We start from the raw sequence: 49833 nt of genomic DNA, 5'->3' as shown, positions 1-49833 counted from the left end.
TTTGCAGGAGATAGTCAGGACTTGGTTCATAATCTTACTGTATTTCATCAGAGAAAAGATTGCCAGAGCGCGGGGCTTCTGCTGTCTGACTGAACCCAAACAAACTGTGGTTGCCCTCGTGCCCAAGGATAACAATGGCTTCAGCAGCACTCCCACCCCCACCCTCTATAGCTTCATTCCCGCCAACAAGGGCGCAACCCTAACCCTGACGCTGCGGGATCCCCAAGGCACAGAAGTCTATCGCCAAGAGCGTCCTGCCCCGACAGAAGTGGGTATTATTGGCTGGCCTGTGGAGCATGTTTCCCTCAAAAACGGTGTGGATTACCAGTGGCAACTCACCCTCACCTGCACCAATAGCACCACAGCCGTCAAAACCATCAGTTGGTTTCGACTAATGCCCTTATCGCCAAGCCAACAGCGGCGAATTGTGCAGGCCAAAGATGTGGCGGATACCTTTGCCATGGCGGGCTATTGGTACGATACCCTCGATCAACTGGCGAAACAACGGTTGACTCAGCCGCAGAATGCCCAACTCCAGCAAAAATGGCAAGCCCTCTTGCAGTCTCCCGCTGTCCAATTGGCCAATGTGGCGAATCAGCCCCTCGTTCCCTTACCACCCCAGCCCTAGCTCTCTAGGGAGAGGTCTGCTAGCCACTTGTAAAGGTCAGGAATATTGGCATTGGGTTGAAGTAGATCTTCTTTTAGGTGCATGAGCACCTTGGCCAAGGATTCGGCACGATCGCGATACTCAGCGACACTGGCCAGCAGATCTGTAAACACCTGTTCTTCGATCTGGGCGCGGGGGGGTGGCTCAGCCGTCGCATCACGGTAGGTTTGATAGGCCACAGGGGTTGCCGCAAACCCCACTCGAAAGATAAAGGCATTGGTCGTTTCTTGCAGTTGCCCTTGGAGCGATCGCACAGATAAATCGCCCCGCTCAAACCCCACTTCTCCTTTGAGGGTGACTTCCACAATTGCCTCTGCCATGTCTGCCCGATGCCGCTGCACCAGTTGCTGGAGTTGGCTCTCCACATGGCTCACGGTGTCACTGGGGGTAAGGGTAAGGGTGTAGCGATGGATGGGACGCTGCCAATAGTCCCGCTTGAGTTCCGCTTGGGGTGGCCCCTGATCGTTAAGAGTAACCAAGAGCACGCCGCGGGGGTTTTGCTGCTGATTTTCCTGAATCGAATTGGCCTCAACGGAGCCGGGATTAAAGATCCAGTCCTCAACGGCGTAATGGCGATGGATGTGCCCAAGGGCGAGGTAATCCACACCTGCTTGGCGCAGGGGTAGGAGTTCGTTGTAGCGCAATGCCCCTTGGTAACGGGAGACTTGCCCCTCAAGACCATGGTGAAAGAGCAAAATCGTCGCACCAGCAGCGGGCGGCAGCGCCTGAATTTGACTAGCAAGCTCCTGAATGGCGCGGGGGGCACTGGCACCATACCAGCGGGAACCAATGACACGCACGCCACAGGGGAGATCAATGTAGCCACCCTGCGCTGCCTCGGAGTCCCACGGCTGTAATTGGCCACTTTCGTCAGGTTCCAGTAAGTAAAGATAGTCCTTTTCACAGAGGTAGCGTAGCCAATTGGACTTGACACCGTAGGGGCAGTTGTCGTGGTTGCCCTCGATCGCCAGCACGGGAATCCCCGCCGATCGCACCTTGTCAAGGACGTACTCCGCTTGGTTGAGAACGCCGGGGGTAATCATCCGCTCCTCAAAGAGATCCCCGGCAATCAAGACAAAATCCACTCCTGTCTCAATGGCATAGGTTTGCAGGGCACTGTCAAAGGCGGTGAAAAAGTCAAACGTGCGGTTGGGATTGTCTTGGCGGTACTTATTAAAGCCAAGGTGCACATCGGCCACATGGAGAAAACGCACCATTTGCTCCTCTCCCCTAGGGGCGATCTAGGCAATCGCTGGCAAGTTGGGCAAGGCGTGCTGCCCAGTTGGGATAGGCCTCTGCAGCTTGATCCGTGGCCGCCACTTCCACCGTGCGATAGCAGGCCACGGGCAAATTCAGCAAACTAACCAGAAATGCGGCTAAATCTTCGCGACTCAGAGACCCCGTCAGGCGATCGCCCTGATCAAGGCGTAGGTCTTTGCCCCCCGGCTGATCCGTCAGGCCACAGGGACGGACAATGGTATAGGGCAGGCCGCTTTGGCGCAGCAGATTCTCTGCCGCCAGTTTCCAAGTGAGGATGCCCCCCAGTTGCGCGTTGTATTGCACTGCCAAGGGCTGTCCCTTTAGGTCCAGATTTGCCTGCTGCGGACGGGTCACCCCTGCCGAACTCACCTGAATGATGCGCGGCAAGGGCACATTCCCATAGGCTTGGAGCGATTCAATCTCAAGGCTGAAAGTGCCGGGGCGAAAGTGGGGGTTGAGGGCACCGTCGTATTCAAATTTGCTGAGCATCAGTTGCAGTGAGTAAATTTGCCCCACATTGAGGGGCGGCGCATTGCTGGCAGTGCGTGCCCGAAACACGGGAATAAAGTGGCTAAAGGGCAGCTCAACGCTGATCCACTGATCGGCCACCGTATCAAAGGAGATGGCATAGCCGACGCCATCCCACGCTGGGTCACTGCGCAGGAAAAATTTATAGCGCTGGCCATCGCCGCGAACCCGCAGTTGAATGCCCGTGTACCCTTGCAGATTGAGGGGGGGGATGAGGTTGCGGGTGCGAATGGAGACAAACCCGCCAGCATTTTCCGTAGAAACAACCCCCGTAAAGAGGGCACTCTGCTCCTTGAGGTAAAACTGGCTGGCACTGACGCCACCCATGACCACATCATCGAGGGCACCCCAAACCTCCTTCAGCGGGGGCGTGGGATAGCGATAGTCAAAGAGGGGATAGGTGTTGGGTTGACTTTGAAAGTAGGGCTGGGCGCGTTCCAATAGATGCCGCATTCCCCCCAATTCAACAGCCTCGGGGCTAGCACCGACAATTTCAAGACCCGGCGGTGGCGTGCTGGGATTGGGCTGCAGCGTTGTCCCGACACAGTTGATGACTGCCCGACTGCCCTGTAGAAGATCGGGCGGCAGCGGTTGCGTGACATCGGCAACAACAATGTCTAAAAAGGGGTGGGGGGGAAGAACCCTCTCAGCCTTGGCGCGATCGCGCACCCCTGCCCGCACAGCATAGCCTTGAGCCAAGAGGGTTTTCACCACTGCTTGACCCGTTCGACCCGTTGCCCCCATCACCACCACTAGACCACTGCCGCGATAGGCGGGCGGCTTAAAGAGATCTGGTAAAAGGGGTGCCAGCACAGGGCGCAGAGGTTCTAGGGTTCCCACAAACGGTAGGGTTTGAAAAAAGCGCAGGGTATCGAGAAAGCGACCAAGTTCCCAGTTATTTGCCATAGCAGGGCACCACGCTTGACCAATGGGGAAATTCTTTCCCTGCCCTTAGTGTATCGTGCCACTGCTGGGCTGCCCATGTGAGCAAAGCGCGGCCATAGTCGGTGGGGTTGGGAGGACTCAAGTGTTTGTAGGGGTGAGGCCAAGTGGCTAAAAGCGTTTCTGCTTCGTGGTCTGCCAAGAGGCGATCGCCCCACAGGGCGTTGAGACGATCCCCCTGAGAACGGTAAATGCCGAGGTATTGATGTCCCTGCTGGGCACGCCGCGACACCACCCCATCCTGTTCTTGCAGTTCATGGCGATAGTGCCAGGCCATGGTGCCAAGGCTAGACAGCCCGAAAAGGGGAACGTCCAGTTCCTGTGCCAAGATACGGGCAGTCACTACCCCCAAGCGCGTTCCCGTAAAGCTGCCCGGCCCACACCCGATGGCGATCGCCCTTAGCTCATCCCAACGGTAGCGCCCCATGAGTTCCCCTAGGCAAGGGTGAAGTTGGCTTGCCAGCTCCCGACCTAGGCACCAGGTTTTCACCTCACGCAGTTGATCTGCCCCCAAGTCATAGAGACCGGCAACTAGGGTGGCATCGCTGGTATCAAAACCCAGACACAGCAGATTAGCTCACTCCGATGGCGATCGCCACCAAGCCAGCCACCAAGAACAAGCCTCCTACAACCCAGAGGGCTGCGCGTACTTTTTGCTGAGGTGTCCAGGGCTGGGCTTGATAGACCTTGGGTTCAATGGCAAAGTTGTTGAGGCGACCGCCCTCCTCCGTGGTATAGCGCATCGCAAACACCCCAATTCAGCGTTACAGTGCAGCTATTCTAGCAAGCAAGCTTTACGACTCTTGAGAATCCTTAACAATTTCTTGCAATTGACCATGGCGAGAGAACCGCAACCAGCGACCGCGCCAGTAAATGCGATTGCCAAAACAGCCCCCCAGCCAAATCAGAAAGCTCATCACATCCCGCAGGGGCAATAGCCACAGCCACAACAGCAACCGAGGAGTCCCCATCAAGATCATGCTGATGATTGCCTGCACCCAGCGAAGACCTTGAACGCCCAAAGCGATGCCGAGTGTCAATGGCGTAGGAAATAGTCCCCACAGCAGGGCACTATAGACCGTGCCAAACATAAACACCATGCCAAAATACTGCTTGCCGCGATTGGTGCGAATGGAGCGTGCCCAGCGCAGCTCTCGTTGTACCGCCTGCCGGAAAGAGTCATTGCCACAGTCATTCTTCAGGATATAGGGGGAGAGTTCGACCCGATAGCCCAGTTTCCAAGCGCGGTAGCCGAGATGATAATCTTCGCCAATGCGGTCTAACACCGCTGCAAATCCCCCCAGTTGGTCAAGAACCTGACGCCGCAGGGCAACCGTTGGCCCAATGGCAAAGCGCAATCCACCATCGAGGCGGCGGGCAATTAAAACGCCGGGGATAAAGTCAAGACAGCGCCCCAAGGCTAAAAAAGCAGCTCCCAGGCGTTGGGGATTCGGATCCACATAGCCACAGGTCACAACACCCACCTGCGGATCGGCAAAGGGAGCAATGATAGTCTGCAAATAGTGCCGATCCACCGCTACATCACTATCCACCTCGACAATAATCTCGTAGCGAGCATGGCGAAATAACTGAAAAACATTGTTTGCCTTGGGGTTAAAGCCATGCTGCTCCGCACAAAGGTACCAGCGAGCACGCTCAGGATACCTGCGGCAAATCTCATCCACAACGGCAAGGGCGGCATCTGTCGGCTCCTGAATCCCGAAGAGCACCTCATAGGTGGGGTAATCTTGGTTACACAGGGAAGACCAATTTTGCCATGCCCTTGCTTCCAGCCCACAAATCGGCACCAGCAGCGACACCGAAGGTGCAACGCGAGGGGGAGGAGGGCGCTTGCGGCTAAAGAACTGCCATGTCACCCCCAAGGCCACGCAATAGAAGAGGCTGCCCGTAAGGGTGAGAAGGAAGAGCAGTCCGCCCAAGAGTTCGCGGATCATCAATCACCAATCCTGCCGCTGAGCGGAGAGCTGGCACTGGCGTAGGCTTTTACGGGGATGCGCCCTGCAAGGTAGGCAAGACGGCCAGCAGTGGTTGCTAAGGCCATAGCCTTGGCCATTGCCGGAGCATTTCCCGCTTGGGCGATCGCGGTATTAATCAAGAGTGCATCTGCCCCTAACTCCATCGCGGCGGCAGCTTCACTGGGGGTACCAATACCGGCATCCACAACGACGGGAACATTCGCCTGATCGATAATAATTTGAATGTTAGCGGCATTACGCAAACCTTGTCCTGAACCAATGGGGGAAGCCAAAGGCATCACAGTGACACAGCCCACTTCCTCAAGGCGTTTAGCCAGCAGGGGATCTGCATTGATGTAGGGCAAAACCGCAAATCCTTCTTTGACGAGTTGCTCGGCGGCAGCAAGGGTGCCCACAGGATCCGGTAGCAGGTATTTCGGGTCGGGAATCACCTCTAGCTTGACAAAGTTGTTGTCCTCTTGACCCAAGAGTTTGGCCATTTCTCGGCCTAAACGGGCAACGCGAATCGCCTCTTCAGCGGTTTGACAGCCAGCGGTATTGGGCAGCAGCCAGATTTTACTCCAGTCAAGGGCATCCACAAGTCCTTCGTGACCGGGGGCATTGGTTTGAATGCGACGGACGGCAACTGTCACAATTTCACAACCACTCGCGGCAACACTGGCTTGCAGATCCGCAATCGAACGGTATTTACCTGTGCCGGTCATCAGGCGGGAACGGAACTGCCGTCCGGCGATCGTGAGTGGGGCATCTTCAATCAACGGCGCAGAGGGAGGAGCACTCACCATGATGTACCTAAACAAAATAGAAGACACTGGAGGTTGCCTTTCTACGATATCAGGGTTACGCTCTTCGCTGCTGTCACCTCGGAAAACTTGTGGCATGATAGAGGCACCATAATTATGGAAGGGCAACATTGGCGCATGGCACATATTGGCAACGATGCCGCTATTCAGGCTGCCGATCGCCTGCTACGTCAATATGGGTTTGATCTAGATGGCTCCTCAGTGGAGGTCATTCTAGATCGCTGGTTGCGCCATTTCCCGCCCCGCTGGATTCGCCTTGCCCTCATTGAAGCCCTCTATCTGGGACGCTACAAAGCCATTTCCGTTGAGCAAATTTTAGAACTCTGGCAGCGGCGAGAGCAGCCGATTTATCACTTCAACAGCGAGTTTGAGGCCATCATTTGCCAGTCCTTGCCCCTTAGTGTGCCAGAACCTGCGCCCTCTCGCCCTTTAGGGACCCGTGGTGCTATAAAAATTAGCGAATTTCATCCTGATTTAGCCCCTGAGCCATTTGTGAGCAAGTTAACCAGCATTGTGCGGCAGTGGCAGTCCCAAGACTTCCTTGTGGAGCAAGGCGATCGCTCCTCCTAGGCGGAGGCAGGTTATACTCTTTGGGGTAAGATTTGGCACCTCCACCTATGGCTGTTTTTGAAGGCACCTATCAAGTTCTGGGCACGCCTCGCTTTGGCATTGTGATTTCCCGCTTCAATGACTTGATTACAACCAAGCTGCTCGAGGGTTGCCAAGATTGTCTGCGTCGTCATGGCGTTGACCCCAATCCCCACGGTTCTCAAGTGGACTATGCTTGGGTGCCGGGTAGTTTTGAAATTCCCCTTGTGGCAGCTCAACTGGCGGCTAGTCGTCGCTATGCCGCCATTATTTGTCTAGGGGCAGTCATCCGTGGCCAAACCCCCCACTTTGACTATGTGGCGGCTGAAGTCACTAAAGGCATTGCCACCGCCTCGATGCAAACGGGGGTACCCATTATCTACGGCATCCTCACCACCGACACCATGCAACAGGCCCTTGAACGCGCCGGCATCAAAAGCAATAAGGGTTGGGAATACGCCCTCAATGCCCTCGAAATGGCAAGCCTAATGCAAACCCTGCCCAGCAAAATTAATCCCCCCCAATTCACCGCCAGTCCCCCTGCCCTCGCCGAAGGATAGGCAGGAGAGATTCCAGTAGCTAAACCTAGGGTGGCTATTTTTCCCGTCTCGACAATCGTAAAATGGGCTTATATTTCGGAGGAATGACCTTGGCACAGGGATTACGGGTGGGCATTTTAGGTGCCACAGGGGCAGTGGGCACAGAAATTTTGGCCATTTTGGCGGAACGGTCGTTTCCTGTAGCTGAGTTGCGGCTATTGGCTTCGCCCCGTTCAGCGGGTCAAACCCTCTCTTTTGGGGAGACGGTGCTGCCGGTACAGGCAGTGAGTGAAGAGACCCTCAAGGGACTGGATTTGGTTTTGGCGTCGGCGGGGGCAGGTGTGTCGCGGCAGTGGCTGCCTGTTGCTGTCCGAGAGGGAGCGATCGCCATTGATAATTCCAGTGCCTATCGCCTGGAACCCAATGTGCCTTTGGTGGTGCCAGAGGTGAATCCTGAAGACCTAAAAACACACCAAGGCATCATTGCCAATCCTAATTGCACGACCATTTTGATGACCGTTGCACTATGGCCCCTGCATCAGGTGCGACCAATTCGGCGCATTGTTGCGGCTACCTACCAGTCTGCCAGTGGGGCGGGAGCCAAGGCCATGCAAGAACTCAAGGATCAAGCCCTTGATATTCTCAAGGGGCAGCCACCGCGTACAGAGGTCTTTCCCTATCCCTTGGCCTTTAACCTGTTTCCCCACAATTCTCCTTTGAATGAGCAGGGCTACTGCCAAGAGGAGATGAAGATGGTCAATGAGACCCGCAAAATTTTCCATGCCCCTACGTTACGGGTGACGGCCACCTGTGTGCGGGTGCCTGTGCTGCGCGCCCATTCGGAGGCGCTGAATGTGGAATTTTTTGAGCCTTTTCCGCTACAGGAGGCGCGCGATCGCCTGCAAAAGGCGGCAGGCGTGCAGTTTGTTGAGGATTGGCAGCGCAACTATTTCCCTATGCCCCTAGAGGCCACAGGCAAGGACGCCGTGCTGGTGGGACGGCTGCGCCAAGATCTTTCTGAACCCAATGCCCTTGAACTGTGGCTGTGTGGCGATCAAATCCGCAAGGGGGCAGCACTAAATGCCGTGCAGATTGCCGAATCGCTGATTGCCCAAGGGTTAATCTAAAGGAAAAGATTTACCACAGTTGGCTGAGCGCATTGATGGTCTGAAACGTCGTCGTGCGCTCACCGACTTGGGCGGGCACCTCACGGCGAAATAGACCCTGCACGGGATCATTGGCCACGGGAAGGACAGGCACTGTTTCCTCTGTCCAAGGGTTGTGCCAGCGATCGCACAGGGTTTGATGGTCTGGGTCTAGATAAAACGTCAACTCACGGGAGAGAAAATACCATCCCCCCTCAGGATGGGGCAAACAGCGAGCGGCGCTCATGCCAACAATGTTGAAAAGATGACGGCGTCGCTCTTGGGGAACAAAACTATACACAGCTCCCTGCCATGCGATAAATGTGGTCTTGCCTGTTAAATCCGCCCGTACCCGCACCCAATCGCGAGCACTCAACCATTTTTGAACAAATTCAGCAGTGGGCATGGCTACTCCACAGGAATATTGGCAGCCTGCAATTGCACATCCTGATTGGGATAGCTAGCAAGGCGCAGGGTCAAGGTTTTTGTATTACCGAGGAGGCTTTTGGGAATAAGAATCGTGCCTTTGACCAGATTACTACCAGGGGGTAATTCCGTGGGTAGGCCTTCGGTCAGAGCACTCAAAAGGTTTCCTTTGTCGTCCTTAATCTCTAGGAAGGTGTAAATAAACTGCACTCCTTGGCTACTGTCGTTTTTCAAGCTCACCTGCAAGGCGAAATCTTGGCCAATGGTGTCCACATGGCTAATTTCTAGGCGCACCCCCTTATCCTCAGCAACGATCGGCAGTGTTCGACTCACTTCTGGTTCCGCTGCTGGGGGTTCATTGGCAGTGGTCGGAGCAGGCACAATCTGGCGTTCTGCGGAACGTTCAATCATCTCAGTAATGCGGACTTTGGTTTGGGCAATGATCTGCGCCTCGTCTAGAATGGGCGATCGCTCCCCTTGGGTTTGATCATTGGCATTCACCGCACTGCCAAGGATGGGATTCACCACTGGTTGGGACACACCGCGCAATGATTCTCGTCCCAAATGGTAGCCAATCAAAGCCGTGACAAGGGTAATGGCAGCGGTTGTACTGATCAAAACAAGGGAGGTGAGAATTCCGGGGTGAAGGGCACGCCGCATGGTTCTACTCCACTGAGGAGGGCTTCATTGAAGAAGAAACAGGGGGCAAGGGGGGCGGATTACTGGGCAGGGCAACGGTGGTATCCACGTCCTCGGCATTGAGGCGCGATCGCACACTCACAAGGAAGGTTTTAATCACCACCGCGATCGGCACTGCAATCAAGACCCCCACCAAGCCCGATGCCCGCGCCCCCGTCAGAATTGCTAAAAACACCCAGACGGGATTCAGACCCGTAAAGCTGCCAATAATGCGGGGTGCCACCACATTTTCAAGAAACTGCTGAAAGAGAAACGAAAATCCCGCCACCTTCAGGGAGAGCCAAACATCCTGAAGCGCCACCAGCAAACTAATGGAAATAATCCCCACCGTGCCGCCAAAGGGCACCAAAGCCATCACCCCAATAATCACCCCAAAGAGCAAGCCATAGGGCACCTTCAAAAAGATGAAAATCGTGGTCAAGCCAATGCCCATGCACAGCCCCAGCACCAACTGACCAATAAAGTAGCTTTCAAAACTACGGCGTATGGTTTCTGAGATCGTGGGGCGTAGCGTATCGGGCAGCCAACTCAGCAGGCCATCCCACAATTCATCCCCATGTTGCAGGAGATAGAAGGTGAGGACAACGGTCAGAATTAGATTGATGAGCACATCCACGACACTGCTCACCGTGCCCAAAATTAAATTCAGCGCCTCGCGGGCTAAGCTTTGCAGTTGATCCTTGAGTTTTTCCAGCAATTGGTTGGCGAGGGCATCCACATCCACCGTCACTGGCAGATTAAGGGAGTCCACCCACTGGCCAAATTCTAGCAGTCGCCGTTGGCTGGAGTTAAACCATTCCGGCAGGCGAGCAATGAGCTGTTGCGCCTGATTAAAGAGATTGGGCACCACGACCAAGGCAATGATGGCAATCAGAACCAGTGCCAGCAAAAAGACAACCACTGCCGACGGCCCCCGCGGATTTCCCTGCTCCTCCATCCAGCGCACTGGATAGTTGAGTAAAAACGCAAACAGGGAGGCAAGGACAAGCACCGCCACCAGTGGTCCAAAGAATTTAAGAATTGTGGCAAATGCCCAAAAATTCAGCGTCAGGACAGGGCCTGCCAAGCCAATAATCAGAAACCGACTGGCAATGGAGAGGCGATTCCACCAGTGACCCGAGGCCGCAGATTGGCTCATAGCTCTAAGCACAGTTGACGAAAGTGATCACCGCGTTCTTCAAAATTCTGATATTGGTCAAAGCTGGCACAGGCAGGGGAAAAGAGCACAGTTTTGATTGGGTACTGGGTCACCAGTTCAGCAGCCGCCGCCACTGCCCGATCCAGTGTCTCCATGATCTCATAATTTGTAAAGCCGATCGCCTCTAGGCGCTGCGCAAACTGTGGTGCCGCTTCACCAATTAAGAGCACCCAAGCGGCCTTCTCCTGAATCAAGTTGAGCCAAGGGCGATCGTCCCCCTTTTTGGCCTGTCCACCGGCAATGAGAATCACCGGACCTATCACAGAACGCAACCCAATTTCGGCGGCGTCATAATTGGTAGCTTTACTGTCGTTAATCCACACCACCTGTTGCCATTGGCGAATGCGCTCTAGACGATGGGGCACACCGGCAAACCCCGCCACTGCCTTAGCAATTGTTTCAGCGGGAATACCGGCTAAATGTGCAGTTGCCACAGCTAGAAGAAAGTTTTGCTGATTGTGTTGACCCGGCATTTGCAGGACATGGGTGGGCAGCAGGGGTTGATCCTGAAACCAAACTTGATCCTCAGCAATATAGATGCCCTGTTCAATCCCCTTGGGTAGGGCTGCTGCCCCTTGGGTACTGATCCACCAAGCTTCTGGCCAACGATTCACCATGTGTTGACGCAGGTAGGGATCATCGCCATTGAGGATCACCTGTTTAGCCCCATTCATTAGGTGAGCTTTGGTGGCCACATAGGCCTCAAGGGTGCCATGACGCTCTAGGTGATCCGGGGTGAGGGTGGTCCAAAGGGCAAATTGGGGTTGCAGGGGAGGACTAGACTCCAATTGATAACTACTAATCTCAGCAATCACCCAATCAAGGGCGCTGGCGGTCAAAGCCACTTCGCAAATACTGTTGCCGATATTGCCACAGGCGGGAGCCGTATACCCCGCTGCCTGAAAGATGGCAGCAGTGAGTGCCGTGGTCGTTGTTTTGCCATTGGTGCCCGTAATACAGACCCACGGCAAATAGGCGAGGGCCTGCCACGCAATCTCCACTTCCCCCCGCACGGGGATACCCGCTTGGCGAGAGGCAACGAGCGCTGGTGAGTACCAAGGCACACCGGGACTAATGACAATTTCATCCGGGACACGCAGACCGACATTGGCGAGGGTTTGTAAATCAAAGTCGTAGTTGAGTTGAACAGCAATGCCTTCGGCTTCGAGGAGTTGCTGCTGGGATTGTAGGGCAGGGGTTTGGCGACTATCACTCACCTCCACTTGCCAGCCTTGACGTTTTAGTAAACGGGCGGCAGCGATGCCAGAGCGACCAAGACCAATCACATGAACAGTTGGCATAGTTAAATGGGGTGAATCCAATCCAGCAGGTACAAACTCAGGGCAGCGGTCACTAAGGTGGTATCCTCAAGGCCAATGAGACCTAAAGGCGATCGCTCCCGCTGAATGTTGCGTCTTAGACTCTATTATTGTCACACCGAGTAGAGAACAATGTTTAACTTGCGCACAATTTCGCTCTGCGGTCTGCTGCTGACAACCAGTGTCGGTTTTTTGTCTCTTGATGGTAGGGTCGCGATTGCCCGCCGTCGCGAAGCGCCCAAAGTGGTGCGAGTCACCGATGTTCAATTGCAGAGCGAAAATATTGCGGGTGTCTGGTACCACCGCCTGACGGGGCGGGTGCGCAATGAAACGGCCACACCAGCGCGCAATGTCCAGATCTACTACGAAATCTATGACCCGACAAGCAAACGAATCCTCGAAGCGGGATTCACCCAGTTGCGCAATCGGGTGATTGATCGCGGGGCAGAGGCGGAGTTTTTGGTCACTCCCAATCGGGGCGGTCTGGTGAAAATCACCCTGGTGGAATGGCTCAGTGGCGATCGCGAGTACCGTTCGTTTCAGCAAATGCAGGAATTTCCCCAATAGCCGAGTGGCCTACTGAGGCGTCTCACCGGATGCAGAAGATTCAGCCATGATTTCCTGCACCCCAAAAGCCAGCACCCAACCTTCGAGATTCTCTTTAGTGCGAACCTTGAGCCATTCGCCATCCTCGCTCCGCTCCAGGATCGTTACCACCTCATCAAAGGCCACACCGCCTAGGGCATTTGCCTCGCGACTGGGGCGATCGCGCAACCGCAGACCATCGCTATAGATCACTCGCCCTTCGGGCTTAGGCGGCGAGGAAATCGGGGTTGGTTCTGGCGTGGGTGAGGGAGAATTCGGTGGTGACTCTGCTGGTGTGGGAAGTGGGGAATGTTGTGCCTCAACCTCGGGACGCGGAGGGGGCCAGAGCAAGTTAAACACAAGTGGCGTAATGATAGCGGCGGCCACAAGGGCAATCAGACCTAAGCCTAGAAAGATTCCCAAGAGCCATTGCAGCACACGCACAACCGGTTTCATAATTTAACGCCCTGTGGGGGGAGACAGGATCCGTGAAGCAAACCGTGCCCGACCCGAGGCCGCCCATTCCTGTAATTGGTGCACCTGTTCGCGAGCGGTTTGGGCCAAGGGGATAATTTCGCTGGCGGCCTGGAGCAAATCTTCAGTGGTAAAGTCGCGGTCTTGGCTAAAGGCAAGGTGCATTGCTTCAATGATACACTGTTCAATTTCTGCGCCAGAAAAGTCAATGGTTTCGTAGGCCAAGCGCTCTAAATCGTAGTTTTGCAGGCGATCGCGCCGCACGCGACTGAGGTGCACTTCAAAAATGGCGCGTCGCTCCTCCACATTGGGCAGTCCGACAAAAAAGATCTCATCAAAGCGCCCCTTACGCAGCAGTTCAGGGGGCAATACTTGCACATTATTCGCCGTTGCCACCACAAAAACGGCGGAAGTTTTCTCAGCCAGCCAAGTGAGAATCGTGCCAAAAACACGGCTACTGGTACCGCCATCCCCGCGACCCTCAATGCCCGTAAAGGCTTTATCCATCTCATCAATCCAGAGGACACAGGGGGCGAGGGCCTCAGCAATTTGAATCATCTCACGGGTACGCGCTTCAGATTCCCCCACCAGACCCCCAAAGAGGCGTCCCACATCCAATCGCAAGAGGGGCAAGTGCCATTGGTGGGCGATCGCCTTTGCCGTTAAGGATTTACCTGTGCCCTGAATTCCCACCAGCAACACCCCGCGCGGATAGGGTAGCCCATAGCGCCGTGCCCGCTCAGAAAAGGCGCCCCCACGCCGCAGCAACCACTCCTTGAGGCTATCTAGACCGCCAATGTCGGCAATCGTCTCTTGGGTGGGGTAAAACTCAAGAATTTGGGTTTGCCGCAGGATTTGCCGTTTCTCCTCCAAGATGAGATCTACATGGCTGCTGTCCAGCACACCGTGGAGGGCAATAATCCGACCAATGACACGGCGAATCCGCTCTAGGGTCAAGCCTTGGCAGGCGCGAATCAACTCATCGAGAGTGGGTTCTGGGGGAAGATTGCCGAGACCTTGACAGAGCTTCACCAGTTCAAGGCGAATTTCCTCCCGTTGAGGCAAAGGAAACTCCACCACCGTAATCACATCCCGCAGTTCCGGCGGTAACTGCACCGTTGGCGCAAGGAGGACGAGATTTTTGGGCTGGGACTTGAGTTGCCGCGCTAGGTTGCGCAGTTTGCGGGAGACCGCCACATCCTCAATAAAGCGATGAAAGTCCCGCAACAGAATGATGGCCGCTGTCGCTGGCGGCAGTCTTTCTACAAACTCAAGGGCACTGAGGGGATTGCGCTTGGCCACCCCCACGTCGTTGGGATTGCCCTGATATCCCTCGACAAAGTCCCAAATGTAAAGGGGGCGCTGATTCAGGCGATCGCTAATTGCCTGCAGTGTCGCCTCAAGGCGTTCTTCCTCCGTTGTGACGACATACAACAGGGGATAGCGTGCCCGCAGCAACAGTTCAAGCTCAGAGTGAGCACTCACGGTAACGGTTCCGAACGCTCCAGAGCCGCTTGCAGTTGCGCCAAGGCCGCCCAGCGATGATCTATGGGGGCGTCTGCGGGCGTGGGGGGAAGAATACCGCCACAATTGGGATCGCAGTATTTGGGATGGGGCAGCGCAAGGCACAGTTGCTGGTAGAGCCAGTCGGCCAGATCAAGGTGACCGTTAGCAGGCAAGGTTTCCACGAGATCATCCTTGGGCTGACTAGTTGGGGTCTCCGCCAGCCAGATCAGTTCTGTGGTTTTACACTCAAGGCGGTGGTTATAGTACTGCAAACAGCGATCGCAACAGAGGGTGATAATTGTCTGAACCTCGGCACGAACTTCTAAATAGGTGCGGCGGTGAGTGGCAGTAACAATCCCTTGGACTGGAGTCAGTGTTGCTAAGTCTGGCAAATCGGTATCCACCCGCCACTCATAGGTTTGGGCGGGCAGCCGCAGGAGTTCAGGAATTCTTAGCCAGTGAGCCTCTGTCACGCTATGTTCCCTGACTCATCTCGTAGAGTGCTTTTAGGAAGCGGAAGCACTGCTCAGCCGTCATGGAGGTGGGCTGAAACGTTGCTGCTGGAGAGTATTTTAACCGCAGGTGTCGAATTGTATCGCTATCCATCTCGCCCAACTGCACCAGACGCATTGACCAATTGATAAAAGTTCGCTCTTCGATTGCCTTAAATTCAATAATTTCAGCGCTGTGGTGGCGCGGATCCTTGAGGATGCGGGCATAGGTTTCACTCACTTTCTGGCGATCGCCCTCAAGAGTTTGCAGAAACATCCCATTGCCGTAGCACAGCATGCCGGTAATGCCATCGCGGAGATTGTTCACCTCTGACTTAGCCATAATATCGCGCAGGTCTGGGTAGGAGAGACCATCCGTTGCGCAACTAAGATAGATGAGGCGGTGAAGTCTCATGGCTGCAGTACTGTCGTTCAAAGGGAGTTAATTTCACTATGCCATGAAAGGGGACCCTTCCTTGCTAGTCTATTTTTGTTGCCAGAATTTCTAGGGGATGAATATAAAATTCCCCTGTGTGAAATAAACTGTATAGCCGCAAGCTATAGTAGACAAGATAAATCGCCCCCAGCCACCACCAGTTTTGAATGCGTTTATTGATGTCGTGAAAAGGGGTGCGCTGCAATCGCCGTCCGGTTCTTAGCTCAATGGCTGTAAATACAGCAGCCACTGTAAATGCGAGAAAGAGCACTGGACCAAACAAGTGCATTCGCAGGGCATTTTCAAAGTCGCCACGGGCGATCGCCAGAAAAGAGCGAGTCAGGCCACACCCTGGACAGGGAATGCCGGTGATTGCCCGCAAGGGACAGAGTAAAAAAGGTGGCGTCCCCGTGTGATTGAACAGAACTGCCCCTACTAAAGGGGCGGTGGTCAGCCCCAAAAAGCCCCAGCGGCTCAAGCGTTCTCCCTTGGACAATACAGCATCAGAGAAGCGCAACATCCTCTTCCTCGCTAGTCGCCAACAGTCGCTGCTCCCATTCTGCCGCAAAGGCGGCAAATCGCTCCTCTAAAATGGCTTGGCGTGCCGCCTGCGTGAAGCGAATCAGTTCTGTCACATTATGGATTGAGAGGAGGGTGTAGGCCAGTAACTCCTTAGCGCGAACTAGATGACTGAGGTAGGCGCGACTAAAGTTAGCGCAAGTGTAGCAGGGACAGGTGGCATCCAGCGGTTCATAGTCGCGGCGAAAGCGGGCATTTTTCAGGTTCCAGCGCTGCCCTTGAACAATGGCACAGCCGTGGCGGGCTAATCGCGTAGGAATCACACAATCAAACAAATCAACCCCGGCAGCGATCGCCCGCAACATTTCTAAGTGCGTCCCCACCCCCATCAAATAACGCGGCTTGTGGGCAGGCAAGAGGGGAGCCGTCACCGCCACAATTTCGTGCATGGCACGGTTGGGTTCACCGACACTCACCCCCCCAATGGCATAGCCCGGCAGGTCGTAGGGCACCATGGCCTCAGCACATTCTCGCCGCAGGTCAGCATACACCCCCCCTTGGACAATGGCAAAGAGGGCCTGATCCAAGCGTTGCTTGCTGGCTATACAGCGCTCTAACCAATGCAGGGTGCGTTGCGTGGCTTGAGTGACCGCTTCACGGCTAGCAGGGTAGGGGGGACACTCGTCAAAGGCCATGATCACATCTGCCCCCAAGGCCTCTTGAATGGCGATCGCCCCCTCTGGTGACAATTCAATGATCTGCCCATCGTGGGGCGAACGAAACACTACCCCTTGGTCGGAAATTTGCCGCAGTTCACTGAGGCTAAAGACCTGAAACCCCCCCGAATCCGTGAGAATTGGCCCTGACCAGCCCATAAAGCGGTGCAGCCCCCCTGCTGCGGCCACAATGTCTTCGCCAGGTTGCAGATGAAGATGGTAGGTGTTGGCCAAGACCATTTGGGCGCCCGCCGCCTTGAGGTGTTCAGGCGTAAGGGTTTTCACATTCGCTAAAGTACCCACTGGCATAAAACGCGGCGTTGCCACCGTGCCATGGGGAGTGTGAAACAGGCCTGCCCGTGCGTGGGTATGGGCACAGTTTTGCTGGCAGACAAATTCAAACACGCTGCTGGATCCACAAGAATGGCGTAAAAAATGTTACCAAATGCCTAGACAAACCTCCAATCACTGATCTATGATTAGAACTCGTGACCAAAAACGGATACTGAGGGGAAGTGATCGCCTCAACCCCCTTAAGTCCTTGGTTCCACTGATCCAAGGGTGGCAGCGTGTTCGCAACTTGCAATCATAGCCTTGCCATCTTTACCTGTGCCTGTCCTTGATCAATGATGGATGCGCCCTGAGCGTCATCGTCTTGACCGTGTAACTGCTGGGTCAATCCACCATTCCTAATTGTAGGAATCTGCCGAGGTTTAACCTTGCGGCTACTTCTCGCTGTTTTGTTGTGATTCGTATTTTTAAGGAACGCGATCGTGACAGTTGGTATTTTAGGGACAAAGTTGGGCATGACCCAAATCTTTGACGAGGCGGGCCGATCTGTCCCCATTACGGTGGTACAGGCGGGGCCGTGTCCGATCACACAAATCAAAACCCCCCAAACCGACGGCTACACGGCAATTCAAGTGGCCTACGGCGAAGTACGGGAGAAAAACCTGAGTCGCCCCGAGCGCGGTCACCTCAACAAATCGCAAACGCCCCCCATGCGTTATCTGCGGGAATTTCGCCTCGAGGATGCCTCTGCCTATCAATTGGGGCAGGCCATTACCGTTGATATTTTTAGCCCGGGGCAGCTTGTGGATGTCCATGGCACTAGTATTGGCCGAGGCTTTGCGGGCTATCAAAAACGCCACAACTTCAAGCGTGGTCCAATGGCGCACGGCTCGAAAAACCACCGTCTGCCCGGTTCTACTGGGGCAGGAACCACTCCGGGTCGGGTTTTCCCCGGCAAGCGGATGGCCGGTCGCATGGGCAATACGGCAGTTACCATTCGCAAGTTGCAGGTGGTGCGCGTTGATCCTGAGCGTAACTTAATCCTGATCAAAGGGGCACTGCCGGGTAAACCGGGGGCACTGGTGAGTATTACCCCCGCCAAGGTTGTCGGTCGCAAATAGGGGCTGGAGAGTAGCTATGGTTGCATGTGTGGTTAAAGACTGGCAGGGTGCCGACAGGGGTGAAGCCACCCTTGATCTGGCGACGGCGAAACCTGAAACCGCCAGTCATATTGTGCATCGTGCCCTTGTACGGCAGTTGGCCAATGCGCGGCAGGGAACCGTTTCCACCAAAACCCGTGCCGAAGTGCGCGGTGGCGGTCGCAAACCTTGGCGGCAAAAGGGAACAGGGCGTGCCCGTGCTGGTTCGATTCGTTCTCCCCTCTGGCGCGGTGGCGGTGTGATCTTTGGTCCTAAACCCCGCGACTACAGCCAAAAAATGAACCGCAAGGAGCGGCGGCTTGCCCTACGCACAGCCCTGATGAGCCGCGTGGAAGACTTGATTGTGGTGCAGGAGTTTGCTGATCACTTGCCACGTCCCAAAACCAAGGAATTGGTAACGGCTCTGCAACGCTGGGGTATTGAGCCAGAGCAAAAGGTGCTGCTACTGGTGGAGCATATTGCCGAAGCGGTGGCACTCTCGGCGCGAAATGTGCCCACCCTGAAGCTGCTGCGGGCCGATCAATTAAATGTTTTTGATTTGCTCTATGCCGATCGCATCGTTGCCACCACTGGCGCGATCGCCAAAATTCAGGAGGTGTACGGTGACTAAAGTCCAACCCCGCGCCCTTGCGGATCTCATCAAGCGCCCCATTATCACAGAGAAGGCCACAGTTTTATTGGAAAACAACCAATACACCTTCGATGTGGATCGGCGTGCCACCAAACCGCAAATCAAGGCTGCGATTGAGGAACTCTTTAACGTCAAAGTCACGGCAGTCAATACCTATCACCTGCCCCCCAAAGAGCGCCGCGTGGGTCGGTTTGTTGGCCATCGTCCTCGCTACAAACGGGCGATCGTCACCCTTGCCCCCGACAGCAAGATCGTTCTCTTCCCCGAAGTTTAACGGAGTAGATCATGGGCATTCGCGTTTACCGACCCTACACCCCTGGCGTTCGCCAAAAAACCGTTTCTGACTTTGCGGAAATTACGACCGACAAGCCTGAAAAGTCACTGACCCGTGGCTTCAAGCGTGACAAAGGCCGCAACAATCGCGGTGTCATTACCAGTCGGCGGCGGGGGGGTGGCCACAAGCGTCGCTATCGCATTATTGATTTTCGCCGCAGCAGCAAGCTCAATATCCCTGCCAAAGTGGCCACGGTGGAGTATGATCCCAACCGCAACGCTCGCATTGCCCTGCTCCACTATCGCGATGGCGAGAAACGCTACATCATTCATCCTCGGGATTTGACCCCCGGCACCGAGATTATTGCCGGTCCCGATGCCCCCATTGAGGTGGGCAATGCCCTGCCCTTGGGCAACATTCCCTTGGGTACCAGTGTTCACAATGTGGAAATTACCCCCGGTCGCGGTGCCCAAATGGTGCGCGCTGCCGGCGCCATGGCCCAGGTGGTGGCAAAAGAAGGGGATATGGTGACCCTTAAGCTCCCTTCGGGAGAGGTGCGGCTCTTCCGCAAGGAGTGCTATGCCACCATTGGCCAAGTGGGAAATGTTGAAGCCAACAACATCAGCTTGGGCAAAGCCGGTCGCAATCGCTGGAAAGGTCGTCGTCCGAAGGTGCGCGGTTCGGTGATGAACCCGGTGGATCACCCCCACGGTGGTGGTGAAGGGCGCGCCCCTATTGGTCGTCCTGGACCTGTCACGCCCTGGGGTAAACCTACCCTTGGCTACAAAACTCGCAAGAAGAAAAAACTCAGCGATGCCCTCATTGTGCGCCGTCGCAAGAAGTCTTCCAAGCGGGGTCGCGGTGGTCGTCAGTCTTAGGTTTTTGCGGAGAAGTTAGGTTATGGGACGTTCATTAAAAAAAGGCCCCTTTGTGGCGGATCATCTCTTACGCAAGATTGAAGCCCTCAATGAGCGCAATGCCAAGGAAGTGATCAAAACGTGGTCGCGTGCCTCAACGATTGTGCCGGAAATGATTGGCCACACGATCGCTGTCCACAACGGCAAGCAGCACGTGCCCGTGTATATCACTGAGCAGATGGTGGGTCACAAACTGGGGGAATTTGCCCCCACCCGCAACTTCCGCAGTCATGTTAAGGGCGATAAAAAAGCCCGCCATTAGATTTCTTGTTCGCGTCTGGGATAGCCGTCTATGGTTTCTACCTCTTCTCCTACTGCCCGTGCCTGCGCTAAGTATGTCCGCATGTCACCCCATAAGGTGCGGCGGGTACTGGATCAACTGCGGGGTCGCACCTACCGCGATGCCCTGATCATGCTGCGTTTTATGCCCTATCGTGCCTGTGAGCCGATTACAAAGGTCTTGCGATCGGCGGCAGCCAATGCCACCCACAACTTAGGCTTGGATCCCACCACCTTGGTGATTAGTCAAGCCTATGCCGATCAAGGGCCTTGCCTGAAGCGGTTCCGCCCTCGCGCCCAAGGTCGCGCTTACCAAATTCGCAAGCCCACCTGCCACATCACGATTGCTGTGGCGCCCCAAAACACTGCTGACGAATCGTAGAAGGATACCACCGTGGGACAGAAGATTCACCCAATTGGCTTTCGCCTCGGCATTACACAAGAACATCGCTCCCGCTGGTACGCCGATAGCGATCGCTATCCTGAGCTATTGCAGGAGGATCACCGCATCCGCACGTTTATTAACAAGCAACTAGCCAACGCTGGTATTGCGGAAGTACGCATTGAGCGCAAAGCAGATCAAGTGGAGTTGCAAATTCGCACCGCCCGTCCCGGCGTCGTCGTTGGTAAAGGTGGCCAAGGGATTGAGGAACTGCGCAAGCAACTGCGGCAAATGCTCCCTAGCAACCGCACCATCAAAGTGAACGTGGTGGAAGTCAACCGTGTCGATGCGGAGGCCAGCCTCTTGGCAGAATACATTACCCAGCAACTGGAGCGACGGGTGGCCTTCCGACGCGCCGTGCGCCAAGCCATTCAGCGGGCACAGCGAGCAGGCATTGAGGGGATCAAAGTCCAAGTGGCGGGTCGCCTGAATGGGGCAGAAATCGCTCGTACTGAGTGGACACGGGAAGGGCGTGTTCCCCTGCATACCCTACGCGCAGACATTGACTATGCCTACCGCACAGCGCGCACGATCTACGGCATTTTGGGTGTGAAGGTGTGGATCTTCAAGGGTGAGGTACTGCCGGGACAGACCGAAGCCGGAACACGGGAAACCAGTCGCCGCAGTCCCCAACGCCGCCTACCCCAATTTGAAAATCGCTCTAACTAACAGGGAAGCCAGCGATGTTAAGTCCAAAGCGTACAAAATTTCGCAAACAGCAGCGGGGTCGCATGACAGGGGTTGCCAGTCGCGGTAACTCCATCCACTTTGGTGACTATGCCCTTCAAGCCCTTGAACCCGCTTGGATTACCGCACGGCAAATTGAGGCCGGTCGTCGTGCTATGACCCGCTATATCCGCCGCGGTGGCAAAATCTGGATTCGCATTTTCCCCGATAAGCCCGTGACGATGCGACCAGCAGAAACACGGATGGGGTCAGGGAAAGGCTCACCGGAATACTGGGTGGCAGTGGTCAAGCCCGGTCGCATTATGTATGAAATTGCCGGTGTGCCGGAGGCGGTTGCCCGCGAAGCCATGCGCCTTGCTGCCTACAAAATGCCGATCAAGACCCGTTTTCTGGTGCGCAATCAAGAAGAGGAACAACAGGAGGGTTAAGAATGGCACTGACGAAAATGAAAGACCTGCGGGAACTGAGCGATCAAGAGGTGAGCGATCGCATTGCTGCGATTAAGAAAGAACTCTTTGATCTGCGCTTCAAAAAAGCCACCCGCCAAGCGGTCAAGCCCCATCAATTTAAGCATCTGCGCCATGAGTTGGCACAGCTTTTAACCCTTGAGAATGAACGTCGCCGCAGTGGAGGCCAAAGCTAATGGCAGTTAAAGAACGTGTTGGCATCGTCGTCAGCGACAAAATGCAAAAAACCGTCGTCGTTGCCGTCGAAAACCGCGCCCCCCATCCCAAGTACGGCAAAATTGTCGTCAAAACCCGCCGCTACAAAGCCCATGATGAAAATAACGAGGCGAAAGTGGGCGATCGCGTGCGCATTCGGGAAACCCGTCCCCTGAGTCGCACCAAGCGTTGGGTCATTGCCGAGATTCTCAGTCATCGCACTGCCTAAGGAGAGCCAGCCATGATTCAACAGGAAACCTATCTCAATGTTGCCGACAATAGCGGCGCCAAAAAGCTCCTTTGCATTCGCGTGCTCGGCGGCAGCAACCGTCGCTATGGCAGTGTTGGCGATGTGATCATTGCCACCGTCAAAGACGCCACCCCCAATATGGCAGTGAAAAAATCCGACGTAGTTCGTGCTGTGATTGTGCGCACCCGCAAAACCATCCGCCGCGAAAGTGGCATGAGCATTCGCTTTGATGACAATGCCGCTGTCTTAATTAACCAAGATGGCAACCCTCGCGGTACCCGTGTCTTTGGCCCTGTGGCGCGTGAACTGCGGGATAAAAACTTCACGAAAATTGTTTCATTGGCACCGGAGGTACTCTAATGGCGGCCAAGAAAGCAAACAAAAAGCCTGTGCGCTACCGCATGCACGTGAAAAAGGGGGACATCGTTCAAGTCATTGCTGGCAGGGACAAAGCCAAAGTCGGTGAAGTCCTTGCGGTTTTCCCCAAGACCAGTCAAGTGATTGTCAAAGGGGTGAACCTGAAAACCAAACACGTCAAGCCCCGCCAAGAGGGAGAATCTGGGCAAATTATCACCAAAGAAGCCCCGATTCCCAGTTGTAAGGTGATGCTCTACTCCACCAAGCAAAACGTGGCCAGCCGCATCTGCTACACCTACACTGAAGACGGCCGTAAGGTGCGGATGCTTAAGAAAACTGGCGAAATCATTGATTAGGTTTAACTTGACTTCCTCTCTGACCCAGCCCAGAGAATGCCCCTAGGAGAAGCCCCATGTCCCAACGCCTCAAAGATCACTACAACAAAACCGTTGTGCCGCAGCTCATGCAGCAATTCCAATACAAAAACATTCACCAAGTGCCCAAGATCGTCAAAATAACTGTCAACCGAGGGCTTGGTGAAGCAGCACAAAATGCCAAAGCTCTTGAAGCCACACTGGCAGAAATTGCCACGATTACAGGCCAAAAGCCCGTCGTTACCCGCGCCAAGAAGGCGATCGCTGGCTTCAAGATTCGCAAAGGCATGCCCGTCGGGGTGGCGGTGACGCTGCGTTCTGATCGCATGTATGCCTTTTTGGATCGCTTGATTAATCTAGCACTGCCACGCATCCGCGACTTTCGCGGTGTCAACCCCAAAAGCTTTGATGGCCGGGGCAACTACACCCTAGGTTTGCGCGAGCAACTGATTTTTCCCGAAGTCAACTACGACGACATTGATCAAATTCGCGGCATGGATGTCTCAATCATCACCACTGCCAATACTGATGAAGAAGGACGTGCCCTGCTCAAAGCAATGGGCATGCCGTTCCGTGAGAACTAACGCCGCAGGCAGATTTTTAAGGAGCAACTATGGCAGTAAATGACACGATTGGCGATATGCTAACTCGCATCCGCAACGCAAACCTTGCGCGTCATCAAACCACCATCATTCCGGCCACGCGCATGACCCGCAGTATTGCGCAGGTGCTGAAAGCGGAAGGGTTTATTCGCGATTTTGAAGAGCAAGGAGACGGCATCAAACGGCATCTTGTGGTTTCCCTCAAATATCGCGGCAAGCAGCGCCAGCCGATTATTACTGCGCTCAAACGGGTGAGCAAACCCGGTCTGCGCGTCTATGCCAACTCCCGTGAGTTGCCCCGGGTGCTTGGTGGTATTGGTATTGCCATCATCTCCACCTCCAGCGGCATTATGACCGATCGCGAGGCACGGAAGCAGGGCATTGGCGGCGAAGTACTCTGTTACGTTTGGTAAGCTCGGAGGAAGTCCCACATGTCTCGTATTGGCAAGCGTCCCATCCCCCTGCCTAAAAATGTCACCCTCACCCTAGACGGGCAGCAAGTCACGGTCAAAGGCCCCAAGGGTCAACTCAGCCGCGTGTTTCCCCCCGAGGTAAATATTACCCAAGAGGGCGAAACAATCGTTGTTAAACGCCGCGATGACTCTCGACCCGCCAAAGAACGCCACGGCCTCTGCCGCACGCTACTGGCGAACATGGTGGAAGGCGTCTCCCAAGGGTTTACGAAAAAGCTGGAAATCCAAGGGGTTGGTTACCGTGCCCAACTCCAAGGCAAAACCCTTGTCCTCAGCATGGGCTACAGCCATCCCGTTGAGATTGTGCCGCCCGAGGGCATTACCCTAGAAATTGAGGACAACCAAGGCAAAAAAGTGCAGCAGGGTACGATCCTCCTTGTGAGTGGCATTGATAAAGAACTAGTCGGCAATACCGCTGCCCGTATTCGCGCCGTACGTCCCCCTGAACCCTATAAGGGCAAGGGCATTCGCTATATGGGTGAATTTGTGCGTCGTAAAGTTGGTAAGACAGGGAAGAAATAGATGAAGCAAACTCGTACTGCAGCTCGCCAGAGTCGGCATCGGCGCATTCGCCGCAAAGTCAAAGGTACCAGCGATCGCCCCCGCCTCGCTGTCTTTCGTTCCCACCAGCACATCTATGCCCAAGTGATTGATGATACTCGCCACCATACCCTCGCAGCTGCTTCCAGTCTTGAGCCAGAACTGCGGCAAAAACTGGGGGATGGCAGCACCTGTGCCGCCTCCATTGAAGTGGGGCGACTGATTGCAGAGCGTGCCAAAGCCGCTGGTATTGAGCGCGTTGTCTTTGACCGCGGTGGTTATCTCTACCATGGTCGTGTCAAGGCCTTGGCAGAGGCTGCCCGTGAAGCTGGACTAGACTTTTAGAGGATGACCTGATGGCAAATCGTCGTAAAAACCCCCGCAAAGTTGAAAAAGAGACCGACTGGCAAGAGCGGGTCGTCCAGATCCGCCGTGTCTCCAAAGTCGTCAAGGGCGGTAAAAAGCTCAGCTTTCGCGCCATTGTTGTCGTTGGTAACGAGCGTGGCCAAGTGGGCGTGGGTGTTGGCAAAGCCGCCGATGTCATCGGTGCCGTGCGCAAAGGCGTAGCCGATGGCAAAAAGCATCTCATTGATGTGCCGATCACCAAATCCAACTCGATTCCCCACCCCACCTTTGGTGAAGGCGGCGCTGCCCGCGTTATGATCCGTCCTGCTGCACCCGGAACCGGCGTAATTGCGGGTGGCTCTGTGCGCACCGTTCTAGAACTAGCAGGGGTTCGCAACGTGCTGGCCAAACAACTGGGATCCAGCAACCCCCTCAACAATGCCCGCGCCGCCCTCGAAGCCCTTGCGGCCTTGCGTACCTTCCAAGAAGTTGCCGAGGAGCGGGAAATCCCCATTGAAAACCTCTACAGCAAATAGTTAGGAGTTGGCCATGCGGTTTCAGGATCTGCACCCCCAAGTGGGATCAAAGCGCAAAAAGCGGCGGGTGGGTCGCGGCATTGCCGCCGGTCAAGGGGCAAGCTGTGGCTTTGGCATGCGGGGACAAAAATCCCGTTCTGGTCGCTCCACTCGTCCTGGTTTTGAAGGCGGTCAGAACCCCCTCTACCGTCGTCTTCCCAAACTCAAGCACTTTCCCCTCGTTAACCGCAAGGTTTACACTACGATCAATGTGGGTCGTCTCAATACCCTACCCGCCGATAGTGTCGTGACGGTTGCATCTCTCCTTGAGGCGGGCATTCTCACCACCGCTAAATACCCCCTCAAAGTGCTGGGAGATGGTGAGCTGAACGTGAAGCTAGAGGTTCATGCTGCTGCCTTTAGTGGCAGTGCCCGCCGCAAGATTGAGGCCGCTGGTGGGGTGTGTGTAGAGACCTCCGTTACTGCCGACAGTGAATAGAGGAACCCCAATATGATTGTGAATCGCGGCAAGGCACCCACTGCCCAAGAAACCTTTATACAGATGGCTCAAGCAGCTGGTCTGCGGCGGCGACTGCTGATCACCATTGGGCTACTGATCTTGGTACGGCTTGGTATCTATCTACCTATTCCGGGAATTGATCGCACTGTCTTTGCCCAAACCGTTCAAGATAATGCCGTGATTCGCTTCTTGGACATCTTTTCAGGCGGTGGCCTCTCTGCCCTTGGGATTTTTGCCCTCGGCATCTTACCCTATATTAACGCCTCCATCATCATGCAACTGCTGACTGCTGCTCTCCCTTCCTTGGAGCGTCTGCAAAAGGATGAAGGGGAGGCCGGCCGCCGCAAAATTTCCCAAATTACTCGCTATGTCGCTGTAGGCTGGGCAGTGCTGCAAAGTTTTGGCATTGCTATTTTTGTGAGTTCAATTCCCGGTGCGGCTTTGCATCCGGGGGGGTGGTTTGTAGCTGAAATTGTCCTTGGCCTCACCGCTGGCTCCATGGTGGTGATGTGGATTTCGGAATTGATTACTGAGCGGGGCGTAGGGAATGGTGCCTCCCTTTTGATCTTTTTGAGCATTGTTGCCTACTTGCCTGCCTCGGTGGGTCAGACGATCGCCCTTGCGGAAAGCGGTGGCAATATTGGCGGCATCGTTATTCTGGTGGCTGTCTTCTTGGCCATGATTGTCGGCATTGTCTTTGTCCAAGAGGGTACCCGCCGCATCCCCATTGTGTCGGCACGTCGCCAAGTGGGACGCAAACTCTATCGTGAGCAAACCAGTTACCTGCCCCTGCGCTTAAACCAAGGGGGGGTGATGCCGATCATTTTTGCCTCAGCGGTACTGATTCTGCCTTCCACCTTGGCACAGTTTACCCGCAATGAACTGGTGGCACGACTGGCTAGCTATGTTTCCCCTGCAGGACCGACGCCGTGGCTATACGTGATTTTCTACTTGCTGTTGATTCTCTTCTTTAGCTACTTTTACTCCTCCTTGGTGGTCAACCCCGTGGATATGTCCCAAAACCTGAAGAAAATGGGCGCCAGTATTCCGGGAATCCGACCGGGGAAAGCCACCTCGGATTATCTAGAGCGGGTTCTCAACCGCTTGACGTTTCTAGGGGCGATCTTTTTAGGACTAGTGGCGATTATTCCCACAGCAGTGGAGAGTGCAACCAAAGTCACAACGTTTCAAGGCTTGGGGGCAACCTCCCTGTTAATCTTGGTGGGGGTGGCCATTGACACCTCAAAACAAATTCAAACCTATGTGATTTCACAACGTTATGAGGGGATGGTGAAGCAGTAATGCGCTTAATCTTGTTTGGCGGCCCCGGTTCGGGTAAAGGGACACAGGCAGCAATTCTAACCACGCTTTTGGGAATTCCCCACATTTCCACAGGGGATATTCTGCGGGCAGAGCGAGCTGCCGGCACTCCCCTCGGTCAACAGGCTCAAAGCTACATGGATCGCGGTGAACTGGTTCCCGATGAGGTGATTGTGGAGATGGTGGCCAATCGCTTGCAACAGCCAGATACCGCTTCAGGGTGGCTGTTGGATGGCTTTCCCCGCAACGGGTCACAGGCGGCGGTCTTTGAGGAGATGCTGCAGAGTATTCACCAAGACTATGATTACTTGCTCTTTTTGGATGTGCCGGCTGCAATTCTCCAAGAACGTGCCCTTAATCGCGCTAAACAAGCTGCCAATGGTCAGCAGCGCTCTGATGATACGCCGGAAACCATCCTCAAGCGGGTACAGGTCTATGAGCGGGAAACGCTACCAATGATTCAGCAGTACATGAGTCATCCCAAGTTTGTGCAAATTGATGGAACACGTACGATCGAAGAGGTAACTGCTGCCATTCAAGCGCGTATTGGGGAGGTGAACCGTGTCTAAACAGGATGCCATCGAAATTGAAGGGACCGTGACGGAGTCATTGCCCAATGCCATGTTTCGGGTGGATCTGGACAATGGCTTTAATGTCCTTGCCCACATCTCCGGTAAGATTCGCCGCAACTACATCAAAATTTTGCCGGGCGATCGCGTGAAGGTGGAATTGACCCCCTATGACCTAACTAAGGGGCGCATTACCTATCGCCTGCGCAAAAAGTAATTTGATCTTTGCTAGCTACTCTGGTAAGATATAAAATTTGCGACTACATGAGCAACTGATATGAAAGTAAGAGCATCGGTACGGCGTATTTGTGAAAAATGCCGCGTCATTCGGCGACGTGGTCGGGTCATGGTGATCTGCACCAATCCGAAGCACAAGCAGCGCCAAGGGTAACCCACTGTTGTTGCATACATAGGAACTAGATTCATGGCTCGTATTGCTGGTGTTGATTTACCCCGCGACAAACGCATTGAAATTGCCCTCACCTACATCTATGGCATTGGCTTGACCCGCTCCAAAGAAATTTTGGCAAAAACGGGTGTGAATCCAGATACCCGTACCCGCGATTTGACGGATGCCGATATTGCGGCACTACGGTTGGCCATTGACGAGTACCAAGTGGAAGGGGATCTGCGCCGCTTAGAAGCCATGAATATCAAGCGGCTCATGGACATTGGCTGCTACCGCGGGCGTCGGCATCGCCTTGGATTGCCGGTTCGGGGTCAGCGCACCCGTACCAATGCTCGCACCCGTCGCGGTAGTCGCCGCACTGTGGCTGGCAAGAAAAAACCTGCTGCTAAAAAATAAGCTTTTCCGCTCCTGCTACCTGATTTACGGTTTGGATAGATTATGGCACCCTCTGCAAAACGCTCTGGCTCCCGTAAGCAAAAGCGCAATGTCCCCAGTGGCGTTGCCCACATTCAGTCCACATTTAATAATACGATTGTCTCAATTACCGACCCCAATGGTGAGGTGATTGCTTGGGCCTCCGCTGGCTCCAGTGGTTTCAAAGGTGCCAAAAAAGGCACCCCCTTTGCAGCTCAAACTGCTGCGGATAATGCGGCTCGCCGTGCCATTGATCAGGGGATGCGGCAAATTGAGGTCATGGTGAGTGGTCCTGGCGCCGGTCGTGAGACAGCAATTCGCGCCCTGCAGGCAGCCGGGCTAGAAATTACCCTTATTCGGGATGTGACCCCCATTCCCCACAATGGTTGCCGCCCCCCGAAACGGCGACGGGTTTAGGTTGGTTTGGGTCCCTTGGGAGCACAGCTATGGCATATCAAATTGAATGTTTAGAAACACGGGTTGAGGAGGATCAGGGGCAGTACGGCCAATTTGCGTTACACCCCCTCGCCCCTGGTCAAGGGATTACGGTGGGCAATGCCCTGCGGCGGGTTCTCCTTGCTAACTTACCCGGTAGTGCCGTGACAGCGGTGCGGATTGCGGGGGTAAATCATGAATTTTCGACGATTCCCGGTGTGCGCGAAGATGTCATGGATATTCTGCTGCAAATGAAGCAGTTGGTGATTCGTAGCCACACCGCAGAACCCCAAATGGGGCGTCTTTTTGCCCAAGCCCCTGACAATGAGCCATTGACGGTCACTGCTGGTATGGTGCAACTTGGCTCTGAGGTGGAGGTGGTCAACCCCAACCACTATATTGCCACCTTAATGCCGGGCGCAACCCTAGAGATGGAATTCAAGATTGAGCGAGATCGCGGCTATCGCTCAGTGGAGCGGGTACGGGACGATCGCCTTGCTTTGGACTATCTCCAGTTGGATGCGGTTTTTATGCCCGTGCGACGGGTAAACTACACCGTTGATTCGATACGCAGTAGCGGTGCAGAGGGCGATCGCCAGCTCCAAGACTACCTAAAGCTGGAAATCTGGACGAATGGCAGCTTGACCCCCCAAGATGCCCTCAATCAGGCGGCAACGATTCTCGTCGATCTCTTTAGCCCCTTGAAGGAGGTACCCCTGCAGACCTCCGAGACCACCACCACCGACGAGGATGATGAAATGGGACAAATCCCCATTGAACAGCTCAATTTGTCGGTGCGCGCCTACAACTGTCTCAAGCGTGCCCAAGTGAATACGGTGGCCGACCTCCTTGAATATTCCCAAGAAGAACTACTGGAGATCAAAAACTTCGGTCAAAAGTCTGCTGAGGAAGTGATCGAGGCACTGCAAAAACACTTGGGAATCACACTCCCTCCCCAAAAAGCTGCCCGTAACTAGAGAGATTGAATGAGGTTTGTCTATGCGTCACCAACGTCGGGTTCCCCAGCTAGGACTGCCAGCCGATCAACGCAAAGCACTGCTGCGGGCATTGACCACTGAATTGATTCGCCACGGCCGCATTACCACCACCAAGGCGCGGGCAAAGGCTGTACGCGCAGAGGCGGAGCGGATGATCACCTTAGCCAAGGATGGCTCCTTGGCGGCACGGCGCCGTGCCCTTGGCTATCTCTACGATAAGCAACTGGTGCATGCTCTATTTGCCCAAGCCCCAGAGCGCTATGGCGATCGCAACGGTGGCTATACGCGCATTATCCGCAGTGTGCGGCGGCGGGGTGACAATGCCGAATTAGCGGTCATTGAACTGGTGTAGCAGGCAATGATGACGGCGATCGCACCTCCCCAAAGCGGCCAACGCTTGGCACTACTCATTCAGTACCAAGGTACTCACTTCCACGGCTGGCAGCGACAGGTGGGACAACGCACCGTACAGGAGGTGATTGAGCAGGCGATCGCCAGCGTGGTCAATCATCCTGTCTCTGTTGTCGCAGCAGGTCGCACTGATACAGGGGTTCATGCCGCTGGTCAAGTGGCTCATGTCACGGTCAACTCGCCCATTCCCGCTCATCGTTGGCCGGGGATTCTCAATGCTCGCTTACCCGCCGATGTAGTGATTCGGGCAGCAGCTGTCGTTCCCAATCACTGGCATGCCCGCTTCTCAGCCCTGTGGCGTCGCTATCGCTACACCCTCTATACCGATCCCTGCCCCAATATCTTTCTGCGGCCTTGGACATGGCACTATTACTATGCCCCCTTGGACGTGGAAAAGATGGCCGCAGTGCTTCAGCCGTTGTTAGGGCGGCATCACCTCAGTGCCTTTCACCGCTCTGGCTCGAATCGTGCCCACTCTTGGGTAGAGGTGCAGGCAGTGAGTTGCCAGCGGCGCGGTGCTCTCGTGGAGATTGAAGTGCAAGCTTCGGGATTTCTCTACGGCATGATGCGCCTATTGGTGGGACTCTTGGTGCAGGTGGGGCAAGGCCAGCGATCGCCCGCCAGTTTTACGGAAATTTGGCAGCAGGAGCAACGCCACCTTGTCAAGTATGCTGCTCCCCCTACGGGTCTTTGTCTATTGGGGGTAGGTTATCCTGAATCGCCCTTCCCCCTTGCCCTGTGCACTGAGGCGATGCCCCAGTTTGTTACCCCTGAATTGTCCATTGCATAGAACCATGGAGTTTGTGATGACCAGTACCGTAAAGACACCACTGCCCGCCGTGGATGACCTTGCTCCCCAGTGGTATGTCATTGATGCCGCTGATCAACGGTTGGGTCGGCTAGCCGCAGAAATTGCCCGCATTCTTAGGGGCAAAAACAAAGCCATTTACACCCCCCACATGGACACAGGCGACTTTGTGATTGTCATCAATGCCGAGAAAGTCACCGTTACCGGTAAAAAGCGCTCCCAAAAACTCTACCGTCGTCACTCGGGACGCCCTGGTGGCATGAAAATTGAAACCTTTGATCAACTGCAAGCCCGCATTCCCGAGCGGATTATTGAGCACGCCGTCAAAGGAATGCTGCCGAAAAATTCCCTTGGCCGTAAACTCTTTACCAAGCTGAAAGTTTATGCTGGGCCTGAGCATCCCCACCAAGCACAAAAACCCCAGCCTTTGACCATTAACACGATTCCGGGAGCCTAACATGCAGATTGCCGATCAGTCCAAACGAGTCGTTTACTTGGGAACCGGTCGCCGTAAGTCGGCGGTGGCACGGGTACGCCTCATCCCTGGTAGTGGTCAATTGTTGATCAATGGCCGCAATGGGGCGGACTACCTGCAAAACAATCCCGCCTATCTCAACTTGGTGAAAGCCCCCCTAGAAACCCTTGGCCTTGAAAGTAGCTACGATATCTATGTCAATGCTAGGGGAGGTGGTCTGACGGGGCAAGCAGATGCCATTCGTTTGGGGATTGCCCGTGCCCTGTGTCAACTGGACATTGAAAACCGTAAGCCTTTGAAAACGGAAGGCTATCTCACCCGTGATCCCCGTGCCAAGGAGCGGCGTAAATACGGTCTGCGCAAAGCCCGCAAAGCCCCCCAATACTCAAAACGCTAAGATTTTTGTTGTTTACTTCTCGTTTGTGGTGAGACTCCTATGCCAAAACCGAATATTCATCCCCAGTGGTATCCCGAAGCTAAAGTCTATTGCGATGGGGAAGTGGTCATGACCGTCGGTTCCACAAAACCAGAACTGCACGTGGACATCTGGTCAGGTAACCATCCCTTCTTCACGGGTACTCAGAAAATTGTTGATGCCGAAGGGCGGGTGGAACGCTTCCGCCGTAAATACAGCGGTGCCAAACCCCAGCAAACTGCTAAAGGGAAAAAAGCTGCCGCCAAACCTGCACCCAAAACGAACAAAAAGGGCTAAGCGCTCTTCATGTCCGGCTTTTTTCAGCCCGCCGAGTGGCTGCCCCACCGTGCCTGTTGGTTAGCTTTCCCCAGTCATGAGGATTTGTGGCGAGAACTTCTGCCACAGGTGCGTTTAGAATTTGCTGCCCTGTGTCGAGCGATCGCTGATCCCGATCCAATCACTGGACAGTGTCGGGGGGAGCAACTGAAAATTCTGGTGCTGGATGAGGCAGGAGAAGCCACTGCTCGTTCTTACCTAGGGGACCTGAATCCTCAGTTTTATCAACTCTCCTTTGGTGACATTTGGCTGCGGGATACGGCGCCTGTGGGCTTAATCAATGCGGAGGGGGAGCGCCGCCTTCTCTGTTTGCCCTTCAATGGTTGGGGCAAGAAGTATCAACTCCCCGGCGACAGTGACTTGGCTGTGCGCTTAGCGATGGTCATGGGAGTACCCCATGGGGCGGTGCCGTTATTCTTGGAGGGGGGGGCGATCGAAGTGGATGGCGAAGGAACTTGCCTCACCACCCGCCAGTGCCTGTTGAACCCCAATCGCAATCCCTATTTAGACATTGAGGAGGTGGAAGCTCGCCTCAAGCCTGCCCTTGGCGTGAGCAAAATCCTCTGGATTGACTCCTCTGGCCTTGTGAATGACCACACGGATGGTCACATTGATACGCTCGTGCGTTTTGTAGCCCCCGCAACGGTGGTTTGTATGTTGCCCGAAGGTCCTGAGGATCCCAACCATGCGACCTTGGTGACCATTTACGAACAGTTGCAAACCCTGACGGATGCGAGAGGCCGCTCCCTAAGGGTGATCCCAGTGCCCTCACCGGGGCGAATCCCTAGCCGAGGCGGGGAGATTTTGCCGGCGAGCTATCTAAACTTTTACATTGCCAATACCACGGTGGTTGTTCCCACCTATGGTGTCGAAGCTGATGCCAAAGCCGTTGAAGCGATCGCCAAGCTCTTTCCCAGTCGCAGAACCGTTGGCCTTCCGGCACGGACGATTTTAGAAGGGGGAGGCGCTTTTCATTGCATTACCCAGCAGGAAGTATGAAAACCCTAACTGTCGCTGCCATTCAAGCTCAACTGACCGACGATGTAGAGACCAATATCCTGCACCTCAGTGATTTGGTGCGGCAGGCGCATCAGCAGGGGGCACAGGTCATTGTCCTGCCAGAGCTATTTGAGGGGCACTATTTTTGCAAGGAAGAGCGGGAGATTCACTTTCGGCGGGCACACCCTCTGAAAAATCACCCAACGATCGCCCACTTTGAAGCCTTGGCGCGGGAACTGGAGGTGGTGATTCCTGTCTCCTTTTTTGAAAAGGCGGGCACCGTCTATTACAACAGTGTGGCGATGATTGATGCGGGGGGTGTCAATTTGGGCGTGTATCGCAAAAGTCATATTCCCGATGGCCCTGGCTATGAGGAAAAGTTTTACTTCCGCCCCGGCAATACCGGCTTTCGGGTCTGGCGTACCCGCTATGGCAAAATCGGTGTCGGCATCTGTTGGGATCAGTGGTTTCCAGAGGCTGCACGGGTGATGACCCTGATGGGAGCAGAGGTGCTAGTGTATCCCACTGCCATTGGCAGTGAACCCCACGATCCCACATTGGACACCAAAGACCCTTGGCAGCGGGTGATGGTTGGCCATGCAGTGGCAAATGTCATTCCAGTGGTGGCCGCAAACCGTGTGGGTGATGAGGGGGGGCAGGTATTTTATGGCAGTTCATTTATTGCTAATCCGAGGGGAGATCTGGTGGCCGAGGCCGATCGCACCCAAGAGGCAGTGCTTGTCCATAAATTTGACCTAGAGGAAATTGAGCGCCTACGGGCGGCCTATGGTTTCTTTCGCGATCGCCGCCCCGGACTGTACAAAGCCCTGTTGACTGCCGATGGGGTTAGCTAAGAAACTGTAAAGCGATTGGTTTCCTCGCGAATTTGCTTAAAGGAAATTTCTTGAGCTGTACCTGCAAAGGGATGATCCGGCGTTAAAAAGAGCAGGCAGTGACACTCCCGCCGTTCGCGCATGGGCACACAGGGACAGTTCCAGTAGGCGGCTGCCACCTCTGCTTCTTTATCTTCATAGTGGCGGCAGGGACACAGGGGGGAACCATAGTCGTCCTTATGTTTAGCTAATCCTTCAAGAACTACCGCCGTTGTTCCCAAGTCTGAGCAAAAGTAAGTTCCTGTGCGCTTCGCATAGGTTTCCGCAAACTTGCGCATGGCTTCAAGGTTTTTGTCGGAGGCCTGTTGCGGTTTATAGGTACTACTCATGGCAAAATTTGCGACACGAAACTTCTTTCAGTTTAACGGAAGGCGATCGCCAGATTTGCAGTGACGGCATTAAAAAAATCCAGGGTGCTGGAGTCGAACCAGCCTATGGCGAATTATGAGTTCGCTGCCTCATCCGCTCGGCCAACCCTGGGCTGAGAGGTAACGTGTTGTTCTATTTTCACTATAGTGTCGCTGGCAACTAGACTTTCCCCTGAGTTGAGCTTGCTAGGCTGAAATATAGAATACTCTATCGCCAGCTCGGATGAAACCAATCTATTTGGACGGGATGACCACCACGCCTGTTGATCCGCAAGTGCTGGCAGCCATGCTGCCCTATTTTAGCGATCGCCCCGGCAATGCTAGTAATCGCGCCCATGCCTATGGTTGGGAGGCCGCCGCCGCCATTGAGCATGCGCGGGAAACCATTGCCACAGCCATTCATGCCCATCCCGCAGAAATCATTTTTACCAGCAGTGCCACGGAAGCAGACAACTTAGCGATCAAGGGGGTGGCTGAAGCCTACTACAGTCGCGGTCGCCATATCATTACGGTGCAGACGGAGCACAATGCAGTGTTAGCCCCCTGTCGCTATTTGGAGTCCCTTGGCTTTCGGGTGACCTATCTGGGGGTCAATGAGAAAGGGTTCATTGATCTTGCTGAGTTAGAGCAAGCCTTTACCAACGAGACCATCTTGGTGTCGGTGATGGCGGCAAATAATGAAATTGGGGTGCTCCAGCCTTTGGCCGAGATTGGGCGCCGCTGTCGCGAGCGCGGGGTGCTCTTCCATACCGATGCTGCTCAGGCTTTGGGGAAAATTCCCTTGGATGTGCAAGCAATGCAAGTGGATCTCATGTCCCTCACTGCCCACAAACTCTATGGTCCTAAGGGGATTGGTGCCCTCTATGTGCGGCGCGATCGCCCCCGCGTCCAATTAGCGCCTCAGCTCCACGGTGGTGGCCAAGAACAGGGCTGGCGATCGGGCACCTTGGCCACTCCCCTAATTGTCGGCTTTGGCACGGCGGTACAGCTGGCTCAGGAACGTCAAGGCAGCGATATTCCCCATCTATGGCGTCTTAAGGAACGGCTGTGGCAGGGGCTGGCCGCCCTTGGGGAGATTTATCTCAATGGCGATTGGCAGCAGAGTTTGCCCAACTGTCTCAATGTCAGTATTGGTGGGGTTGAGGGTAATGCCCTGCTGCGCTCTATCTATCCCCATGTCGCTCTCTCGACGGGGGCAGCCTGTAGTAGCGAAAAACCAACTCCTTCCCATGTCCTCCTCGCCCTAGGGCGATCGCCCGCCCTTGCCCGTGCCTCCCTGCGTTTTGGTCTGTTGCGTACCACGACAGAGACAGAGGTTGATTTTGCCCTGCAGCAGATTCGCCATAGTATTCAGGAACTCCGCCAGCGGCGATAAATCCCCTTGTTACATGTTGTTAACAGTTATAGTTTCTTGACATAAATTTACAATGTCCTCAAATGTCCATAATGTCGTGACTTTCGTGATCTAAATCACCTCTAAAAGTGCTTCTCCGTAGAATTACGCATGATCCCCAAGTTGCAGAGCGCATAGAATAATAACGTACGGTAAACTAACTGTTCATGAATCGTTATTTATGAATCGTTATTTCCCCTGTTGATCCCCCACAAAATTTGCTCGCGGGTGGAAGTGGACAGAGGAAAGCGTAGCTGTGAAAAGTTCTGATAAAAACCGGGGGAGCGCAGCATGAGAAAGTTATTACCTGTTACTGCCTACACCATTCGCCGTCTGCTGCGGCAATACCAGGGGCAGCTCAAATCTGTGGCGGTGGAGGGGGCTTGTTTAGTGGCTGATCCCGAGGCAGACTTGAACGCCGTTCTTGAAAGTCTCTATCTAGATGAAGAGGAAGTCCGTACCCAAGTGGCTGAAATTGAGAAGCTGATGATGACCTATCAACTGCTGTTGAAAGCAGGGGCAAAAGAGCAGGCGACAGCCATTGAGGATCAAATTCTCTGGATTTTTGGCCTGAAGCGAATCAAGGGTCAAACCGGCCAAGAAACTCCAGCAATGCCCGTCATGATGGCGGTTTAAGGGCCTGCAAAAATCGCTTCCTCTACAGCAGCGCGGGGACAGGAGTACTTGAAAGATCGTTGCACAACAGTGCCGGCAAGGCGATCGCGATAGACCACTTGGAGTTCTTCAATATCTAAGCAAATCCGCGCTGACCACTGCGGGTGCTCTAACTCCCAGCAGTGGATATCCGTTTCGTCGCGCACACAGCCCTTTTGCTGTAGCCATGCTTCAATTTGCGGCAGGGCATGGTTGTAGAGGGGAGTTTGGGGATTAGGCAGGGTATTCATCCCAGTTCTGAAATGTAGCTGACAATTTGCAAGATCCATTCTTGCCCCTGTTGGGACAAACCGACAATTACCGCTAGAACCAAGCACCCTATAAACGTAACCCCCAAGATAAACAGGGCAAATAGCTCCCCCGGCGAGAGGGGGCGATCGTCAGGTGGAATGGGGGTAGAACGCCCAGACCCCTGAGAACGAGAAGCTAGACCTATCCCCATTGCTGATTTTGACTGTGCTCGCAGGCGCAATTGTAAGTCATACCACTGTCGCTGCTCCGGATTGGTCAGCACGGCGTAGGCCTCATTGAGGCGATGGAACTCCTCACGGGCGATCGCCAGCGGCAACGTCGTCGTATCCGGATGGTAAAGCTTACTTTTTTCGCGATAGGCGCGGCGAATCTCCGCTAGCGAGGCAGTAGGTGCCACCTCAAGAACATCGTAATGGGTGCGCGACGGAGACCGAGGGGCCATAACCAGGGTTATTTGACCAGATCGAAGATCTTGAACATGGGCAGGTACATCGCCACCAGAATTGACCCTACCATACCCCCTAGCACCGCAATCATCAGGGGTTCCATCACACTCGTGAGGGCTTTAACCGCTTGCTCCACCTCGTCTTCGTAGAAGTCTGCCACCTTCATCAGCATCTTATCCAGTTCCCCCGTCTCTTCCCCCACGTTAATCATCTGGGTCGCCAGAACTGGAAAGACACGCTCCTGCTGTAATGCCAGACTGAGCATCCCCCCCTGTTGCACTTCCTTTGCCGCACGGTCAATGGCATTGGAGATCACTTGGTTACCGGCTGTGGCACTGACAATCTCAAGGGAGCGCAAAATCGGCACCCCTGAACGCGACAGCGAGCCAAACGTGCGGCAGAATCGCGCCACCGCTGTTTTTTGTACCAAATCACCAAAGAGAGGCAACTTCAACAGCAGACCATCAATTGTCAATCGGCCATTGGGGGTTTTGTAATAGAAGCGGATCCCCACCACCAAGGCGACCACACAGAGAATCAACAATGCCATATACTGAGGCGTGCGCAGGAATTGACTGAGGGCCACCATCATGGCCGTAAAGGGGGGCAACTCGCCGCCCAACTGCTTAAAAATTCCCTCAAAGACAGGGATGAGGAAAATCACCATCCCTAAGAAGATTCCCACTGCCAATAAACCAACCACCACAGGATAGGTCAGGGCGGACTTAATCTGGTTATTGAGGCGGGCTTGATCCTCCAGCAATTTCGACAGACGGTTGAGCACCTCGTCGAGCACCCCCCCTGTTTCCCCCGCTTGGATCATGGCGATAAAGAGATTATCAAAAGCCTGTGGGTGGGGGCGCATGGCATCTGCAAGAGTACTCCCCTGCTGAATATCGTTGTTGACCGCCATGAGGATTTTTTTCAGCTTTGGGTTGGTACACTGATCTGCCAACACACCGATCCCGCGTACCAAAGCCACCCCCGCATTCACCAGCGCCGCAAACTGCCGAGCAAAGATGGCTTTGTCCTTCACTGTAATCTTTGCTAAAAAACTGAGGTCAATATCAGACTTTAGGGTAAGGGTTTTTGCCTCCTTGACCTCTAGAACCTGTACCCCTTGCAGTTGCAAGGCCATGCGTGCTTCCCGTGGTGTCGCAGCTTCCTCGCGGACGGTTTTGTACTTGCCTTGGGCATCCCGTATCCGCACTTCGTAGGTTGCCATGACTCAATACCCCTTCTCTTCTCAATGAGTTCTAACTAGCGCGCCGCCGCAGTTGTACCGGCACCAATGAGACGTTGCAACTCATCCTGACGCGAGGATTTAGACATTGCTGCTTCATAGGTAATGATGCCAGCACGATAATAATCGGCCAAGACTTTTTCCAAAGTCTGCATCCCCAGCTTGCCCCCCGTTTGAATGGCTGAATAGATCTGCGAGGTCTTGCCTTCGCGAATCAGGTTGGAAATAGCAGGGGTCACCACCATAATCTCTTGGGCCATAATTCGCCCAAATTCACCAGGCTTGGGATTTTTCTTGGGCACCAGTGTTTGGCTAAAGACCGCCACTAGAGAGTTGGATAACTGGACGCGAATTTGCTGCTGCTGCTCTGGCGGGAACACATCCACCATGCGGTCAACGGTTTGGGCGGCTGAACTCGTGTGGAGGGTTCCCATCACCAAGTGACCCGTTTCCGCTGCCGAAATGGCTAATTGAATGGTTTCCAAGTCACGCATCTCACCCACTAGGATAATGTCCGGGTCTTCCCGCAGTGCTGCCCGCAGGGCATTGGCAAAACTCTTGGTGTCTTCCCCCACCTGCCGTTGGTGGATCAGGCTCTTGATTGGTTCGTAAACAAATTCAATCGGGTCCTCAATCGTCAAAATATGCTCGGCACGGGTTTTGTTGATTAGGTCAATCATCGCCGCCAAGGTGGTGGTTTTCCCTGATCCCGTCGGCCCAGTGACCAGAATCAAGCCCCGTGGCCGCTCACACATCTCACGCACAACATTGGGCAATCCCAACTGCTCAAACGTGGGAATTTTGGAACTCAAAGCGCGCAAGCAGGCGGCATAGGTACCCCGGTCTTTATAGACATTGACCCGGAAGCGGGCTAGACCCCGTACACCATAGGAGCAGTCCAACTCCCAGTTCTGCTCTAACTGCTTGCGCTGGGTATTGTTGAGCATACTGAAGATCAGGCGCTGGCATTGCTCTGGGGTGAGTGGCTCGTAGTCCGTTGGTGTTAATTTGCCGCTAATGCGAATGTAGGGCGGTAAGCCAGCGGAGATGTGCAAATCGGAGCCACCATTGGCCACCACTTGCTCCATTAGGTCTTCAATCATTAATTCCATAGGGTGTTCCTCGTTTAGGCAGTTTGGTCAACAACACGCCAGTTCATCACTGACATCAATAATCTTGTTAATCCACAAAGCGGGGTGTCATGCAATAGGGGCATTCTAACCATTCGGGTTGCGCCTCAGCACCACAGGTACGGCAAGTTAAAGAACTCTTACGTTTGGCCTTGAGTTCTGATTCGAGACCCGTGTCCGTAAAGGTGACGCGCTCGACTTCTTCGAGGGTGGTGATGCCTTCTTTAACCAAGTTCAGGCTATAGGCCAAGAGGGTTTTCATCCCCTCTTCCACCGCCGCTTCCTTGATCCGCTCGGTGGGGGCACCTTCAGTAATTAGGCTTTGCAGGCGCTCCGTCACTCGCATAATTTCATAGACCCCACAGCGACCCTTGTAGCCCAATCCTCCGCATTTACTACAAATGGGTTGACCACTGGCCTTAGCCGCCTGAATTTGTTCGGGGGTTAATGTATTGGCTTTGTAAAAGGTAATATTGCTCGTTTCCGAAGCAGATAGACCAAAACGAGCTAACTCTTCACGGGTCGGTTGATAAGGAATACGGCATTCTGTGCAAACTCGCCGCATGAGTCGCTGGGCAACGACGCCAATTAAGGAGGCGGAAACCATAAAAGGTTCGATCCCCATTTCCGAGAGACGGGCAACGGCACTGGCCGCATCGTTGGTGTGTAGGGTGGTTAACACCAAGTGACCTGTTAACGCCGCTTCAATGGCGGTTTTGGCGGTTTCCTTGTCGCGAGTTTCTCCGACGAGAATCACATCGGGGTCTTGGCGCAGAAAGGCACGCAGAATGGAGGCAAAGTCCATGCCCTTTTCGCGAATGACCTGCACCTGTGTTAGGCCGGGGAGCGTGTATTCGATGGGGTCTTCCGCTGTACTGATGTTGACACCGGGGCTATTACATTCGGCAAGCGCCGAGTACAGTGTGGTGGTTTTCCCTGAACCCGTCGGTCCTGTAACGAGGATCAAGCCAAAGGGACGCTTGATCATCTCACGGACAATGGCAAGACTCTCTGGGTCGGTAATGAGTTTGTCGAGACCCAGTTGGGTAGCGGAGTTATCGAGAATCCGCAGTACGACTTTTTCGCCCCAGCGGCTGGGCAGGGTATTCACCCGAAAGTCCACCCGTCGCCCTTGGAACATTTTGCGGATACGACCATCTTGAGGGGCACGCCGCTCGGCAATATCGAGGTCAGCCAAGATTTTGAAGCGCGAAACCACGGCGGGCACGATCTTCTTCGGCAGGGGATCAAAGGCTTGGTGGAGCACCCCATCTTTGCGGAAACGAATCCGTAGGTATTCCTCTTGGGGTTCAATGTGAATGTCGGAAACCCCCTCAGTGAGGGCTTTGGCTAAAATTTTGTTGACAAGGGCAATAATCGGTGCGTCTTCTGCCCCTCGCAGCGCTTCAGCAAGGTCAACCTCTTGCTCCCCTTCCAGTTCTTCTAGACCACCAATGGCTTCGATGTCTTCTGCGATGTCGATTTCACCAATTGCAGCGGGGGCATTTTTACTGGCGGCAGCTTCCGCCACCTGCTTGTTGAGAATCGGGTCAATGAGGCGTTGGTAGTCCTCTAGGGTGATCACCATCCGCTTGAGGGTCAGGTTGTGGGCGCGCAGGAGGCGGTTGAGATTGTCAATGGCTTGCAGGTTATCGGGATCCACCATTGCCACCAGCAGATAAGGGGGGTCAGCATCGAGGTACTTGGCAACAGGGATCACTTGGTAGGTGCGGCAGGTATCAATCGGGACAATTGTGTTGATCAGTTCCTCGATTTGCTCGGTGGGGAAGCGATTGAGTTCGGGGTCGAGGCAATCGACACCGTAGATGACTTTGAGTTCAAAAAGCTGTTGCTTGTGGTACTGGCGCAACAAATCGGGGGGCATGGTGGTGCCCGTCATCTCCTGCAGCACGGTCACCAGAGATTTGCCTGTTTTGCGGGCGGTATTCATGGCCTCCCGCACCTGATCAATACTGGCATAGCCGGCGGCAACAATAGCTCGCTCTGTGGGGCTAGCGGCTCTGCCGCGCACGGTAAGTGCTTTGCGAGAAGAGGACGAGGATGTGTTGACCATAGGGCGCGTTGGGGTCTAGATAGCTTGCCTACTATAGTAGCAACAAGTTTCCCAAGGATTTCATCACTCTCTAGGAAAGAGAGGGCTAGGATGGAGGCGATGCGGCGGTAGCAAAAGGGCGATCGCTCAACTAGTTTTTGGGTTCCTCACTGTAAACTTTCCCCGTTGCATGAGGCACATTAATAACACTAGTAGCGTAGGTAATAACCTCAGGACAGCGCTTGGCTGAGGACTATTTCTTGCTATCAATCACTTGCAATTGTTCTGTTGTGGAGGGTTGTGGAATGCGTGTCAAGGTGGGTCTCAACATGCGCCTTAGGGATTTTATCCTGCCCCTATTAGTAGGAAGTTTGGTCTTTGTGGCTTTTGGCGATCGCTTTTTGCCGGCACCCTTGAGTACAGCCAGTGCCAGTACGCGCACACAGCTCAATGGTTTGCTCAAGGGCATGCTGGACGGCTTTTTGGTCTATAACCGCTACCATAAGACAGAGGAGATGATCCGCGAGGCAGAAAAGGCTGAAAGCAAGAAAAGATAGATGCGCCGCTTTTTACTCTTTCTTTTGTGGATGATCAGCAGTGGGGCGATCGCCCTTTTTTCGGTACAGAACGCCAAGGCGGTGTCTCTTAGATTTCTCCTCTGGGAGTCAATTCAAATGCCACTGGGTCTGCTACTGGTCTTTGTGGCAGCGATCGCCCTGTGGGTACCCTATCTAGCCCGTCCGCTGCGGCGATGAAGTGGCGATCTCTACTCCTTGCTGTATTGGCCATTGTCCTAATTGGCACATGGCAGCCCAAGATTATGGCAATTCCCACCTCGCCGTCAGTTTTAGAGGTGAACCCAGCCCATCCCCAAGCCAGTGATACGCCGCAGGACATCACACAACACCCCTTTCGCACGATTGGTGCTGCTTTGGCATGGGCGCAGAACAGCGATCGCCCCACGGACATTTACATCCACGGCGGCATTTATCGGGAGGCCTTGGGAACAATTCAGCAGCGGCAAACCCCCCTGCGGCTGATAGCTAAGGCCGGCGAGCGCGTGATTTTGCGCGGCAGTCAACAGTGGTCCGATTGGGAAGTAGTCTCCAGCTCCCCTGAGGTCACAATCTACCGTCACCCTTGGACACTGGGCTGGGGGGTTTCGGGCAACCCTTGGACGGATTACGGCGTTGATCTGCCCTTGCTAGCGCAGCGGGGCGAATTGGTCTGGGGACAGGATCATCCCCTGCGGCAGCGACTCCGCTTCGAGGAATTGCAGGGGAATGATTTCTATGTGGCCGATGCGGAGCAGCAACTGTATGTGGCCCTGCCTGCCGGAATTTCCCCTAATGAATTAGAAGTCGCCGTTCACCGTGAGGCCTTACGAATTTTAGACAGCGGCTTTATCAGTCTGGTGGGTCTGCGCTTTGAGCATTATGGGGGGACGTTTACCCAAGCGGTGCGCATTGAACGTAGCCATGAGATTGAGATCAAAGACTGTGTCTTTTGGGGAAATAATTGGGGCGGGCTGGAAAGTCACCAGAGCGATCGCCTGCGGGTGGAGCGAACGCAGTTTCTGCAAAATGGCTGGCGGGGCATGGCGGGGGTACATTTGCGGGACTTCACGGTACAGCAGGTGCTCGTGCAAGGGAATAATTGGCGAGGGGCATGGGCAGGCTTTTACACTTGGGATGCGGGGGATAAGTACTTTCACCTGCGCCGCGCTGTGTTTGATCGCTACCGCGCTATTGAGAACCAAGCGGCTGGTCTGTGGCTGGATACGGATAACCAAGAGGTGTACATCCGGCGATCGCAATTTGTCGGCAATGCCGTTGTCGGTCTTTTCCTCGAGGCGGGTACCGGTCCAGTCACCATTGAAGACTCCTTAATTGCCTATAACTACAGCATCGCCCCGAACTATTTGCAAACCCCCGGCATTTTTGGCTGGGCGGCTGCCCAGGTTACCCTGCGCCACAACTGGATTTGGGAAAACCAAGGGGCACAAATTGGGGTTCGCGATCCCTCCCCCCGCACCATCACCCTGCCGGAAAGCGGCAAGGAAATCACCGTCCGCTCTGAAAACTGGCACCTAGAGGGGAATTGGATTGGTAGCCGCCAAGAGCGACTGCTCACTACCCTCAAGGGGGAACCGTTTTTGCAAACGCTGGGATTGCAGAATAACCACTGGTGGAGTGAAGCGCCCTACCCCTTTCGCCTCGAGGGAGAAGATGTCCCTTGGTCGCAGTGGCAGGAACGATATGGTCATGCCAGCGATCGCTGGCTCACCCCCTAAAGGCGATCGCGCAACTGATTCACCATTGCTTGGGCAGAAGCCTCATCCAGAAACATCCCCAGTTGAATCTTGGTTTGGTTGCCCTCCTCAACCAAAAAGGCATCGGGCACAAGAGCTTGGACTTTTTCTAGATCAGCAGGTTCTTTGTAGGGAGCAAGCACATAGTAGTGACCATTGGGCGTTTTTTCCACAAAGAGCGGCGTCGTCTGTTCAGGTTCAGCCGCGGCTGGGCTAGGCGTAGGGGTGGGTGAGGCACTCGGAGCGGGACTGGCTGCAGGTTCCAATTGGGCAAGGGTGCTGCGATTGACCTCGGGAAATTCCCGCGCAGTCATATCGGGACCAACGGGGGGCGTGGGTGATGGAGATTCGGGAGCTGGACTGGAAGAGGGAGAAGATTCAGTGGCAACGGGGGCGGGTCGGCGGCTAAACCACCACAAGGCTGCGCCACTAAAGCCGGCCAAAATGCCTACCACAATCAACCAGCGTTGCACCAAATAATGTTGATTATTGCTCTCGCGCCGTTGGAACCAAGGACGCTGCTGATTTTGCCGTGCCTGTTTGAGGAGCTCACGGGTGGAGGCAAAGGGACGCTTTGTTGGGGTTGGTGTCTGGGGGGCAGGGGGATCGCTAGCGTAGGATTGGGGCAAGAGTTCGGCTAAATCTGTGGGGTCAAACTCGAAAAATGGATTGGGGGGGGCCTCATTTAGACGTTCATCAGTGGCTGCTGCTGTCTCTGAGGTTACAGCTAAAGACCCGACAACAGGAGGAACGACCTGTGAAACAGGTTCTGTGGTAGAGGCAGGGGGGACACTTGGTTCTGAGGGAGTTGCAGATTCAGGAACAGGCGGGGTATCAAAGGGAGAATGGGCTTGTACCATACGATGGCAGCGATACTGGGTGAGTTCTGCCTCTAAACTGAGGTTGAGGCAAGCCAAAGCTGCTTGCAAACGTTGGCGATCGACGGTGGCAGAAGTCATAGCAATTGCTCCCAAATCAGTGCCCTACAGTCCCTTCGATTAACGCACCGACCCAATGGATTATGCAGCAAACTGTGCAAGTTCGCCAAAATGGCACAGATTCCCACTCTTGAGTGTTTGCATTCCCGCCTATAACCGTCCCCAAGGACTGGTGGCAGCGGTGCGCTCAGTGGTGGCTGCCTTGCCGCCTGAGTACCACGATCAAGTGAACATCATTATTACGGATGATTCCACTACGCCAGCAGCTGTCGCAGATTTATTCGCTGCATGGTCAGGCCACTGGCACTACCAGCACAATACCCAGCGCCTAGGCATGGTGGCCAATTGGAACGCTAGCTTGGCCAAAGCTTCTGGGGAGTTTATCCTGCTGTTGCACGATGATGATTACCTCCTGCCCCAAGGGATCACGACGATTCTGGAAACCCTCAGCAAGTACGGCAGCCAGTTTGATGTTTTTCTCTTTGGTGTGCACTTAGTGAATTCGCATCAACGCGGTTTGCGACGGCAGATGCCACGGCGGCAGGAATGGCTCCCCCCGACCCAAGCCCTCAGGCAATTGCTGCGTCATTCCTCGTTTGTGCGGTTTCCCGCCTTGGTCTGGCGGCGATCGCTCCTCAACGAAGTCGGCTACTTTGATCCCGCCTACGGCGAAGCCACAGACCTCTATCAATGGCTACGCTTCTTTGCTCAGAAGGGGGTTTACACCGTGCCCCGCGCCACCGCGGCCTATACGATTCATGATCAAGCCCTGACAATGGGGATGTTTCACGCCCAGACTTTGGTCACCCTAGGGCGTATTTTTGCGGCTGCCGCTGATTTCTCTCTTCTCTCTGCGGAGGAGCTACGGCAGTGTCAGTGTGACTTTTTTCACCAGTTTATCTTGGCGGGAACGTGGCGATTTTTGCGCCGACGACAGTGGCAACAGGCTCAGGCCGTGTACCGCCTGTTTGATTTACCCGAAGTGATGGCCTTGGGGCGATCGCGCCGCTGGCAGGCTTTGCGCTGGTTATTTGCAGGCTGGCTTTGGTTAGGGGCACGCTTGGGCTAGCTGAGGTGGACCGCCCACCGCACATAGGGAAGTCGAGCTGCCACTTCATGAATTTTGTCGCGGTTCGCCAAAAGTTGACCACAGGCATCCCATTGACCTGAAATGAGCATTTGCCGCGCACTTTCTGCCATGGTTAAGGGAATGACTCGATCTCCTGCCCTCAGGGTTAGTGTGGGCAGATCAAGGGTCAGTTCGGTACTGGGCTGATCCTCCAAGAGGGTTTGCAGTGCCTGTACCTGCTCAGGGGAACTTGTCACACAGGGAATGCCCATCGCTAGGCAGTTGCCGGCAAAAATTTCGGCAAAGCTTTCGCCCACAATGCCTTGAATCCCCCAACGGGCGATCGCCTGGGGGGCATGTTCGCGACTAGAGCCACAGCCAAAATTGGCATTCACCACCAGAATGCGTGCCCCTTGGTACTGCGGCAGGTCAAACGGGTGCTGCCCCGACTGGCGATCGTCGGCAAACACGTATTCCCCTAGCCCATCAAAGGTGACACAGCGCAGAAACCGCGCCGGAATAATGCGATCGGTGTCAATATCGTTGCCCCGTAGAGGAAGGCCACGACCGCTAACGCGTTCAATCTTGCTCATAGGCCTATCTTACTGGATTGCGCAGCTTGTCAGTGCAGGCTGGGGGGAATTGCCCTGAAGCAGGTTACTCAGCAATAGGGTCGGCGGTTGTGCATGGGGCCAAGCAAAGGCGTGGCGAAAGGCTGCTTCCTGACAGGCTTGCAACTCCTTGAAGTTGAGGATGTCGTGGGTGAGCAAGTTTTCGTACTCAAAGGGCAGCCGCACGTTGTGCAGACCCGCGTTATCCGTACAGATGGCCACATCCACCCCCGCTTCAAAACAGCGTTCAAAGATCAAGCGCAATTGCGCGTAGCTCTCGAGGGTACCCGTTTGAAAATAGGTGGTGGGGCAGACTTCAAGGCATTGACCCGCGGCGGCCACTTCTTTAAGCAGCTCTGGATAGCGCAGGGGAATTTGAATGCCATGGCCGATGCGTTGTAGATAAGGCAGGAGTTCGGGATAGCAGCCATTGACGGTTTCGTAGAGGTGGCCGGTGGTTTTCAGGCCGCGATCGCGGGCATAGGCATAGAGCTTCACAAACTCTGCCATGCGATCGCCATAGACGCTATCGCCTCCCGCCAAATCAATGCCACAGACAAACTGGGGAAAACTCGCCGCCAAATCTACAATGGCCCGATTCACCGCATAGGGGAGTTGCGTGTGCATGCAGAGAATTTGGCTTGTGACAATGGGGTACTCCGGCACTTGGCAGGCAAGACCCACGGTTTTGACAATATCCGCCATCTGCTCAATACGCTCGCTCTCAGACCGCTGTGGATCCGTGCGCAGGTAGGGGGTATAGCGCAACTCCAGATAGGCCAAGTTTTCAAAGATATAGGCGCCGCGAATCAAGCGAAAGATAAAATAGGGCAAGGTTTGCGGTGTTTGCACACTCTCCACAAGGGTGTGGAGTTCGAGGTATTCCTCAAGGGATTGGCGGGGGCGAGTATAAAAGGTTTCAAATTCCTCATAGTCGGGAAAGCGATCCGCAAGGGCGCGATCGTTGCGCTGAAAATAGCGCCAAAGAATCCGTGGTACAACTGAGCCACCCAAATGCCGATGTAGTTCTGCGTACAGTGCCATACCTGCTCCTTAGACTGGCCAAAACGCAACCAATGATTAAACTGGCCAAAGGGGTTAATGCCCACACCTCAGCCACCGAGAACAAACCCAAAACAGCGACGAACGAAGAAGAAAAGGATTAAATTGTTCTAATGTTAACAAATTTTACAAAGTAGCGCAGGAACCAATGGGCGCAAACGCTAGGATCATCTCGATCTCCAATTGGTCGGGTATCGCGAATGTGGCCTTTTCGACGCCGAGGACGGCTTCCCCATTCTCTCTCTAGCGGCAATGTGGTCACGATTGCTTTAGAATTGTACCGCCATCAGGGCAATCGCTATTTTCTTTTGAGTCTTTTTGCCCATGCGTGGTTTTTTCTGCTCACCATTGCCGCTGTGCTAATCTTGGCTATCGCGTTAATTATGGGTGGGCTTCTCACCAATCGCATGGGTGTTTTGACTCCCTTGCTCTTGTTGCTAGGGATGGGTCTTCTAGTAGCTTTACCTTTCTATCTTTTTGGTTGGACACGGCTAATGGCCAGTGGTGCGCTGCTTTCTCGCCGTATCTATGCTGTCCTCACTGCCCAAGAGGAATCAGAATCGGCAGCCCGCAGCTTCATTTTTCCCAAGATGCTGAATTATTTGTTGGCCACTCTGATGGTCAGTGTTATTTTGCTCTTGGTTCCTGGGGTTTTGGGGGCGATCGGCTACTTAATCTATTGGGTGGGCTGGCCTGTGGTGCAATTCCTAGAGCAGAGTATTCAAACTGAGCCTGCCAGAAGTCTCTTCTTTTTAACTTTTCTCTTCAGCATCCTGTTGCTGCTGCTTCTTGCGCTGTTGGTCATTAGCTACTTTATGGCACGGCTTTCCCTCGTTGATGTGATCTTAGCTCTTGAACCTGCGTGTACGCCCCTCAAATCCGTTCGGCGCAGTTGGCAACTGACGCAGGGACAGGCATGGCACACGCTAACAGTGTTCTTTGTGGCTTCCCTCGCCACGATTCCTGCCAATCTCCTTAGCAATCTCATCAACAGCGTGGTGATTATTCCCGTCGCTGGCCTGTTTTTAGGGGTTTTACTCCTGCCCCTCTGGCAAGGGATCAAGGCAGTTCTCTACTGGGATCTACGGGTGCGCAATGAAGGGGCGGCATTTCAAGTCCGCCCAGAAGCGGTGAATCCCCTGCGTTGGTTGCGACGGGTCACATTACGCACACCGGAAAGTATTGAGTTGGACTTTGCCCTAGCGGGCATCGGCAGCCGCGTTTTGGCTTGGCTCATTGATCAGATCATTCTTTACACCGCGCTTGTGCTCTTTTCGCTGGCGGCAGGGTACATCTATTTTTACGCCCTTTACCCGTGGCTGATTGAGGTGCTACCCGCCAGTGGCCAAAGTATTGGAGCTTGGAGTTTGGCTATTTATCTACTGGTGACGTTTGGCCTCTACAACGGCTATTACATCTTTTTTGAAACCTACTGGCAGGGACAAACTCCCGGTAAGCGCTATGCAGAAATTCGCGTTGTTCAGGATAATGGCCGCCCCATTAGTCTGCGGGAAGCCACCCTGCGCAGTCTGCTCCAAACCATTGATTTTGCTTTTTTGGGTATAGGGGCATTCCTAGTGGCGTTATCTCGATCAGAAAAACGCTTAGGCGATATGGTGGCAGGTACCCTCGTGATTCAAGAT

At 54.4% G+C, this 49833-nt stretch carries 69 protein-coding genes and 1 tRNA gene; 44 read left to right on the top strand and 26 right to left on the bottom strand.

The window, feature by feature from the left end:
* Positions 1-628 (top strand): DUF928 domain-containing protein (locus ACK4HN_RS10305; protein WP_409877599.1); only part of this gene is annotated, 628 nt, incomplete at its 5' end.
* On the opposite strand, the gene ACK4HN_RS10300 is transcribed toward ACK4HN_RS10305, so the two are convergent.
* From ACK4HN_RS10300 to ACK4HN_RS10275, 6 genes are read right to left on the bottom strand one after another with little or no spacing between them, the layout of a single operon-like run.
* Complete coding sequence (locus tag ACK4HN_RS10300) at positions 625-1884, bottom strand: exonuclease SbcCD subunit D (RefSeq protein ID WP_409869090.1); 1260 nt, start codon at positions 1882-1884, stop codon at positions 625-627. The genes ACK4HN_RS10305 and ACK4HN_RS10300 overlap by 4 nt on opposite strands.
* A 13-nt stretch (positions 1885-1897) precedes the next feature.
* Positions 1898-3361 carry a CIA30 family protein gene (locus ACK4HN_RS10295; RefSeq protein ID WP_409869089.1) on the bottom strand — a complete coding sequence of 488 codons (1464 nt, stop codon included), beginning with the start codon at positions 3359-3361 and terminating at the stop codon, positions 1898-1900.
* Positions 3351-3959, bottom strand: a complete 609-nt coding sequence (gene tsaB / locus ACK4HN_RS10290) for a tRNA (adenosine(37)-N6)-threonylcarbamoyltransferase complex dimerization subunit type 1 TsaB (protein ID WP_409869092.1) — start codon at positions 3957-3959, stop codon at positions 3351-3353. The genes ACK4HN_RS10295 and tsaB overlap by 11 nt, the downstream gene beginning before the upstream one ends.
* 10 nt (positions 3960-3969) lie before the next feature.
* Positions 3970-4140: a photosystem II assembly protein Psb34 gene (gene psb34 / locus ACK4HN_RS10285; RefSeq protein WP_409852401.1), complete on the bottom strand. Its 171-nt coding sequence runs from the start codon at positions 4138-4140 to the stop codon at positions 3970-3972.
* Between the two features lie 51 nt (positions 4141-4191).
* On the bottom strand, positions 4192-5352 hold the full coding sequence (locus tag ACK4HN_RS10280) for a glycosyltransferase (RefSeq protein ID WP_409877601.1): 1161 nt from the start codon (positions 5350-5352) through the stop codon (positions 4192-4194).
* Positions 5352-6179: a thiazole synthase gene (locus ACK4HN_RS10275; protein WP_409869088.1), complete on the bottom strand. Its 828-nt coding sequence runs from the start codon at positions 6177-6179 to the stop codon at positions 5352-5354. Before ACK4HN_RS10275 ends, ACK4HN_RS10280 begins: the two co-directional genes overlap by 1 nt.
* Positions 6180-6293: 114 nt before the next feature.
* Between ACK4HN_RS10275 and ACK4HN_RS10270 the strand changes: the two genes are divergently transcribed.
* The 3 genes from ACK4HN_RS10270 to ACK4HN_RS10260 all read left to right on the top strand — a co-directional run bounded on the left by ACK4HN_RS10270 (position 6294) and on the right by ACK4HN_RS10260 (position 8451).
* Positions 6294-6767 (top strand): hypothetical protein, encoded by a 474-nt coding sequence (locus ACK4HN_RS10270; RefSeq protein WP_409869087.1) that lies wholly within the window; start codon positions 6294-6296, stop codon positions 6765-6767.
* Between the two features lie 47 nt (positions 6768-6814).
* Positions 6815-7345: a 6,7-dimethyl-8-ribityllumazine synthase gene (ribH, locus tag ACK4HN_RS10265; protein WP_409852393.1), complete on the top strand. Its 531-nt coding sequence runs from the start codon at positions 6815-6817 to the stop codon at positions 7343-7345.
* 83 nt (positions 7346-7428) lie between these two features.
* Positions 7429-8451 carry an aspartate-semialdehyde dehydrogenase gene (locus ACK4HN_RS10260; RefSeq protein ID WP_409869086.1) on the top strand — a complete coding sequence of 341 codons (1023 nt, stop codon included), beginning with the start codon at positions 7429-7431 and terminating at the stop codon, positions 8449-8451.
* A 10-nt stretch (positions 8452-8461) separates the two neighbouring features.
* Here ACK4HN_RS10260 and ACK4HN_RS10255 read toward each other — a convergent pair whose 3' ends face one another.
* The 4 genes from ACK4HN_RS10255 to murD are packed head-to-tail and all read right to left on the bottom strand — an operon-like array spanning position 8462 to position 12093.
* Positions 8462-8875 (bottom strand): DUF1838 family protein, encoded by a 414-nt coding sequence (locus ACK4HN_RS10255; RefSeq protein ID WP_409869085.1) that lies wholly within the window; start codon positions 8873-8875, stop codon positions 8462-8464.
* A 2-nt stretch (positions 8876-8877) separates the two neighbouring features.
* Positions 8878-9555 carry a hypothetical protein gene (locus tag ACK4HN_RS10250; RefSeq protein ID WP_409869084.1) on the bottom strand — a complete coding sequence of 226 codons (678 nt, stop codon included), beginning with the start codon at positions 9553-9555 and terminating at the stop codon, positions 8878-8880.
* Positions 9556-9559: 4 nt separating this feature from the next.
* Positions 9560-10732 carry an AI-2E family transporter gene (locus ACK4HN_RS10245; protein ID WP_409869083.1) on the bottom strand — a complete coding sequence of 391 codons (1173 nt, stop codon included), beginning with the start codon at positions 10730-10732 and terminating at the stop codon, positions 9560-9562.
* Positions 10729-12093, bottom strand: coding sequence for a UDP-N-acetylmuramoyl-L-alanine--D-glutamate ligase (gene murD / locus ACK4HN_RS10240; RefSeq protein WP_409877597.1), 1365 nt, complete (start codon positions 12091-12093; stop codon positions 10729-10731). The genes ACK4HN_RS10245 and murD overlap by 4 nt, the downstream gene beginning before the upstream one ends.
* Positions 12094-12243: 150 nt before the next feature.
* Between murD and ACK4HN_RS10235 the strand changes: the two genes are divergently transcribed.
* Positions 12244-12678 carry a hypothetical protein gene (locus ACK4HN_RS10235; RefSeq protein ID WP_409877596.1) on the top strand — a complete coding sequence of 145 codons (435 nt, stop codon included), beginning with the start codon at positions 12244-12246 and terminating at the stop codon, positions 12676-12678.
* 9 nt (positions 12679-12687) lie between these two features.
* On the opposite strand, the gene ACK4HN_RS10230 is transcribed toward ACK4HN_RS10235, so the two are convergent.
* The 6 genes from ACK4HN_RS10230 to tgt all read right to left on the bottom strand — a co-directional run bounded on the left by ACK4HN_RS10230 (position 12688) and on the right by tgt (position 17243).
* The gene (locus ACK4HN_RS10230) at positions 12688-13152 is read right to left on the bottom strand and encodes an SH3 domain-containing protein (protein ID WP_409869080.1); all 465 of its coding nucleotides are present in this window, start codon (positions 13150-13152) and stop codon (positions 12688-12690) included.
* A 3-nt stretch (positions 13153-13155) separates the two neighbouring features.
* Positions 13156-14655, bottom strand: a complete 1500-nt coding sequence (locus ACK4HN_RS10225; RefSeq protein ID WP_409869079.1) for an AAA family ATPase — start codon at positions 14653-14655, stop codon at positions 13156-13158.
* Positions 14652-15149, bottom strand: coding sequence for a YceD family protein (locus ACK4HN_RS10220; protein WP_409869078.1), 498 nt, complete (start codon positions 15147-15149; stop codon positions 14652-14654). Before ACK4HN_RS10220 ends, ACK4HN_RS10225 begins: the two co-directional genes overlap by 4 nt.
* Position 15150: 1 nt before the next feature.
* Positions 15151-15582, bottom strand: a complete 432-nt coding sequence (locus ACK4HN_RS10215) for a BLUF domain-containing protein (protein WP_409852314.1) — start codon at positions 15580-15582, stop codon at positions 15151-15153.
* A gap of 64 nt (positions 15583-15646) precedes the next feature.
* Entirely contained in the window at positions 15647-16123 is a 477-nt protein-coding gene (locus ACK4HN_RS10210) for a DUF2752 domain-containing protein (RefSeq protein WP_409869077.1), read from the bottom strand.
* Positions 16107-17243 carry a tRNA guanosine(34) transglycosylase Tgt gene (gene tgt, locus ACK4HN_RS10205; RefSeq protein ID WP_409869076.1) on the bottom strand — a complete coding sequence of 379 codons (1137 nt, stop codon included), beginning with the start codon at positions 17241-17243 and terminating at the stop codon, positions 16107-16109. The genes ACK4HN_RS10210 and tgt overlap by 17 nt, the downstream gene beginning before the upstream one ends.
* A 368-nt stretch (positions 17244-17611) precedes the next feature.
* Here tgt and rplC point away from each other — a divergent pair, with 368 nt between their 5' ends.
* Genes rplC through aguB form a run of 32 tightly spaced genes read left to right on the top strand, consistent with a single transcriptional unit; the run spans position 17612 to position 34600 of the window.
* On the top strand, positions 17612-18250 hold the full coding sequence (gene rplC, locus ACK4HN_RS10200) for a 50S ribosomal protein L3 (protein ID WP_181494826.1): 639 nt from the start codon (positions 17612-17614) through the stop codon (positions 18248-18250).
* Positions 18251-18266: 16 nt separating this feature from the next.
* Entirely contained in the window at positions 18267-18899 is a 633-nt protein-coding gene (gene rplD, locus ACK4HN_RS10195) for a 50S ribosomal protein L4 (RefSeq protein ID WP_409853742.1), read from the top strand.
* On the top strand, positions 18892-19194 hold the full coding sequence (locus ACK4HN_RS10190; RefSeq protein WP_181494828.1) for a 50S ribosomal protein L23: 303 nt from the start codon (positions 18892-18894) through the stop codon (positions 19192-19194). The genes rplD and ACK4HN_RS10190 overlap by 8 nt, the downstream gene beginning before the upstream one ends.
* Before the next feature lie 11 nt (positions 19195-19205).
* Entirely contained in the window at positions 19206-20072 is an 867-nt protein-coding gene (gene rplB, locus ACK4HN_RS10185; protein WP_409869075.1) for a 50S ribosomal protein L2, read from the top strand.
* A 22-nt stretch (positions 20073-20094) separates the two neighbouring features.
* Positions 20095-20373 (top strand): 30S ribosomal protein S19, encoded by a 279-nt coding sequence (gene rpsS, locus ACK4HN_RS10180; RefSeq protein ID WP_011055940.1) that lies wholly within the window; start codon positions 20095-20097, stop codon positions 20371-20373.
* Positions 20374-20403: 30 nt separating this feature from the next.
* Positions 20404-20772, top strand: a complete 369-nt coding sequence (gene rplV / locus ACK4HN_RS10175; protein ID WP_409869074.1) for a 50S ribosomal protein L22 — start codon at positions 20404-20406, stop codon at positions 20770-20772.
* Between the two features lie 12 nt (positions 20773-20784).
* Entirely contained in the window at positions 20785-21501 is a 717-nt protein-coding gene (gene rpsC / locus ACK4HN_RS10170; protein ID WP_409877594.1) for a 30S ribosomal protein S3, read from the top strand.
* Between the two features lie 14 nt (positions 21502-21515).
* Positions 21516-21947 (top strand): 50S ribosomal protein L16, encoded by a 432-nt coding sequence (rplP, locus tag ACK4HN_RS10165; protein ID WP_286626469.1) that lies wholly within the window; start codon positions 21516-21518, stop codon positions 21945-21947.
* Between the two features lie 2 nt (positions 21948-21949).
* Positions 21950-22162, top strand: a complete 213-nt coding sequence (rpmC, locus tag ACK4HN_RS10160; RefSeq protein ID WP_409853728.1) for a 50S ribosomal protein L29 — start codon at positions 21950-21952, stop codon at positions 22160-22162.
* A complete protein-coding gene (gene rpsQ, locus ACK4HN_RS10155; protein ID WP_409869072.1) occupies positions 22162-22410 on the top strand; it encodes a 30S ribosomal protein S17 in 249 nt (82 codons plus the stop codon). Before rpmC ends, rpsQ begins: the two co-directional genes overlap by 1 nt.
* A gap of 12 nt (positions 22411-22422) precedes the next feature.
* On the top strand, positions 22423-22791 hold the full coding sequence (gene rplN / locus ACK4HN_RS10150) for a 50S ribosomal protein L14 (protein ID WP_126987913.1): 369 nt from the start codon (positions 22423-22425) through the stop codon (positions 22789-22791).
* Positions 22791-23144: a 50S ribosomal protein L24 gene (gene rplX / locus ACK4HN_RS10145; RefSeq protein WP_409853724.1), complete on the top strand. Its 354-nt coding sequence runs from the start codon at positions 22791-22793 to the stop codon at positions 23142-23144. The genes rplN and rplX overlap by 1 nt, the downstream gene beginning before the upstream one ends.
* 56 nt (positions 23145-23200) lie before the next feature.
* Entirely contained in the window at positions 23201-23746 is a 546-nt protein-coding gene (gene rplE / locus ACK4HN_RS10140; protein ID WP_250681994.1) for a 50S ribosomal protein L5, read from the top strand.
* A gap of 29 nt (positions 23747-23775) precedes the next feature.
* Complete coding sequence (gene rpsH, locus ACK4HN_RS10135) at positions 23776-24177, top strand: 30S ribosomal protein S8 (protein WP_181494832.1); 402 nt, start codon at positions 23776-23778, stop codon at positions 24175-24177.
* Between the two features lie 18 nt (positions 24178-24195).
* Complete coding sequence (gene rplF / locus ACK4HN_RS10130; RefSeq protein ID WP_409853425.1) at positions 24196-24759, top strand: 50S ribosomal protein L6; 564 nt, start codon at positions 24196-24198, stop codon at positions 24757-24759.
* On the top strand, positions 24760-25122 hold the full coding sequence (gene rplR / locus ACK4HN_RS10125) for a 50S ribosomal protein L18 (protein ID WP_409853423.1): 363 nt from the start codon (positions 24760-24762) through the stop codon (positions 25120-25122). It abuts the gene before it with no gap.
* An 11-nt stretch (positions 25123-25133) separates the two neighbouring features.
* Complete coding sequence (rpsE, locus tag ACK4HN_RS10120; protein ID WP_011055952.1) at positions 25134-25658, top strand: 30S ribosomal protein S5; 525 nt, start codon at positions 25134-25136, stop codon at positions 25656-25658.
* Positions 25659-25671: 13 nt separating this feature from the next.
* Positions 25672-26136, top strand: coding sequence for a 50S ribosomal protein L15 (gene rplO, locus ACK4HN_RS10115; RefSeq protein ID WP_409853418.1), 465 nt, complete (start codon positions 25672-25674; stop codon positions 26134-26136).
* A 12-nt stretch (positions 26137-26148) separates the two neighbouring features.
* Positions 26149-27459, top strand: coding sequence for a preprotein translocase subunit SecY (secY, locus tag ACK4HN_RS10110; protein WP_409869071.1), 1311 nt, complete (start codon positions 26149-26151; stop codon positions 27457-27459).
* Complete coding sequence (locus ACK4HN_RS10105) at positions 27459-28046, top strand: adenylate kinase (protein ID WP_409869070.1); 588 nt, start codon at positions 27459-27461, stop codon at positions 28044-28046. Before secY ends, ACK4HN_RS10105 begins: the two co-directional genes overlap by 1 nt.
* The gene (infA, locus tag ACK4HN_RS10100; protein WP_011055956.1) at positions 28039-28263 is read left to right on the top strand and encodes a translation initiation factor IF-1; all 225 of its coding nucleotides are present in this window, start codon (positions 28039-28041) and stop codon (positions 28261-28263) included. Before ACK4HN_RS10105 ends, infA begins: the two co-directional genes overlap by 8 nt.
* Positions 28264-28323: 60 nt before the next feature.
* Positions 28324-28437 carry a 50S ribosomal protein L36 gene (rpmJ, locus tag ACK4HN_RS10095; protein WP_011055957.1) on the top strand — a complete coding sequence of 38 codons (114 nt, stop codon included), beginning with the start codon at positions 28324-28326 and terminating at the stop codon, positions 28435-28437.
* A gap of 33 nt (positions 28438-28470) precedes the next feature.
* Positions 28471-28851 carry a 30S ribosomal protein S13 gene (gene rpsM / locus ACK4HN_RS10090; protein ID WP_409869069.1) on the top strand — a complete coding sequence of 127 codons (381 nt, stop codon included), beginning with the start codon at positions 28471-28473 and terminating at the stop codon, positions 28849-28851.
* Positions 28852-28893: 42 nt separating this feature from the next.
* A complete protein-coding gene (rpsK, locus tag ACK4HN_RS10085; RefSeq protein WP_409869068.1) occupies positions 28894-29286 on the top strand; it encodes a 30S ribosomal protein S11 in 393 nt (130 codons plus the stop codon).
* A gap of 29 nt (positions 29287-29315) precedes the next feature.
* Entirely contained in the window at positions 29316-30281 is a 966-nt protein-coding gene (locus ACK4HN_RS10080; RefSeq protein WP_409853409.1) for a DNA-directed RNA polymerase subunit alpha, read from the top strand.
* Positions 30282-30303: 22 nt separating this feature from the next.
* Entirely contained in the window at positions 30304-30654 is a 351-nt protein-coding gene (gene rplQ / locus ACK4HN_RS10075; RefSeq protein ID WP_297049926.1) for a 50S ribosomal protein L17, read from the top strand.
* Between the two features lie 6 nt (positions 30655-30660).
* Positions 30661-31503 (top strand): tRNA pseudouridine(38-40) synthase TruA, encoded by an 843-nt coding sequence (truA, locus tag ACK4HN_RS10070; protein ID WP_409869067.1) that lies wholly within the window; start codon positions 30661-30663, stop codon positions 31501-31503.
* Positions 31504-31519: 16 nt separating this feature from the next.
* A complete protein-coding gene (gene rplM / locus ACK4HN_RS10065) occupies positions 31520-31978 on the top strand; it encodes a 50S ribosomal protein L13 (protein ID WP_011055963.1) in 459 nt (152 codons plus the stop codon).
* Between the two features lies 1 nt (position 31979).
* Positions 31980-32393, top strand: a complete 414-nt coding sequence (gene rpsI, locus ACK4HN_RS10060) for a 30S ribosomal protein S9 (RefSeq protein WP_298613721.1) — start codon at positions 31980-31982, stop codon at positions 32391-32393.
* A gap of 39 nt (positions 32394-32432) precedes the next feature.
* Positions 32433-32708 carry a 50S ribosomal protein L31 gene (gene rpmE, locus ACK4HN_RS10055; RefSeq protein WP_149817874.1) on the top strand — a complete coding sequence of 92 codons (276 nt, stop codon included), beginning with the start codon at positions 32433-32435 and terminating at the stop codon, positions 32706-32708.
* A gap of 9 nt (positions 32709-32717) precedes the next feature.
* Entirely contained in the window at positions 32718-33746 is a 1029-nt protein-coding gene (locus tag ACK4HN_RS10050) for an agmatine deiminase family protein (protein ID WP_409869066.1), read from the top strand.
* Complete coding sequence (aguB, locus tag ACK4HN_RS10045; RefSeq protein ID WP_409869065.1) at positions 33743-34600, top strand: N-carbamoylputrescine amidase; 858 nt, start codon at positions 33743-33745, stop codon at positions 34598-34600. The genes ACK4HN_RS10050 and aguB overlap by 4 nt, the downstream gene beginning before the upstream one ends.
* Here aguB and ACK4HN_RS10040 read toward each other — a convergent pair.
* Both ACK4HN_RS10040 and ACK4HN_RS10035 read right to left on the bottom strand, forming a co-directional pair.
* Complete coding sequence (locus tag ACK4HN_RS10040; protein WP_409869064.1) at positions 34597-34968, bottom strand: ferredoxin-thioredoxin reductase catalytic domain-containing protein; 372 nt, start codon at positions 34966-34968, stop codon at positions 34597-34599. The two genes, aguB and ACK4HN_RS10040, sit on opposite strands and share 4 nt — an antisense overlap.
* A gap of 78 nt (positions 34969-35046) precedes the next feature.
* Positions 35047-35119 (bottom strand) — tRNA-Ile (locus ACK4HN_RS10035).
* A 111-nt stretch (positions 35120-35230) separates the two neighbouring features.
* Between ACK4HN_RS10035 and ACK4HN_RS10030 the strand changes: the two genes are divergently transcribed.
* Entirely contained in the window at positions 35231-36382 is a 1152-nt protein-coding gene (locus tag ACK4HN_RS10030) for a cysteine desulfurase family protein (protein ID WP_409869063.1), read from the top strand.
* A 309-nt stretch (positions 36383-36691) separates the two neighbouring features.
* A complete protein-coding gene (locus ACK4HN_RS10025) occupies positions 36692-37036 on the top strand; it encodes a hypothetical protein (protein WP_409869062.1) in 345 nt (114 codons plus the stop codon).
* Here ACK4HN_RS10025 and ACK4HN_RS10020 read toward each other — a convergent pair.
* The 5 genes from ACK4HN_RS10020 to ACK4HN_RS10000 all read right to left on the bottom strand — a co-directional run bounded on the left by ACK4HN_RS10020 (position 37033) and on the right by ACK4HN_RS10000 (position 42220).
* Positions 37033-37305, bottom strand: a complete 273-nt coding sequence (locus tag ACK4HN_RS10020) for a DUF3143 domain-containing protein (RefSeq protein ID WP_409869061.1) — start codon at positions 37303-37305, stop codon at positions 37033-37035. The genes ACK4HN_RS10025 and ACK4HN_RS10020 overlap by 4 nt on opposite strands.
* Positions 37302-37769, bottom strand: a complete 468-nt coding sequence (locus ACK4HN_RS10015) for a J domain-containing protein (RefSeq protein WP_409869060.1) — start codon at positions 37767-37769, stop codon at positions 37302-37304. Before ACK4HN_RS10015 ends, ACK4HN_RS10020 begins: the two co-directional genes overlap by 4 nt.
* Positions 37770-37777: 8 nt before the next feature.
* Positions 37778-38998, bottom strand: a complete 1221-nt coding sequence (locus tag ACK4HN_RS10010) for a type II secretion system F family protein (RefSeq protein ID WP_409852071.1) — start codon at positions 38996-38998, stop codon at positions 37778-37780.
* A gap of 35 nt (positions 38999-39033) precedes the next feature.
* Entirely contained in the window at positions 39034-40128 is a 1095-nt protein-coding gene (locus ACK4HN_RS10005; protein ID WP_409852073.1) for a type IV pilus twitching motility protein PilT, read from the bottom strand.
* Between the two features lie 67 nt (positions 40129-40195).
* The gene (locus ACK4HN_RS10000; protein ID WP_409877593.1) at positions 40196-42220 is read right to left on the bottom strand and encodes a GspE/PulE family protein; all 2025 of its coding nucleotides are present in this window, start codon (positions 42218-42220) and stop codon (positions 40196-40198) included.
* 284 nt (positions 42221-42504) lie between these two features.
* Here ACK4HN_RS10000 and ACK4HN_RS09995 point away from each other — a divergent pair, with 284 nt between their 5' ends.
* The 3 genes from ACK4HN_RS09995 to ACK4HN_RS09985 are packed head-to-tail and all read left to right on the top strand — an operon-like array spanning position 42505 to position 44492.
* Entirely contained in the window at positions 42505-42756 is a 252-nt protein-coding gene (locus ACK4HN_RS09995; protein ID WP_409852076.1) for a hypothetical protein, read from the top strand.
* The gene (locus tag ACK4HN_RS09990; RefSeq protein WP_409869058.1) at positions 42757-42954 is read left to right on the top strand and encodes a hypothetical protein; all 198 of its coding nucleotides are present in this window, start codon (positions 42757-42759) and stop codon (positions 42952-42954) included. It abuts the gene before it with no gap.
* Positions 42951-44492: a right-handed parallel beta-helix repeat-containing protein gene (locus ACK4HN_RS09985; protein WP_409877591.1), complete on the top strand. Its 1542-nt coding sequence runs from the start codon at positions 42951-42953 to the stop codon at positions 44490-44492. Before ACK4HN_RS09990 ends, ACK4HN_RS09985 begins: the two co-directional genes overlap by 4 nt.
* On the opposite strand, the gene ACK4HN_RS09980 is transcribed toward ACK4HN_RS09985, so the two are convergent.
* Positions 44489-45469 (bottom strand): SPOR domain-containing protein, encoded by a 981-nt coding sequence (locus ACK4HN_RS09980; protein WP_409877590.1) that lies wholly within the window; start codon positions 45467-45469, stop codon positions 44489-44491. The two genes, ACK4HN_RS09985 and ACK4HN_RS09980, sit on opposite strands and share 4 nt — an antisense overlap.
* Positions 45470-45578: 109 nt before the next feature.
* Here ACK4HN_RS09980 and ACK4HN_RS09975 point away from each other — a divergent pair, with 109 nt between their 5' ends.
* Complete coding sequence (locus ACK4HN_RS09975; RefSeq protein WP_409877589.1) at positions 45579-46517, top strand: glycosyltransferase family 2 protein; 939 nt, start codon at positions 45579-45581, stop codon at positions 46515-46517.
* On the opposite strand, the gene leuD is transcribed toward ACK4HN_RS09975, so the two are convergent.
* A complete protein-coding gene (gene leuD / locus ACK4HN_RS09970) occupies positions 46514-47110 on the bottom strand; it encodes a 3-isopropylmalate dehydratase small subunit (protein ID WP_409877588.1) in 597 nt (198 codons plus the stop codon). The two genes, ACK4HN_RS09975 and leuD, sit on opposite strands and share 4 nt — an antisense overlap.
* Positions 47111-47119: 9 nt before the next feature.
* Complete coding sequence (locus ACK4HN_RS09965; RefSeq protein ID WP_409877587.1) at positions 47120-48172, bottom strand: adenosine deaminase; 1053 nt, start codon at positions 48170-48172, stop codon at positions 47120-47122.
* A 218-nt stretch (positions 48173-48390) separates the two neighbouring features.
* On the opposite strand from ACK4HN_RS09965, the gene ACK4HN_RS09960 reads away from it, so the two are divergent.
* The coding region (locus ACK4HN_RS09960) for an RDD family protein (protein ID WP_409877585.1) at positions 48391-49833 on the top strand (1443 nt) is incomplete at its 3' end.

Source organism: Thermosynechococcus sp. (assembly GCF_046299655.1).
Classification (GTDB): domain Bacteria; phylum Cyanobacteriota; class Cyanobacteriia; order Thermosynechococcales; family Thermosynechococcaceae; genus Thermosynechococcus.
The sequence above is the reverse complement of the archived record's forward strand: the minus strand, read 5'-3'. Positions and strand labels throughout refer to the sequence as shown.

Excerpts from the sequence above, each read along its gene's own strand:
- ACK4HN_RS10300 (WP_409869090.1), bottom strand. The coding sequence starts at position 1,884 with ATGGTGCGTTTTCTCCATGTGGCCGATGTGCACCTTGGCTTTAATAAG.
- ACK4HN_RS10295 (WP_409869089.1), bottom strand. The coding sequence starts at position 3,361 with ATGGCAAATAACTGGGAACTTGGTCGCTTTCTCGATACCCTGCGCTTT.
- psb34 (WP_409852401.1), bottom strand. The coding sequence starts at position 4,140 with ATGCGCTATACCACGGAGGAGGGCGGTCGCCTCAACAACTTTGCCATT.
- ACK4HN_RS10280 (WP_409877601.1), bottom strand. The coding sequence starts at position 5,352 with ATGATCCGCGAACTCTTGGGCGGACTGCTCTTCCTTCTCACCCTTACG.
- ACK4HN_RS10275 (WP_409869088.1), bottom strand. The coding sequence starts at position 6,179 with ATGGTGAGTGCTCCTCCCTCTGCGCCGTTGATTGAAGATGCCCCACTC.
- ACK4HN_RS10270 (WP_409869087.1), top strand. The coding sequence starts at position 6,294 with ATGGAAGGGCAACATTGGCGCATGGCACATATTGGCAACGATGCCGCT.
- ribH (WP_409852393.1), top strand. The coding sequence starts at position 6,815 with ATGGCTGTTTTTGAAGGCACCTATCAAGTTCTGGGCACGCCTCGCTTT.
- ACK4HN_RS10260 (WP_409869086.1), top strand. The coding sequence starts at position 7,429 with ATGACCTTGGCACAGGGATTACGGGTGGGCATTTTAGGTGCCACAGGG.
- ACK4HN_RS10255 (WP_409869085.1), bottom strand. The coding sequence starts at position 8,875 with ATGCCCACTGCTGAATTTGTTCAAAAATGGTTGAGTGCTCGCGATTGG.
- ACK4HN_RS10250 (WP_409869084.1), bottom strand. The coding sequence starts at position 9,555 with ATGCGGCGTGCCCTTCACCCCGGAATTCTCACCTCCCTTGTTTTGATC.
- ACK4HN_RS10245 (WP_409869083.1), bottom strand. The coding sequence starts at position 10,732 with ATGAGCCAATCTGCGGCCTCGGGTCACTGGTGGAATCGCCTCTCCATT.
- murD (WP_409877597.1), bottom strand. The coding sequence starts at position 12,093 with ATGCCAACTGTTCATGTGATTGGTCTTGGTCGCTCTGGCATCGCTGCC.
- ACK4HN_RS10235 (WP_409877596.1), top strand. The coding sequence starts at position 12,244 with ATGTTTAACTTGCGCACAATTTCGCTCTGCGGTCTGCTGCTGACAACC.
- ACK4HN_RS10230 (WP_409869080.1), bottom strand. The coding sequence starts at position 13,152 with ATGAAACCGGTTGTGCGTGTGCTGCAATGGCTCTTGGGAATCTTTCTA.
- ACK4HN_RS10215 (WP_409852314.1), bottom strand. The coding sequence starts at position 15,582 with ATGAGACTTCACCGCCTCATCTATCTTAGTTGCGCAACGGATGGTCTC.
- ACK4HN_RS10210 (WP_409869077.1), bottom strand. The coding sequence starts at position 16,123 with ATGTTGCGCTTCTCTGATGCTGTATTGTCCAAGGGAGAACGCTTGAGC.
- rplD (WP_409853742.1), top strand. The coding sequence starts at position 18,267 with ATGGTTGCATGTGTGGTTAAAGACTGGCAGGGTGCCGACAGGGGTGAA.
- rplB (WP_409869075.1), top strand. The coding sequence starts at position 19,206 with ATGGGCATTCGCGTTTACCGACCCTACACCCCTGGCGTTCGCCAAAAA.
- rpsS (WP_011055940.1), top strand. The coding sequence starts at position 20,095 with ATGGGACGTTCATTAAAAAAAGGCCCCTTTGTGGCGGATCATCTCTTA.
- rplV (WP_409869074.1), top strand. The coding sequence starts at position 20,404 with ATGGTTTCTACCTCTTCTCCTACTGCCCGTGCCTGCGCTAAGTATGTC.
- rplP (WP_286626469.1), top strand. The coding sequence starts at position 21,516 with ATGTTAAGTCCAAAGCGTACAAAATTTCGCAAACAGCAGCGGGGTCGC.
- rpmC (WP_409853728.1), top strand. The coding sequence starts at position 21,950 with ATGGCACTGACGAAAATGAAAGACCTGCGGGAACTGAGCGATCAAGAG.
- rpsQ (WP_409869072.1), top strand. The coding sequence starts at position 22,162 with ATGGCAGTTAAAGAACGTGTTGGCATCGTCGTCAGCGACAAAATGCAA.
- rplN (WP_126987913.1), top strand. The coding sequence starts at position 22,423 with ATGATTCAACAGGAAACCTATCTCAATGTTGCCGACAATAGCGGCGCC.
- rplX (WP_409853724.1), top strand. The coding sequence starts at position 22,791 with ATGGCGGCCAAGAAAGCAAACAAAAAGCCTGTGCGCTACCGCATGCAC.
- rplE (WP_250681994.1), top strand. The coding sequence starts at position 23,201 with ATGTCCCAACGCCTCAAAGATCACTACAACAAAACCGTTGTGCCGCAG.
- rpsH (WP_181494832.1), top strand. The coding sequence starts at position 23,776 with ATGGCAGTAAATGACACGATTGGCGATATGCTAACTCGCATCCGCAAC.
- rplF (WP_409853425.1), top strand. The coding sequence starts at position 24,196 with ATGTCTCGTATTGGCAAGCGTCCCATCCCCCTGCCTAAAAATGTCACC.
- rplR (WP_409853423.1), top strand. The coding sequence starts at position 24,760 with ATGAAGCAAACTCGTACTGCAGCTCGCCAGAGTCGGCATCGGCGCATT.
- rpsE (WP_011055952.1), top strand. The coding sequence starts at position 25,134 with ATGGCAAATCGTCGTAAAAACCCCCGCAAAGTTGAAAAAGAGACCGAC.
- rplO (WP_409853418.1), top strand. The coding sequence starts at position 25,672 with ATGCGGTTTCAGGATCTGCACCCCCAAGTGGGATCAAAGCGCAAAAAG.
- secY (WP_409869071.1), top strand. The coding sequence starts at position 26,149 with ATGATTGTGAATCGCGGCAAGGCACCCACTGCCCAAGAAACCTTTATA.
- ACK4HN_RS10105 (WP_409869070.1), top strand. The coding sequence starts at position 27,459 with ATGCGCTTAATCTTGTTTGGCGGCCCCGGTTCGGGTAAAGGGACACAG.
- rpmJ (WP_011055957.1), top strand. The coding sequence starts at position 28,324 with ATGAAAGTAAGAGCATCGGTACGGCGTATTTGTGAAAAATGCCGCGTC.
- rpsM (WP_409869069.1), top strand. The coding sequence starts at position 28,471 with ATGGCTCGTATTGCTGGTGTTGATTTACCCCGCGACAAACGCATTGAA.
- rpsK (WP_409869068.1), top strand. The coding sequence starts at position 28,894 with ATGGCACCCTCTGCAAAACGCTCTGGCTCCCGTAAGCAAAAGCGCAAT.
- ACK4HN_RS10080 (WP_409853409.1), top strand. The coding sequence starts at position 29,316 with ATGGCATATCAAATTGAATGTTTAGAAACACGGGTTGAGGAGGATCAG.
- rplQ (WP_297049926.1), top strand. The coding sequence starts at position 30,304 with ATGCGTCACCAACGTCGGGTTCCCCAGCTAGGACTGCCAGCCGATCAA.
- truA (WP_409869067.1), top strand. The coding sequence starts at position 30,661 with ATGATGACGGCGATCGCACCTCCCCAAAGCGGCCAACGCTTGGCACTA.
- rplM (WP_011055963.1), top strand. The coding sequence starts at position 31,520 with ATGACCAGTACCGTAAAGACACCACTGCCCGCCGTGGATGACCTTGCT.
- rpsI (WP_298613721.1), top strand. The coding sequence starts at position 31,980 with ATGCAGATTGCCGATCAGTCCAAACGAGTCGTTTACTTGGGAACCGGT.
- rpmE (WP_149817874.1), top strand. The coding sequence starts at position 32,433 with ATGCCAAAACCGAATATTCATCCCCAGTGGTATCCCGAAGCTAAAGTC.
- ACK4HN_RS10050 (WP_409869066.1), top strand. The coding sequence starts at position 32,718 with ATGTCCGGCTTTTTTCAGCCCGCCGAGTGGCTGCCCCACCGTGCCTGT.
- aguB (WP_409869065.1), top strand. The coding sequence starts at position 33,743 with ATGAAAACCCTAACTGTCGCTGCCATTCAAGCTCAACTGACCGACGAT.
- ACK4HN_RS10040 (WP_409869064.1), bottom strand. The coding sequence starts at position 34,968 with ATGAGTAGTACCTATAAACCGCAACAGGCCTCCGACAAAAACCTTGAA.
- ACK4HN_RS10030 (WP_409869063.1), top strand. The coding sequence starts at position 35,231 with ATGAAACCAATCTATTTGGACGGGATGACCACCACGCCTGTTGATCCG.
- ACK4HN_RS10025 (WP_409869062.1), top strand. The coding sequence starts at position 36,692 with ATGAGAAAGTTATTACCTGTTACTGCCTACACCATTCGCCGTCTGCTG.
- ACK4HN_RS10020 (WP_409869061.1), bottom strand. The coding sequence starts at position 37,305 with ATGAATACCCTGCCTAATCCCCAAACTCCCCTCTACAACCATGCCCTG.
- ACK4HN_RS10015 (WP_409869060.1), bottom strand. The coding sequence starts at position 37,769 with ATGGCCCCTCGGTCTCCGTCGCGCACCCATTACGATGTTCTTGAGGTG.
- ACK4HN_RS10010 (WP_409852071.1), bottom strand. The coding sequence starts at position 38,998 with ATGGCAACCTACGAAGTGCGGATACGGGATGCCCAAGGCAAGTACAAA.
- ACK4HN_RS10005 (WP_409852073.1), bottom strand. The coding sequence starts at position 40,128 with ATGGAATTAATGATTGAAGACCTAATGGAGCAAGTGGTGGCCAATGGT.
- ACK4HN_RS10000 (WP_409877593.1), bottom strand. The coding sequence starts at position 42,220 with ATGGTCAACACATCCTCGTCCTCTTCTCGCAAAGCACTTACCGTGCGC.
- ACK4HN_RS09995 (WP_409852076.1), top strand. The coding sequence starts at position 42,505 with ATGCGTGTCAAGGTGGGTCTCAACATGCGCCTTAGGGATTTTATCCTG.
- ACK4HN_RS09990 (WP_409869058.1), top strand. The coding sequence starts at position 42,757 with ATGCGCCGCTTTTTACTCTTTCTTTTGTGGATGATCAGCAGTGGGGCG.
- ACK4HN_RS09985 (WP_409877591.1), top strand. The coding sequence starts at position 42,951 with ATGAAGTGGCGATCTCTACTCCTTGCTGTATTGGCCATTGTCCTAATT.
- ACK4HN_RS09980 (WP_409877590.1), bottom strand. The coding sequence starts at position 45,469 with ATGACTTCTGCCACCGTCGATCGCCAACGTTTGCAAGCAGCTTTGGCT.
- leuD (WP_409877588.1), bottom strand. The coding sequence starts at position 47,110 with ATGAGCAAGATTGAACGCGTTAGCGGTCGTGGCCTTCCTCTACGGGGC.
- ACK4HN_RS09965 (WP_409877587.1), bottom strand. The coding sequence starts at position 48,172 with ATGGCACTGTACGCAGAACTACATCGGCATTTGGGTGGCTCAGTTGTA.